This is a genomic window from Pirellulales bacterium (assembly GCA_019636345.1).
Taxonomy (GTDB): domain Bacteria; phylum Planctomycetota; class Planctomycetia; order Pirellulales; family Lacipirellulaceae.
In genome coordinates this window covers 230,687-288,357 of sequence record JAHBXQ010000002.1, presented here as the reverse complement: position 1 = coordinate 288,357, position 57,671 = coordinate 230,687, and the positions used below count along the sequence as shown (strand labels likewise).

Annotated in this window: 41 protein-coding genes (2 of these 41 running past the window's edge); 9 read left to right on the top strand and 32 right to left on the bottom strand. The window is 66.5% G+C overall.

The genetic code is table 11. The annotated features are described in order from the left end of the window. Positions 1-350, bottom strand: the 5' portion of a protein-coding gene (locus KF688_04985) for a hypothetical protein (protein MBX3425016.1). It extends 856 nt beyond the left edge of the window; the window shows 350 of its 1,206 coding nt (coding positions 1-350); its start codon is at positions 348-350; the stop codon falls past the left edge of the window. Between the two features lies 1 nt (position 351). After that, positions 352-837, bottom strand: coding sequence for a hypothetical protein (locus tag KF688_04980; protein MBX3425015.1), 486 nt, complete (start codon positions 835-837; stop codon positions 352-354). A 305-nt stretch (positions 838-1,142) separates the two neighbouring features. Here KF688_04980 and KF688_04975 point away from each other — a divergent pair, with 305 nt between their 5' ends. Then, positions 1,143-2,501 carry a TolC family protein gene (locus tag KF688_04975; GenBank protein ID MBX3425014.1) on the top strand — a complete coding sequence of 453 codons (1,359 nt, stop codon included), beginning with the start codon at positions 1,143-1,145 and terminating at the stop codon, positions 2,499-2,501. A gap of 32 nt (positions 2,502-2,533) precedes the next feature. On the opposite strand, the gene KF688_04970 is transcribed toward KF688_04975, so the two are convergent. Both KF688_04970 and KF688_04965 read right to left on the bottom strand, forming a co-directional pair. Beyond that, positions 2,534-3,244 (bottom strand): DUF1080 domain-containing protein, encoded by a 711-nt coding sequence (locus tag KF688_04970; GenBank protein ID MBX3425013.1) that lies wholly within the window; start codon positions 3,242-3,244, stop codon positions 2,534-2,536. Between the two features lie 203 nt (positions 3,245-3,447). Next, complete coding sequence (locus KF688_04965) at positions 3,448-4,551, bottom strand: DUF1573 domain-containing protein (protein ID MBX3425012.1); 1,104 nt, start codon at positions 4,549-4,551, stop codon at positions 3,448-3,450. A 496-nt stretch (positions 4,552-5,047) separates the two neighbouring features. Here KF688_04965 and KF688_04960 point away from each other — a divergent pair, with 496 nt between their 5' ends. From KF688_04960 to purQ, 3 genes are all read left to right on the top strand, one after another. Beyond that, entirely contained in the window at positions 5,048-5,914 is an 867-nt protein-coding gene (locus KF688_04960) for a prephenate dehydrogenase/arogenate dehydrogenase family protein (protein MBX3425011.1), read from the top strand. Next, positions 5,898-8,834, top strand: a complete 2,937-nt coding sequence (purL, locus tag KF688_04955) for a phosphoribosylformylglycinamidine synthase subunit PurL (GenBank protein ID MBX3425010.1) — start codon at positions 5,898-5,900, stop codon at positions 8,832-8,834. The genes KF688_04960 and purL overlap by 17 nt, the downstream gene beginning before the upstream one ends. A gap of 112 nt (positions 8,835-8,946) precedes the next feature. Then, positions 8,947-9,729 carry a phosphoribosylformylglycinamidine synthase I gene (gene purQ / locus KF688_04950; GenBank protein MBX3425009.1) on the top strand — a complete coding sequence of 261 codons (783 nt, stop codon included), beginning with the start codon at positions 8,947-8,949 and terminating at the stop codon, positions 9,727-9,729. Positions 9,730-9,815: 86 nt separating this feature from the next. Here the strand turns inward: purQ and KF688_04945 are convergent, their stop codons facing one another. From KF688_04945 to KF688_04855, 19 genes are all read right to left on the bottom strand, one after another. Then, positions 9,816-10,649, bottom strand: coding sequence for a hypothetical protein (locus KF688_04945; protein MBX3425008.1), 834 nt, complete (start codon positions 10,647-10,649; stop codon positions 9,816-9,818). A 674-nt stretch (positions 10,650-11,323) separates the two neighbouring features. Further along, positions 11,324-12,202 carry an ABC transporter substrate-binding protein gene (locus KF688_04940; GenBank protein MBX3425007.1) on the bottom strand — a complete coding sequence of 293 codons (879 nt, stop codon included), beginning with the start codon at positions 12,200-12,202 and terminating at the stop codon, positions 11,324-11,326. Between the two features lie 267 nt (positions 12,203-12,469). Next, positions 12,470-12,988 (bottom strand): flagellar protein FliS, encoded by a 519-nt coding sequence (locus KF688_04935; protein MBX3425006.1) that lies wholly within the window; start codon positions 12,986-12,988, stop codon positions 12,470-12,472. Between the two features lie 54 nt (positions 12,989-13,042). Further along, positions 13,043-16,171, bottom strand: coding sequence for a flagellar filament capping protein FliD (gene fliD, locus KF688_04930; protein MBX3425005.1), 3,129 nt, complete (start codon positions 16,169-16,171; stop codon positions 13,043-13,045). Between the two features lie 270 nt (positions 16,172-16,441). Continuing rightward, positions 16,442-19,270, bottom strand: a complete 2,829-nt coding sequence (locus KF688_04925) for a hypothetical protein (GenBank protein MBX3425004.1) — start codon at positions 19,268-19,270, stop codon at positions 16,442-16,444. Between the two features lie 666 nt (positions 19,271-19,936). Beyond that, entirely contained in the window at positions 19,937-20,170 is a 234-nt protein-coding gene (gene csrA, locus KF688_04920) for a carbon storage regulator CsrA (protein MBX3425003.1), read from the bottom strand. Between the two features lie 130 nt (positions 20,171-20,300). Continuing rightward, positions 20,301-20,729, bottom strand: a complete 429-nt coding sequence (locus tag KF688_04915) for a flagellar assembly protein FliW (GenBank protein ID MBX3425002.1) — start codon at positions 20,727-20,729, stop codon at positions 20,301-20,303. Positions 20,730-20,972: 243 nt separating this feature from the next. Next, positions 20,973-23,663 carry a hypothetical protein gene (locus KF688_04910; protein MBX3425001.1) on the bottom strand — a complete coding sequence of 897 codons (2,691 nt, stop codon included), beginning with the start codon at positions 23,661-23,663 and terminating at the stop codon, positions 20,973-20,975. Positions 23,664-23,725: 62 nt separating this feature from the next. Beyond that, positions 23,726-25,423 carry a flagellar hook-associated protein FlgK gene (flgK, locus tag KF688_04905; protein MBX3425000.1) on the bottom strand — a complete coding sequence of 566 codons (1,698 nt, stop codon included), beginning with the start codon at positions 25,421-25,423 and terminating at the stop codon, positions 23,726-23,728. Positions 25,424-25,573: 150 nt separating this feature from the next. Beyond that, entirely contained in the window at positions 25,574-26,071 is a 498-nt protein-coding gene (gene flgN, locus KF688_04900; protein ID MBX3424999.1) for a flagellar export chaperone FlgN, read from the bottom strand. Positions 26,072-26,165: 94 nt separating this feature from the next. Further along, positions 26,166-26,543 carry a rod-binding protein gene (locus tag KF688_04895; GenBank protein MBX3424998.1) on the bottom strand — a complete coding sequence of 126 codons (378 nt, stop codon included), beginning with the start codon at positions 26,541-26,543 and terminating at the stop codon, positions 26,166-26,168. A gap of 81 nt (positions 26,544-26,624) precedes the next feature. Beyond that, complete coding sequence (locus KF688_04890) at positions 26,625-27,674, bottom strand: flagellar basal body P-ring protein FlgI (GenBank protein MBX3424997.1); 1,050 nt, start codon at positions 27,672-27,674, stop codon at positions 26,625-26,627. A 77-nt stretch (positions 27,675-27,751) separates the two neighbouring features. Further along, positions 27,752-28,441, bottom strand: a complete 690-nt coding sequence (locus KF688_04885) for a flagellar basal body L-ring protein FlgH (protein ID MBX3424996.1) — start codon at positions 28,439-28,441, stop codon at positions 27,752-27,754. A 79-nt stretch (positions 28,442-28,520) separates the two neighbouring features. After that, positions 28,521-29,537, bottom strand: a complete 1,017-nt coding sequence (flgA, locus tag KF688_04880) for a flagellar basal body P-ring formation protein FlgA (protein ID MBX3424995.1) — start codon at positions 29,535-29,537, stop codon at positions 28,521-28,523. Between the two features lie 110 nt (positions 29,538-29,647). Continuing rightward, complete coding sequence (gene flgG, locus KF688_04875; GenBank protein MBX3424994.1) at positions 29,648-30,451, bottom strand: flagellar basal-body rod protein FlgG; 804 nt, start codon at positions 30,449-30,451, stop codon at positions 29,648-29,650. An 81-nt stretch (positions 30,452-30,532) separates the two neighbouring features. Then, on the bottom strand, positions 30,533-31,288 hold the full coding sequence (locus KF688_04870) for a flagellar hook-basal body protein (GenBank protein ID MBX3424993.1): 756 nt from the start codon (positions 31,286-31,288) through the stop codon (positions 30,533-30,535). Positions 31,289-31,539: 251 nt separating this feature from the next. Next, the gene (hemC, locus tag KF688_04865) at positions 31,540-32,496 is read right to left on the bottom strand and encodes a hydroxymethylbilane synthase (GenBank protein MBX3424992.1); all 957 of its coding nucleotides are present in this window, start codon (positions 32,494-32,496) and stop codon (positions 31,540-31,542) included. Positions 32,497-32,514: 18 nt separating this feature from the next. Next, complete coding sequence (locus KF688_04860) at positions 32,515-33,429, bottom strand: DUF502 domain-containing protein (protein MBX3424991.1); 915 nt, start codon at positions 33,427-33,429, stop codon at positions 32,515-32,517. Between the two features lie 89 nt (positions 33,430-33,518). Continuing rightward, entirely contained in the window at positions 33,519-34,307 is a 789-nt protein-coding gene (locus tag KF688_04855) for a ComF family protein (protein ID MBX3424990.1), read from the bottom strand. A 190-nt stretch (positions 34,308-34,497) separates the two neighbouring features. Between KF688_04855 and KF688_04850 the strand changes: the two genes are divergently transcribed. Next, positions 34,498-35,634 (top strand): LptF/LptG family permease, encoded by a 1,137-nt coding sequence (locus KF688_04850; GenBank protein ID MBX3424989.1) that lies wholly within the window; start codon positions 34,498-34,500, stop codon positions 35,632-35,634. Positions 35,635-35,799: 165 nt separating this feature from the next. Continuing rightward, on the top strand, positions 35,800-36,234 hold the full coding sequence (locus KF688_04845) for a peptidylprolyl isomerase (protein ID MBX3424988.1): 435 nt from the start codon (positions 35,800-35,802) through the stop codon (positions 36,232-36,234). 31 nt (positions 36,235-36,265) lie between these two features. On the opposite strand, the gene KF688_04840 is transcribed toward KF688_04845, so the two are convergent. From KF688_04840 to KF688_04820, 5 genes are all read right to left on the bottom strand, one after another. Then, positions 36,266-37,291, bottom strand: a complete 1,026-nt coding sequence (locus KF688_04840; GenBank protein MBX3424987.1) for a DUF1559 domain-containing protein — start codon at positions 37,289-37,291, stop codon at positions 36,266-36,268. Between the two features lie 39 nt (positions 37,292-37,330). Further along, positions 37,331-38,503: an NHL repeat-containing protein gene (locus tag KF688_04835; protein ID MBX3424986.1), complete on the bottom strand. Its 1,173-nt coding sequence runs from the start codon at positions 38,501-38,503 to the stop codon at positions 37,331-37,333. A gap of 362 nt (positions 38,504-38,865) precedes the next feature. Then, entirely contained in the window at positions 38,866-42,438 is a 3,573-nt protein-coding gene (locus tag KF688_04830; protein ID MBX3424985.1) for an efflux RND transporter permease subunit, read from the bottom strand. Positions 42,439-42,536: 98 nt separating this feature from the next. Next, positions 42,537-43,901 carry an efflux RND transporter periplasmic adaptor subunit gene (locus KF688_04825; GenBank protein MBX3424984.1) on the bottom strand — a complete coding sequence of 455 codons (1,365 nt, stop codon included), beginning with the start codon at positions 43,899-43,901 and terminating at the stop codon, positions 42,537-42,539. Continuing rightward, positions 43,898-44,374: a MarR family transcriptional regulator gene (locus KF688_04820; protein ID MBX3424983.1), complete on the bottom strand. Its 477-nt coding sequence runs from the start codon at positions 44,372-44,374 to the stop codon at positions 43,898-43,900. The genes KF688_04825 and KF688_04820 overlap by 4 nt, the downstream gene beginning before the upstream one ends. Before the next feature lie 270 nt (positions 44,375-44,644). Here KF688_04820 and KF688_04815 point away from each other — a divergent pair, with 270 nt between their 5' ends. From KF688_04815 to KF688_04805, 3 genes are all read left to right on the top strand, one after another. Then, entirely contained in the window at positions 44,645-45,484 is an 840-nt protein-coding gene (locus KF688_04815; protein MBX3424982.1) for a dienelactone hydrolase family protein, read from the top strand. Positions 45,485-45,632: 148 nt separating this feature from the next. Continuing rightward, on the top strand, positions 45,633-45,986 hold the full coding sequence (locus KF688_04810) for a DMT family protein (protein ID MBX3424981.1): 354 nt from the start codon (positions 45,633-45,635) through the stop codon (positions 45,984-45,986). Positions 45,987-46,097: 111 nt separating this feature from the next. Beyond that, positions 46,098-47,279, top strand: a complete 1,182-nt coding sequence (locus tag KF688_04805; protein ID MBX3424980.1) for a transglutaminase domain-containing protein — start codon at positions 46,098-46,100, stop codon at positions 47,277-47,279. A gap of 48 nt (positions 47,280-47,327) precedes the next feature. Here the strand turns inward: KF688_04805 and KF688_04800 are convergent, their stop codons facing one another. The 4 genes from KF688_04800 to KF688_04785 all read right to left on the bottom strand — a co-directional run. After that, positions 47,328-47,897 (bottom strand): TlpA family protein disulfide reductase, encoded by a 570-nt coding sequence (locus KF688_04800; GenBank protein MBX3424979.1) that lies wholly within the window; start codon positions 47,895-47,897, stop codon positions 47,328-47,330. Between the two features lie 80 nt (positions 47,898-47,977). Further along, a complete protein-coding gene (locus tag KF688_04795; GenBank protein ID MBX3424978.1) occupies positions 47,978-49,756 on the bottom strand; it encodes a hypothetical protein in 1,779 nt (592 codons plus the stop codon). A gap of 322 nt (positions 49,757-50,078) precedes the next feature. Continuing rightward, a complete protein-coding gene (locus KF688_04790; protein MBX3424977.1) occupies positions 50,079-56,366 on the bottom strand; it encodes a hypothetical protein in 6,288 nt (2,095 codons plus the stop codon). A gap of 104 nt (positions 56,367-56,470) precedes the next feature. Further along, positions 56,471-57,671 carry the 3' portion of a hypothetical protein gene (locus tag KF688_04785; GenBank protein MBX3424976.1) on the bottom strand. It continues 185 nt past the right edge of the window, so 1,201 of the gene's 1,386 nt are visible here — the last part of the coding sequence; the start codon falls outside the window, past its right edge — the gene reads right to left on this strand; the stop codon is at positions 56,471-56,473.

Genomic DNA, 57,671 nt, shown 5'->3' with positions numbered 1-57,671 from the left:
GTGATGCTCGTCGCCCCCTGCAGCCGCAGCCGTCCGGGGCGTTGGGCGCGGATCTTCCCGGACAGCATCGGCACGCCCAGCATTCCCGGAACGGCGATCGAGGCGTTGTCGGTTTGATACGTCCGCACGCGGGCAGAGTTCTGGTTCACCGCGTCGATGATCTGCTGCAGCGAGGCGCCCGCCATGAGCACCTCGGGAGGCGGCGGCCCCGCGGAACGAAAGGGGTTCCGCAGCGGCTGATTGCAGGACGCCCCGCAGGTGCACGCCGTCATCACGAGCCAAGCCGCCCGGACGGCGAATCGCCGGACAGGCCGCGCTTCATGCACAGTGAGGGGCGTGCGGGTCGTCAACTTACGCCTCGGCGTACAGGGTTTCGACGAGCCGGGCCTCGACCTCGGCCATGCGCTCCGGGGACGGTTCGACGACCGCCAGTTCGAATTGCTCCTTGCGGCTGGGGCAGTCGAGTCGCATCCACGCGACCCCGGCGCCGTCGCGGCGCGTCTCTTCCAACCGGAGCAGTCGGCGGCGGATCAAGAGCAACCCCAACACGTAGCGGAACTCGGTTTCGGCGGGCTGGTCGGCCAACTCGGCGAACAGATTGAGCAGCACCTCGTGCGGGGCGAGCTTGGGTTTGGCGGCGGCTTCCAGGGCCTGACATTTCCACCATGCCAGCACGTGCGGGCCGGGACCCGTCCACGCTTCGGCGGCCACGTCGCGCCGGACCAGGATGCCCGCTTCCAGCGTCGCCTCGGAGTAAAACGCCGCTCCCGCATCGATCGGCCGCCCGGTGGCGTGGCAAATGCGAGCCGCGACGGGGACTTCCAGATCGAAGGGCATGAGCGGGGGCGAAGAAAACGGGCCTGAACTGGAGAAGTTGCGTGCGAACGGTAGGAAAACTCGCCGGTACGGACAAGGCGAACCCCGCGCCAGCGGCGCCAGCGGCGGATGCCGACCGAGGCCGCGCCGGCGCGAGTTCGGCCATCGGGCCCGCACGACCGCGACAGCCGGCGCCGTGAGGACAACCGGCAAGAATTGCCCGAGCGGTGCATGCGGAAAATCACGGACGACGCGTGCTTCGGGAACCACCGGCACACGATAACCAGGGGGGAACGGGTCCGATCACGCCTATTTCAGCGATCGTTATGTCTGTACCGCAAAATGCTGTCATTCCGATCCTGCTCGCCGCAGCGATCGTAACGGGCTGCAAGTGCCCCAACGGGGGGTGCGTGCCTGCCACGCCGACGATCCCATGCCGCCAGGAACTGGGATTCGCCGACGGTGAGCCCCCCGAACTTGCCCGGCTGGTCCCCGAGTGCGCGACCGAGACCTGCATCGTTACGCCGCTGCCCACGCCGAGCGAGACCTACATGGTGCTCGCCCCCGACGAGTGCCAATGCACCGCGGCCGCCAACTGCAACACGGCCAACATGATCGAGCTCGAGCGACATTGGGCCAAGGTGATCATCGAGTGCGACTCGAAGTACGTGGCTCGCAATCAATGTCTGTTCCGCGACCTGTTGTCGCTCCACGCGATCGACCTGCGGAACAAGGCGGCTGCCGACGCCCTGACGGCCTACTATCAACTGGCCGGGCTCGAGGCCCAGTCGTTCTTCCTCGATCGTGCGATTGACGAGTCGCGCACGTCGCTCGAACGGGCCGAGGAGATCGAAAAGTCGGGCCTGCCGATCAGCGTCAATCGCGGCGACGTCGCGGCCAGCTATTACGACCTCCTCGACCGCCGCGTTCAACTCCAACTGCAGCGGCTGCAGCTCAACGGGCAGGTGAAGAAACTGGTCGGCTGCCCCGTCGAAGAACAGCCGTTCGTGTGGCCGCGGATCGATTGGCGACCCGACCTGACGCCGCGCGACCCGGCCGACGACGTCGCCGAGGGGCTGGCCACCCGCTACGACCTGCGAGGACTCTACCTGCTGCACTGCAATCTCGAGCGGCGCACCCTGCGTGTCGCTCGCGGAGTGCTGCAGATGGCCGACGGCACGCTCGGGGCGGTCGAGCCGACCGAAGGGCTCGTCCACCGGCTCCGGTGCTTGAATTGCTACGAGTCGGAACTGCCGATCCGCTGCCGACAGGTCGCCATGCTGCTCACCGACACCGAGAATCTTGCGATCGGCGAGATCAAAGGGGCGTCCTACGAAATCGCCTCGCAGCAGCAGCGCGTGCTGTACGCCCGACAGCGGGTCGCCCAACGCCGCGAGCAACTCTACCGGCTCACCGCCAAGCGGGACGTCGACGACTCCAGCGCCTTGGAGATCAGCCAGGCTCGCACCCTGCTCTACGAGGCGGAAGGCGAACTGGTCGCTCGGGTGACGGCCCTGAAGCTGGCCGAGACGCAACTCAAGCGGGCCCAGGGCGTGCTCGCGCTGGAGTGCGGTTTCGCCCCGTCGCTCTGCACCGAAGGCTGCTGCAACGGCCCATGCACCCAGTGCCAACCGCCGACCTGCTGCCCGGATCGCTGTCCCTGCTCGCGGTGCAAGAATTTGTAGCAATTCGCAGACGCAGCCGACGCGGCGGCCGGTTATTCCTCCGCCTTGATTTCCGCGATCCGCAGGTTGCGCCACCGGACTTCTTTGCCGGCGAGCTTCTCGTCGCCGCCGATCGAGTGGACTTGCAGCCCGATGAAGCCCGCAGGAGTCATCTCGTCCGAAAGGTCGGCGACCGGGACGCCGTTGATCCAGGTCTTGATCGAAGAACCGCGGCACTCGATGCGGTACTTGTTCCATTGGCCGACCTTGAAGGCCCCGCGAGCCGCTTTGTGTTCGTCCCCCGGGAGATCGAAGAGCCACCCGCGACGGGCCTCGTCGTAAATGCCCCCCGAGTAAGCCCGCTCCGAGGGATCGATCTCAACCTGATAGCCGTGCACTCGCTTGGCCGGAATCTTGACCTGGATCGGCTTGCCTTTGGCGTCGGTCGCTGCGAACTCCTGCGGTTCGTCCTTGCACAGACTGCGAATCTGAATGCCGGAATTGAGCCCGGCGTCGACCTTCACCTCGACCTCAAGGACGAAGTCGGCGTAGTCGCGGGGGGTGCAGAGGAACGTATTCTCGGTGTTCGTCTGCGAGACGCCGACGATGGCGCCCTCCTCGATGCGATACTCGGCCTTGCCGCCCCGCTTGATCCAGCCGTCGATCGACTTGCCGTCGAACAGGGGGACGAACTCAAGGGCCGAAGCGGTCGCCGCCGCGCACATGACCCCTGCCGCCGCAAAACCGAGAACCGAAGACCGCATGATTGCCCCCAAGACCAGACGCCGGAACAAGAGACGACCGAACCACGGCGCTCACCCGCAGACGAACGCGGGCGACACACGTCGCGTCGCTTGAGACCATGGTAGCGTAGCGCCGGCGCCCCGGCCAGTTTCGCCCGTGGCGAGAGTTGCGCAAGCGTGCGACGTCGCACGCCGCTAGGGAGGAACAAGCGGGCGCGTAAAGCTTATCGGGCGGCGGAGATGCGGGCCGCGGGCTCGACCGCGTCGTCGTCGACGGGAGCCGGCGACACCGGCGCCGGGGCGACGACATTGGCGGTGGCGGTGAACCTCGGGCCGCGATTTTCGCCCCGATCGGTGACGATCGTGATGGGGGTCGAAAACTTCGCCGGGGCGTCCCCGGCGCGGAACGTAACGTCGACCAGATGGACGGTCTTCGATTGGCTGTCGGTCTGGAAGGCGAAGCACTCGTCGCCGCAGGAAACGTCGAGAATCTTAAACGGCTCGCGCCCGCGGACGACGATCTTCTTGGTTACCTCGGTCCCCGGCGGCATGTCGCCCAAGACGAGCATCTCCGGCTTCACGGAGAACTCGGGCCGAACGTGTCCGCTGACGTAGAGCGGAATCCGCTGATTGCTGACAACGGCGTCGTTCGTGACGACGGTGAGCTGATCCTTGACGTAGCCCGCCTCCGCCTCCGGCCGCAGCCGGACCAGCAGGTTGTAGGTCACGCGCCCGCCGGTCCGTTCAACCTGATTGAGCTCGACCTCGAAATTGTCGTTGTCGTTCAGGACGTCGGTGATCGCCCAATCGGAACGACCGGCGTAAGTCACGTTGACGCGGGCCTCGTGGGCGGCCCCTTCGTCGACCTCGCCGAACTCGACGGCGCCGGGCGTGAAGACCACGTCGCTGCGGATGTTCCCGTGAACGCGGACCTGGACCTCGGCGATGTAGGGCGAGCCGAACGTGACGGTCAATGTCGCCCCCTTCATCCCCAGGTGGGTCCGGGTGTTGAACTTGGCGACGACGTAGCCCTTCTCGTAGGTCTTGAGGGTCATTTGCTGGACCGCCTCGCCCTTGGCGTTTTCCAGCGACGGGCTCGTGCAGCCGCAACTCGACCGCACGCCCACGACGTTCATGTCCTGCTTATAGATGTTCGTGATCTCGAACCGGTACTCGGTGTCGGCGCCGCGGGCGACCGAACCGAAGTCGTGCTCGCGGGCTCCGAACATTTTCTCGGCCCATTCTTGGGCGGAAACGACCGCCGGCGGCAATCCCAGCAGCGTCGCCAGACTCAGGACCCATGTCGAAAAACTGAGCGTGCGGACCACGGAACGGACCCTTTCAGAGTGAACGACCCAGCGGACCAAAACGACGCCAACGCGACGGCTTGGGTCCGGCGATTGCGGTTGTCCGCCGTGGATTAATCGGGCGTGCTAGCTCGCGGCTTGAGCGTCGCCCCCAATTCGCTCCCCGGCGTTCGATATTCTACCGCAGAAGCGGTATGGAAGCCGATTTGGCAAGTCGGTTCAGAAAGAAAATCCTTCTTTTCGCGGCAGTTTGCATGCGACGACTCCGTTTGCGACGATTGCGACGCGGGACAATTGAACGCCCGACGCGCCCCCCTGCAAGGGCCTGCCATTTTGCTAGAATGCCGGCCCTGTCGCGTCTGCATGCCTAAGCGGCGGCAAGCGCCATGTGCAACACGACGGCGACCGACTTGGCCGTTTTCGCCCGACTCGAGCGAGAGGCTGCCATCGAGCGGGCGTCGCCAGCCCGAGATCTGCCTGCGTCAAAGCACAAGCCCCCCTCCCCCTGCACGAACCGATGCCTCTGTTCCACCGAGTGGCGATTGTCGGCGTCGGCCTCATCGGAGGGTCGATCGGGTTGGCCGCGCGCGGCCGGGGCGTCGCCGGCGAAGTGATCGGCGTCGGCCGGCGGCAGGGGTCGCTCGACAAGGCCCTCGACCGCGGGGCGCTCGACCGGGCGACGACCCGCTTCGTCGAGGGGGTCGCCGAGGCGGACCTGGTGATCGTCGCCACCCCGGTCGACGGCATCGTCGACGCCTTGCGATCCGCCGCTTTCTTCGCCCCCAAGGCCCTGATGACCGACGCGGGGAGCACCAAGGCGGCGATTTGCCGTGAGTTGCGCGAGCCCGTTTCCGCCGACTTGCCCCAGCTTCGCCCCGGGCCGAACCGGTTCGTGGGGAGCCACCCCCTGGCGGGGGATCACCGGACGGGGCCGGAGTTCGCACGGGCTGATTTGTTCGAGGGCCGAACCGTGGTGGTCACCCCGGAGGACGACACCGCCCCGGCGCTGGTCGAGCGGATCGCCGAGTTCTGGGAAGCTCTCGGAGCGGACGTCGTCCGGCTCTCCCCCCACGACCACGATCAGGCGGTCGCGGCGACGAGCCACTTGCCGCACCTCGTGGCCTCCGCGCTCGCCGCGGCCACGCCGGAGGATTGGCTGCAACTGGCCGCGACCGGCTGGGGCGACACGACCCGCGTCGCTGCCGGGGACGCAAACCTGTGGACGCAAATCTTCACTCAAAACCGGGCGGCGGTGCTCGATGCGCTGCGGCGGTTCGAGCACCGGCTCGAATCGATCGCCCGCGCAATCGACGCCGACGATCGACCGGCCCTCACTGAACAACTGCAAGACGCTAAACGGATCCGCGATGCTTTGGGAGATTGACCTGCACGGCCGGGCCGGCGAGCGCGACGGGGCCGCGGCCGCGGTCGCCGCCGACGCCGCGGCGCTGGGATTGGCAAACGAGCTGCGCGTCGCCGCGTGTCACGGGTATCTCGTGCAAGGCCCGAAATTGGATGAGGCGGCCGCCCGCAAACTGGCGCGGGAACTGTTCGCCGACGCGGTGGCCGAGGTATCGGTCGTCGCGCCGATCGGGCATGCGGATCTGGTCGCTCCCCCGGCGCGGCTGGCCGCCGGCGGGTTGGACGAGCCCGTGCTGCTCGTCCAAGTGCTGCTCAAGCCGGGCGTCATGGACCCTGTCGCCCAGACCGCCGAGACCGCGGCCCGCGACCTGGGAGTCGAGGTCGACGCGGTCCGCACCCTCCGCAAGTACTGGTTCGCCGGAGTCGATCGGCCGAACGTCGAGCGAATCGCGGCCAAGGTGCTGGCCAACGACGCGATCGAGCGATCCGTCGTCGGGCCGCTCCCCTTCGAGCGGCTCGAGTCGGGGAGCGAATACCGCTTCGAGCTGCAGCACGTCCCGCTGGCGGGGCTCGACGACGAGGGGCTCCTGCGGCTCTCCCGCGAAGGACAGCTCTACCTGCAGCTCGCCGAGATGCATACGATCCAGCGCTGCTTCGACGAGTTGGGCCGCGACCCCACCGACGTCGAGTTGGAGACGCTCGCCCAGACCTGGAGCGAACACTGCAGCCACAAGACGCTCGCCGGGCGGATCGCCTATCGGGACGAGCATGGCGAGCGGCGATTCGACAACATGCTCAAGGAGACGATCTTCGCCGCCACCCAGGAGCTGCGCCGCCGCTGGGGAGACGACGACTGGTGCGTCAGCGTGTTCAAGGACAACGCCGGCATCGTGCGATTCGACGACCAGCACAACATTTGCTTCAAAGTCGAGACCCACAACCACCCGTCGGCCCTGGAACCGTACGGCGGCGCCAACACGGGGCTGGGAGGGGTCATCCGCGACACGCTCGGCACAGGGTTGGGCGCCAAGCCGATTGCCAACACCGACGTCTTTTGCTTCGCTCCCCCCGAGACCGCGGCCGACACGCTTCCCCCCGGGGTGCTCCACCCGCAACTCGTCATGCGCGGAGTCGTCGAGGGGGTCCGCGACTACGGCAACCGGATGGGAATCCCCACCGTCAACGGCGCCGTGTACTTCGACGAGCGGTACCTGGGCAACCCGCTGGTCTACTGCGGCAGCGTCGGACTCATCCCGCGCGACAAGTCGTTCAAGCAGCCGCAGCCGCACGACCTGATCGTCGCTCTCGGCGGCCGCACCGGGCGCGACGGCATCCACGGGGCCACGTTCTCCAGCGCCGAGCTGACCCACGAGAGCGAGTCCCTCTCCGGCGGAGCCGTGCAGATCGGCAACGCGATCGAGGAAAAGAAGGTGCTCGACGTCGTGCTCGCGGCCCGCGATCGGGGGCTGTTCACCGCGATCACCGACTGCGGCGCCGGCGGGTTTTCCAGCGCCGTCGGCGAGATGGGCGAGGAGATCGGCGCCGAGGTGTGGCTCGACAAGGCCCCGCTCAAGTACGCCGGGCTCTCCTACACCGAAATTTGGATCAGCGAGGCCCAGGAGCGAATGGTCCTGAGCGTCCCCGAGGAGCGCTGGCAGGCGCTGCACGACTTGTGCGCCGCCGAGGGGGTCGAGGCGACGGTCATCGGACGGTTCGAGCCGACGGGGCGCCTCGTGCTCAAATATCACGACGCGGTCGTCGGCGATCTGGCCATGGACCTGCTTCACAACGGCCGGCCGCCGGTCGTCCGCCAAGCGGCGTACGAACCGCAAGCGACGCAGCCGTTCCGTGCGCCGAGCGACGTCGATTTCACTTTGTCGCTGCGCTTGATCCTCGGCTCGCTTAACGTCGCCAGCAAAGAAGGGATCATTCGCCAATACGACCACGAAGTGCAGGGGGGCAGCGCAATCAAACCGCTGGTGGGCGTTTGCGAGGACGGCCCCGGCGACGCGGCGGTCGTTCGTCCCGTGCTCGGGTCGCCCCGCGGCGTCGTGATCTCCTGCGGCATGAATCCCCGCTACGGCGAGTTCGACACGTACCACATGGCCGCCAGCGCCATCGACGAAGCAATCCGCAACTGCGTCGCGGTCGGCGCCGATCCCCGGCGAATCGCGGTGCTCGACAACTTCTGCTGGGGCGATTGCGAAAAGAACGACACGCTAGGATCGCTTGTCCGGGCGGCACTCGCCTGTCACGACCTGTCGCTCGTGCTGGAAACCCCGTTCATCAGCGGCAAGGACAGCCTCAACAACGAATTCAGCTATGTCGGCGACGATGGCCGGAAGCGCACGATCGCGATCCCGCCGTCGCTGCTGATCAGCGCCATGGGCCAGGTCGCCGACGTCGCGAAGTGCGTCACGATGGATCTCAAGGCGCCGGGCAATCTGCTCTTCGTCGTCGGCGTGACGAGCGAAGAGCTGGGCGGGTCGCATTACGCTCTGGTCAATCAGTCGACCGGCGGCGACGTGCCGAAAGTGAACCCCGAGCGGGCCAAAGCGACGTTCGCGGCGATCCATGCCGCGATCGACGTGGGGCTGGTCGCCGCGTGCCACGACTTGAGCGAAGGGGGGCTCGCCGCAGCGCTCGCGGAGATGGCCTTCGCCGGCGGCCTCGGGGCCTCGGTCGACGCGGCCGCGCTCGTGGTCGAGGGAACCGTTACGCCGACCGGGCGATTGTTCAGCGAATCGAACACCCGTTTCCTCTGCGAGGTCGCGGCCGCCGACGCGCCTCGGTTCGCCGAATTGTCGGCCGGCGTGCCGCATGCCCGGATCGGCGTCGTGAGCGGCGACGACCGGCTGCGAATCGCGCTGGGCGAGGACCTGCTCGTCGATGCGGAACTCGGCGAGTTGAAGCGTGCCTGGCAGTCGGCGGCGTTGGCATGAGCGACGGATAACAAGCGGCGTGCAGCCGAGTTGCGACGGCCGGCGCGGCCGAAGTCGCCGGCGTGACGAGTATCGAGCGAATCAACTGGCGTCATTCATTTTGCGGTTTGTCATGGCCTCACCTCGCGTGCTTGTCCTTCGCGCCCCCGGCACCAATTGCGATGCCGAAACCGCCTACGCCTTCGAGCGCGCCGGCGGCGCACCGACGGTCGTCCACCTGGGGCGCTGGCTCCAGTCGCCGCGGCTGGCCGAGGAGTTCCAGATCCTGTGCTTGCCGGGGGGGTTCAGCTACGGCGACGACGTCGCCGCAGGCCGCATCTACGGCAACCAGCTACGCCATCACCTCGCCGAGTCGCTCGCCGCGTTTCGCGAGGCGGGGAAATTGATCCTCGGCATTTGCAACGGATTTCAGATCCTGATCAAGAGCGGCCTGTTGGACGTCGACGACGCCGCAGGCCCGACCGCGACGCTCGCCTGGAATGAATCGCATCGCTACCAGGACCGCTGGGTGCGGCTCAAGAACACGAGCCCGAAATGCTTGTTCCTCGCCGGCATCGACACGGCGGAACTGCCGATCGCTCACGCCGAAGGGCGGTTCCTCGTCCGCGACGACGCGACGCTCGCACGACTCGAAGCGGCGGGGCAGCTCGCGCTTCGGTACGTTGCGGGAGACCAGACCGCGAGCGGTGACTGCAGCGCGCGACCGTACAATCCCAACGGCGCGACCGCCGACGTCGCAGGCGTGTGCGACGCCTCCGGCCGCGTCTTCGGTCTGATGCCCCACCCGGAACGCTTCATCGACCGCACGCAGCACCCGCAGTGGACGCGCAAGCCGGAATTGAGCGAAGGCGCCGGCCTGAGAATCTTCAAGAACGCAGTGGCTTGCTTCGCCTAACCGGGCCGCCCAGGTTCTCGAACCTGAACGGAGCAGCCTCAAGAAACGTCGCAACGCGATCCTGCCGCTGCCTGCACCGCAGTGGATCAACCGATCCGCCGTCGCATCCGCCAAGCGCCAACCGCCGCCATCGTGACCAGCGCCCCCGCCGCGGTCGGCGGTTCGGGAATTCGCCCCAGGTCCTGATAGATGCGCGTCGCGTTATACGGCGCAGTGGGCTGCTGCGGGTTGACGCCCGACTTCACGTACAGCTTGCCCTCGTCCGGGAGATACTCCAGGCCGTGGCCGTTGCCGGGGATTTCGCCGCTGCTCCAAAGCCGGCCGAGATTGGCGCCGGTGGCGGAATACTCCCACAACTCGTCGTCGAGCGAGCCGCCAATGCCGCCGGGACCGTCGGCCCGCAAGACGAGCAGCGAATCGCTGCGCGGATCGAAGGTCAGGCCCGAAAGCAGCATGCCGGCGTTGAAGCCGCTCAGGAGCGAGCCCGACTCCGAGTAGTGGCGCACGAAACCGCTGAAGTTGCTCACCCAAAGGCTGCCGTCGCGGGGATCGCGGGCCAAGCCGTTGGCGCTGACCAGCCCCGTGTCGAACGAGCTCTGAAAGCTGCCGTCCATTCCGTGGAACCGCACTTCGCCTGTACTGAACTCCAGCAAAACCATCCGATTGTGGGCGCCGTCGTAGGCGAGTTCGAGCACGTTGAACGAGCCGCTGGCGACCGTCATCGCGTACGGCGCGGAAAACGAGTCGTCGACCGTCCACCAACCCGTGATGCCCGCCGCGTGCCACTGGCCGTCGCCGCGGGCCAGCGAATTGAACGGCGGAATGCTGAGCGACTCGACAAGTTGAAAGTCGGCCCGACAAACGGACGCCGTGCACAAGAGGCCCGCGAGGATGCTGATTCGGGCGCAGGGCGTAAGCATGAGCACTCTCACCGAATGAGATTCGTCGTCGCGACGCTGCATCGTCCTGGTCGACGACGAAGGAGGAAGAACACGCCGAGGTTGCCGCGACAATACTGACAGCTTACTCGGCAGCGGAGCGGGCAACAACAATGCAGCCGCTGATCGCCGGGAAGTCGCCGTCGCGACGCCCCCTGAATGCGAGGATTTGCCGACCTCGATCGCATTCAGTCTCCAAGCGGGCCGTCCAGGTTCTCCGCCCTGGACGGCCAACGGCGCCGCGTCGAGGTCGCATCACTCGCAAAGTTGCATCGATCTCGTCCCCTCGTGTCGCCCAGGTTCGAAGAACCTGGGCGACCCTGTCAGGCTGATCTCAAGCCGCCCGAACGGTCACGAAACGACTCCGTGAATCTGCTTCGCTCTGGCGGAATTCTTATCGAAAATGAGCCACGACATCGTTTAAGCTACGGACGCCGGTGAGAGGCTTGTCACGAGTTTTGCTCGAGGGACGCGAGTTTTGCTGGCAAAAAAGGGCCTCTCCAATCAGACAGCGTCTCGCGCAAGTCGATGGCGCTCAAGCAGTTGCAAGCGTTTCCGTCGCGCTGCCGGCAGGAGTTTTGCTCCAAAAAATAACGTAGTTTTGCTCGCGGGCGGCAACAACGGCTCACCAGGGTTCTGCGACCTTGGCAAGCGAACTAACCCAGCGGCACGAATTCCGGCACGATGAGCGTCGGCAGCACGCCCGCTTCGTGCCCCTGCTCAAGAAATCGTCGCACCGCCTCGCGCCCCCGCTCGCCGAAGTCGAGCGTCCAGTCGTTGACGTACATGCCGACGAACGTGTCGGTCTTCGCATCGTCGAGATCGCGACCGTACTTCATGGCGTGGGCCAGGGCGTCGGCCCGGTGGTCGAGACCGTACTTGATGCTCTCGTACAGCAGCCGCTGGACTTCGGAGATCGCCTCGGGCCCCAGATCCTTGCGGATCGCATTGGCGCCCAGCGGCAACGGCAAGCCGTCGTTCCGCTCGCCCCACCACTTTCCAAGGTCGACGACAAGGTGAAGGTTCTGATCGCCGTAGGTGAGCTGCCCCTCGTGAATGATGAGCCCCGCGTCGATCTTGTTCCCCTGGTGCTCGCCGGCGACGACCGCGGGAATGATCTCGTCGAACGGCACGACGACGTACCGAAAGTCGGCTCCCAGGCAGAGCCGCAAGGCCAGAAACGCGCTGGTGAGCGTCCCCGGAACGGCGATCACGCGGGTCCGTACGTCGTCCAGCGTTGCGGCGTCGCGGGCGACGACCATCGGGCCGTATCCGTCCCCCATGCTCGCCCCGCAACTGCAGAGGGCGTACTTGTCCTGCAGAAAGGCGTAAGCGTGGATGCTGACCGCGGTCAGTTCCAACTCGCCGGCGAAGGCCCGGCGATTGAGCGTTTCGATATCGACCAGCTCGTGCACGAACTCGTATGCCCCCGTGTCAAGGCAATCGTTCGCCAAAGCGTGAAACATGAACGCGTCGTCGGGATCGGGACTGTGCCCCACGCGGATGAGCTTCTTCGCGGCAACGGCGGCTGACATGAGGACTCCGGATCGACGGGCCGAACGACAAGGAGCGACACCCGACGACGCCGAGCGGCTCCCCTGCTCAGCCCCCGCGGGGCGAGCGCAAACCCCGATGATACGACCGCAGCCCGCGAGGTCAACACGCGGTCCCGAGGGTTGCAATGCCATGGGAACGACCAGGGGGGCGGCTGGGGACGCGCGGCATCGCCGCCGGCCCGAGCGCATGCTCCCGCTCAGTGAAAACCGCGAGTCCCGTCGCCCGTTCACCGGCCGCCAGGGGCGTCAAACCTGCATCGAGAAGCCGCCGCTGGGAAGCGTTGCGTCGATCGGCGGAGCCAAGGGTCGGCGACGCGGGGGCGCCTCGACGACCGCCGGAGCGGCGGGCTCCGCCCCGGCAGACTCGGCCGACGTTCCTTTGGCCTTTTCGCACGCCAGGCGCCAGGTCTCGCGTTCGAACGCCAACAGCTCGACGGCCCGATCGAATTGGGCTCGGTCGTATCCCATGCTCACCGCGGCGAATTCGCGGAACAGGAACGCGTACTGCTCTTCCAACCGCTGAGCGATTGGGTCGGTCGACTCGGCGACTCCCATCGTGGCCGCTTCCATCACGTCGACGACGCGCAGCAGCAACTGGTGCACCTCGCCCGCGTGCGCCGGATCGTCCCACAACGATTGCGCCTTGCGGGCGAACCGCAGGGCGCCGTCCAACAGCATCAACTGCAAATCGGCGGACGAAGCGGTCGTGACCCGCGACTCCAGGTACTGGCCTGCGTTCGGGACGGTCTGACGGTGGAGAGTCATGGCGGCTGGGGAGCGAGGATGGGGACGGACGCGTCGCGTGCGGCGACGGAACGGTTAGCTCGACCTGCGCGAGCTGGTCAAGGGCGGGATGATCTGCAGATTCTCAAGCGCCTGCTGATTCGACTGCATGCGGGCGATGATCGACTCGAGCTGAGCGAACTGCAGCAACAGCCGCTCGCGCTGCCGATCGAGCTGCGAAGCCAACTGGTCGATCCGCAAGAGATTGGCGTCGACCTTGGACTGCAGCGCATCGAACCGGGCGCCGAACGCCCCGTTCTTGGAGTCGATCAGCCGATCGATTTGCGCGTTGAGCTTCGTGATGAATCCGCGATCGGCGTTCGTAAAGAACTGCTCGACTCCGGCGGGGTCCTCGGCGAACGCGTTCTGCAATCGCGTTCGATTGAGTTCCATTTTGCCGTCTTGTCCGACGCTCAGGCCGAGTTGCTCCAGGGCCTGGAAATTGCCGACGCCGAAGAACCGGTCCGTGAGCACGCGCGACACCAACTGGTCGACGGCGATCGCCTCGCGCGTCCCGAACAACAGCCCCGTGGTCAGCGAGCTCGCGTCGAACGAGGTCAACTCGCCCAGATCGGAACGCAGACTGTTGTAGGCGTCGACTACCTCTTGAACGGTGCTCACGAGCGACGAGTCGGAGCTCGCCACGGTGAGCGTCACCGGTTTGTCGCTGCCGGCGGCGATGGTCAGGTCAAGTCCGCCGATCGAATTCTTAAACGAGTTCGTCGACGAACTGAGCAGCACGCCGCTGCCGAGAACGTTGCCTTCGCCGAACGCGAGCAGGGCGTCTTGAGCCCGGGAGTTCTCCGTGAATTTGAAGCCGGTCCCAAGGGCGTCGACCAGCAGTTCGTTCGCGCTGCCGGAGGCGTCGACCGTCAGGCTGAGCCGGTAGCCGACGCCGTCGAAGAGGGTCCCGGCGGTCACGCCCAAGCCGAGCTCATTGATCCGTTTGGCTAGGGCGGACAGACCGTCCCCGGCGCTGGCGACGGCAGGAAACAGGCCGTTGCCGGCGAGCTGTTGCTTGCCCCCCGAGCGAACGACCGACCCGGTCAGCTTGAGATCGGCGGCCGTCGTCGAGTTGAGATCGACCGCCTTGATGGTCTGGCTCCCTCCGCCGTCGTCTTCAAGCAGAATGCCCGTCCCGGCGGCGTTCAGCTTGGCGCGCACCGAGAACCCCGTCGTGGCTTCGGCCCGCTGATTGATCAGGTTGATCAGATCGCCGACGGTCGAGATCCCCGCATCGCCGCCGTTGAGGTCGAGGTAGATCGACTTGCCGTTGGAGTCGTCGATCCGCACGTCCCCCAACGCGATCCCCGCGCCGCTGTTGAGCGAGCTGAGCAAGACGGAGTCGGCCGTCGAGCCCAGGTTGGTCAGATCGATGGAGCGCGTCGCCGAGCCGTCGACGACCTGCGTATCGACGCCGTCGATCGAGACGACCTTGCTGGGCCGAGTCAGTCCGAGCGTCTTGCCGATGTCGCCCCCGACGTCGACCGCCGCCAGCTTGCCCGAGCCGCGGGCCGTGTCGACGAGCACGATCCCGTCGCCCGTGTCGTTGATACGAGCCTCGACGCCGTTGTCGAGCGCGTTGATGACGTCGATCACGTCTCCCAGCGTCTTCGGCTCGCTGCCGACCGTGTTGAAGTCCGCGACTCGCGAGACTCCGGCGGTGTCGGTGATGCGCACGTCGCCGAATTTGACCCCCTTGCCGCTGTTGAGCGAGGAGAGCAAGGTTGCGCGACTGACGATTTGCCGGTTGAGCGATCCGCCGTCGGTCGAGCCGGCCGCCGCGTCGAAGGCAATCCCCAACTTCTCGGCGGCGTTGGTCGCGTCGCCGCTGGCGATCGTCAGCGATCCGCTGCCGCCGCTCTCGTCGACGACGACGATGCCGTTCCGGGCTTCGTTCACCGCGGCCGTCACGCTCGCCGACGAGGCGTTGATCAGTTCGAGAACGTCGGAGAGCGTCTCGGCCGAGGCGAGATTGACCGTGGCGACGGCGCCGCCGCGGTCGGTGATCTGCAGCGTGCCGAGCGATCCCAGCCCCGCGCCTCCGCCGAGCCGAGAGAGCAGCGAGTCGGCCAAGCCGGAAACGATCCGCTTGCCGGCGATCGTTCCCCCGCTCGCCGCCGCGTCGAGCCCCAGATCGGTCGCCGCTCTGCCGGCCGTGCCGTTAGCGACGGCAAACGTCCCGCCCCCCGTGGTCAGGTCGACCAGTTGCAACCGGTTGCCGTCGCTGGCGATGGTCGCGGCGACCTTGCCGCCGCCGGCCGCGTTAAGTTTGTCGAGCACGTCCTTGATTGTCGCTGCGCCGCTCAGATCGACGGCTGTCGTCGTGCCGTTGCGGTGGGCGATCTCGACGTCGGCGATGCCGGCGGCATTGAAGTCGACGCCGTTGCCGTCGTTGAGCTGTGCCAAACGAAAGGAATCGTAGAGCCGGAAGACGTCTCCCCCGGTCGCAACCGAGGCGGCCGTATTGATGCCGGCCAGTCCCAACCCGGCGGCGGTCGAACCGCCGGCCACTTCGGCGACGATCAAGTTCCCCGACCCGCCGCTGACGTCGGTCAAACGGAACGAGTCGCCGACGACCGAGGCTTGGATTCCGATCTCAGCGTTCTGATTGATCGCGACAAGCACATCGTCGACCGATTGTGCGTAGGTCAGGTCGATCGTGGCCGAAGCGCCGCTGCGATCGGTGATCTTGATTTTGCCTGCCGGCACGCCGGCCCCGCCGTTGAGGACCTCCAGCGCCGCCCCCTTGTTGACGAAGCCCCCCATCCGCAGGCTGAGCGACCCCGTCGAGAGGCTGGCGTCGAGACTCTCGAACCGCTGGCTCAGCAGTTGCTGCGACGAGGCGGTTCGCACCGGTCGCACGACGACCGTCCCCGCGGGGGGCGTTGTGCCCGAAGGAACGGCGGCTGAGAGCGCGTCCTTGTTGCTGCTCGTGACCGTGCGCGAGGAGTAGACTGTCGTCGATTTCAGCTTGTTGATCGCGAACTGGAACCCCAACAACCGCGTGCTGAGCGTGTTGACCGCCGTCTGCTCGTCCTGGATCGACTTGTTGCGCGACACCAGCAAATCGCGCGGCCGGGCCGCGAGCTGCATGAGCTGATTCACGGTATCCTCGATCGGGATCCCGGTGATCAGACCAATGCTGGAGGTGATGCGTGACATGGCGCAGAGCTCGGAAGTACGCCGAAGCAGGCCTGACCGAAGGGAAGGCCGTGTGCGACAAGTTTAGGTCGTCAGCGGGGTCCGACGGGGGCGCGTACTCATTAGGAATTATCGGCGCCGTTTGCCTCGCCGGATCAGTCAAACGGCGCCTGCTGGCGCCTGTGCCGAGGGAGGCCGCGGCGAACGACGGCGGCCCAAAAAACAGCCGGCTCGGTCTGCGAAGACCGAGCCGGCTGGCGTGGCGACGAATTATCCGTCCGCGAGCGTCGCTTAACCCCGGAGCAGGGCCAGCACGTTCTGCGGGTTCTGGTTGGCGATCTGGAGCACCGTCGTGCCGGACTGCACCAGAATCTGAGCCCGGGTCAACTGGGCCGATTCTTCAGCGAAGTCGGCGTCGCGGATCGAGCTCTCGGCCTCGGTCAGGTTGGTCAACGTGTCGTTGAGGGCCTGCTTGTTGGTTTCGAGCGTCGTCCGCTGGAAGGCGCCCAATCGACCGCGAAGCGAGGTGACCTGATCGATCGCCTCTTCGACGATGCGGGCGGCCACGTTCGTGTCGGTCGACAGCGAAGCGTCGTTGCCGGTGCCGAGCTGGAACAGCTTGCCGCTGACGCCGCCGAGGCGGGCGGTGTTCACGCTGCCGATGCCCAGCCGAGCTTGCTGGTTGCTGACGACGTCCGGACCGAGTTGGAACAGGGCCCCGCCGCCGGTGATCGTGAAGTCGATCGAGCCGGTGAAGCCCGCCGTAATGGTCGAGGTCAGGTCGAGCGTCGCGGTGTTGATCTGCAGGGTGTTGCCCTTGCCGTTGGCCGCAATGCCGTTGACCGTGGCCACGATGTCGGTGCCCGTGTCGCGCGACTGGGTCGCCGTGGCGGTCGAGAAGATGCCCGACGGGGTCGATCCCGAGCCTTCGGAAATGACCTTCAGGTCGACCAGGGCCGAAGACCCGTACTCGGTCGACCGCAGTTCGAGGGTCGTGCCGTTGGCGACGGCCTCGACGCCGGTGGCGTCCCTCACCAGATTGATGCCAGTCACGAGCTGCGAAATGCTGGTCCCGGCGCCGAAGCTGAGCACTTCCGACCCGGTCAGCCCGGCCAGTTCGAACACGACCGCTCCGGCCAACCCGCCCGCGGCTTCGCCGCCGGCGGTGTTCGCCACGGTGGGAGGCGCCTGGGTGGTCGAGTTGTAGACCCCCGAGCCGCCGCTGGTGGTCAGCGAAGCGGTGTACTCGGTGGTGGCTTCGAGCGCGGCGACGATGTCGCTGACGTTGATCGCGGTCGCAGCCGAATTCAGGCTGATCACGACGTTGCCGTTGGTGTCGACCGCCACGCCGACGCCCGTGCCGGCGTCGAACAGCGAGCTGTTGCTCGTCTCGTTGATCGTGACCGTCCGCCCGCTGCCGGCCGTGCCGACGTTGGCCGCGGTCAGCGTGATCACGTCATTGCCGGTCGTCGGAGCGTCGTAACCGGAGATCGCCTGGGCGCCCGAAGGGCCGGCGGTGATCACGTTCGTGCCGACGGCGCCGGTCGCGAGACCGGTCGCAGTCGCGTCGAGTTCCGTGATCGTGCCGTTCTCAAGCAGCGTGAGGATGTCGTTGAGCGACGAGCCGGCGGTGTAGGTCACCGTGTACTCGCCCGCGCCCGACCCGGCCGCGACGCCGGCGGTGCCGCCGACTGCGAAGGTCAGGCTCAGGTTTCCGCCGGCCGAGGTGGCCAGCGACGCAATGTCGATCGACTGGGTGGCGGTCTGCGCGTCGTCGCCGCCGGTCAGCACCGTCGGCGAACCGGGGGCAGCGTCGTCGGCGCCCTCGTACGTCGCCGATCCGCTGTAGACCGCGGTCGCGACCTCGGAAATCGACTGGATGGCTGTGGCGATGTCGGCGATCGTGGTCGATCCCGCATCGTCGACCGTGATCACGTAACCGTTGGTCGCGTCGCCCGAGACGCTCGGCGTGGCGCCGATGCCGTTCCCTTCGGCGATCGTGATCGAGATGTTGTTGTCGCCCGCGACCGAGGTGACGGCAATCGTTTCGGTCGAGGCGTCGCGCCCGCCGGCCAAGGTGCCGGCGCCCGTGTTCGAGGCCGTCACCGTGTCCGCACCGTCGGTGATGCCGCTGACGGTAAAGTCGCTGCCGGCGCTGATGAGGCCGGCCAGATAGGTCACCGTGTTGTTGCCGCCGGTGATGTCCATCGTCACGGTCAGCGTGTTCGTATTGGCGTCGTAGACGGCGCCTTCCGTTGTGTCGTTGACGATCACCAAGCTCTTGGCGCCGTTGCCCTCGTCGCCTGCGGCGTCGCCCAATGCGACGGCGGTCAGGGTGAACGAGGCACTGTTGGTCGAATCGATCGTGACCGTACCGGACGCCTGCAACTCGACCAAGTCAATGGCGACGTTGCCCGAGGCGGCCTGGGCCGCAGCCGTCTGGACGGTAAAGTCAACGGTGCCCGCGGCGGCGGTGCCGGCGCCGGTTTGGCTGCTCAGCGTGATCGTCGTCGACGCAGCCACGCCCGTGCCGGAACCGCCCGGGACGTTGGCCACGTTGACCTGGGCCCGCGTGGCGGCCGTCGAGATGCTCAAGCTCACCGGAACCGTGCCGGTGGCGCCGAGGTTGGCCTGGTCGATCTTCAGCGACTGCACGTTCGAGAAGTCGCTGTCCGAGGTGTTCGTCACGAAATCGAGACTGCCGTCCAACAGCCGGCGACCCTGGAAGGTCGTCGTCTGGGCGATCCGGTTGAGGGCTTCGAGCGACGAGTCGACCTGCAACTGATTCGCGGCGATCTGCGCGTCGGACAAGGCGCCGGCGTTAGCGGACTCGGTCACCAACCCGCGGATGTCGTTCAGCAGGTTGCTCACCTGCCCCAGGGCGCTGTCGGCGGTGGCGATCACCTGGTTGGCGCGATCGGTGTTGCTGATCGCGCGGCGAATCGACGTGATGTCCGATCGCAGGTTCTCGCTGGCGATCAAACCGGCCGGGTCGTCTTTGCCGGTGTTGATCCGCAAACCGGTGCTGAGGCGAGTGAGCGCTTGCTCCAACGCTGCGTTGGACCGACCCAGCGTATTGCGGGCGACCAGCGAGCTGACGTTTGTGTTAATCCGAGTCATTTCAAACACCCCTGATCTAAGGAAAGCCAGTTTCCAACTGAGACCGGGACTTCTGGGGAGTCGACGACTCCGGCCTGTCTGTTGGGTAAGGTTACGGCGCCGAGGTCACCCGCCTCGCGAGTTGTCACACCGTGGTTCAAATCCGCCGACGGCCCTCGGCATCCTCGCCTACCACAAGGATTCGCCACGACTCGTCCTGCCAAGCGTAGGTTGCAAAATGCACCCGGGAGCGGCGGCGACGAATCACGGCGGAATCTTGCGGCGGTCGCTTTTCGGCGGCGCGGCCGGAGCCTCGCCGCTGATCTGCGGACCGTCTACGGGCTGATATCGTCGCCGTCAGGAGAGGCCATGAGCCAGTAAGACAGCATTTTTTGCGGAACTCGCCGGGGCGCGACCGACCAGATCGCCCAGCCGGAACAATCGATCCGCGTCGCGACGGAACGGTCGGCAAAGTCCTGCTAAGCGGCACAGCTTGAACAACCAACTGTGCCGTTCCGACATACGAACCGCTCACACGGCGCAGTCAAAACGGCGACCGGCAGAAGACGATTCGCAGCCCTCAAAGGGGCCGACGCCGACGAACGCCGTCCGCCGGCCGGCAAAGAAAACCACGGCGACGCCCGTGCGGAAAACCGCCGAATCGGGCCGTGTCGTCCCGCAGCAGTCCTACTGTTTCCCGTTCGAGGAGTTCCCCAGTTCGCGGGCGTCCTCGGGTCGCAGTTTCGCGGCCTGCTGATTCTCGCGACGGATCGCCTCGTACACCTCGCGGCGATGGACCGAGACTTCCAGCGGAGCTTCGATCCCCAGCTTCACCTTGTCCCCGCGAACGTCCACCACGGTGACGACCACGTTGTCGCCGATGATGATGCTTTCATCGCGTTGCCGTGAGAGAACCAACATGGCGGGACGACTCCAAGACAGGCGGACCGAGGCCGCGGGGGGATCGAGGGGCGGGGATTTCGGAAACTCGACGAAGTCAACGAACGACTAAAACGAACAACCAAAACGACGACCGGCGGCGCACCGAGCGTCATGCTGAGCGACGCAACGGCTCCAGGTGCGGCAAGAGGTGCTGCACAGGCAGCGCGTCTTTGGCGATCACTTGGCGGCCGCGGCGGGTCTCGACGTTGATCACCAGCGGCGCCCGCAGGTTCAGCGACAAGCCCTCCGACTGGCGGCTGACGATGACCGCCACTTGGGCGTCGCGGAGGTTCTCGAGCCGCAACGGCTGCAACTCGCCCCGCGAGACGCGGAGCTGGTAGTCGGGCACGAACCGTCGCGGGGCCACCAACCCGACGGCGACTTCCGGATCGTCGACGGACTGCAGCCAACCTAAGAGCGAGTTCTTGGCGTCGGCCAGCAGCAGCCAACGACGGCACTCGCGCAGCCCGATCAGGCCGTGGTCGAACGTGATCAGATCCCCGGGCGTCGCCCGCAGGGCGCCAAAGCGCGTCGTCATGACGTCCATTTCGCGTGCCTCCTGCTTCCATGTCGGCGCAAGTCCCCCGGGGCGGCGCACCGCTCGCCATCTCCGGCAAGTTCAGTCCGCGACCAGAGCTCGGGGCCCCGAATCCAGGGACTATGCTCCGCAGACAGGATCGGCATGCACAGGCGCCGCCGGGCGAGAAAATTCCCAAACCAGCGATCGTGCGGGTTAGGCAAACTCTGCCGAAGCGCGACGCCGGAGACGACGCCGACCGCCCTACAGAAAGTTCAACAGCGACATCTGCAGAATGCTGGCAGTCGTCTGCAGCGACGCCTGGAGCGAAGCTTGGCGCGCCACCAGATTGCTGATCGCCTCGACCAGATCGACGTCGATCGCGTCGGACAACGCCGAGCGGAGCCGCACGTCCTCGTCCTCCAGATTGCGCTGGCTCAGTTCCAGCGCCTGTTGACGGGCGCCGACGTCGGAGCGGGCGAACGAAGCCCGATTCAGGTCCGCATCGATCTTGGCGATGGCTCGTCCCATCGCCTCGACGTCGTTGGCCGCAATCGCGTCGCGAAGCTGCACGAGCGTCGTGAACACGCTGTCGGTGCGAAGAACGTGCGTATCGCGACCGACGATCACCCCGTTCGAGGCGGTCGCCGACGTTTGGCCGGCGGGAATCAAGCCCAGGTGTTCCGCCGCGTGGCTGCCGAACTCCTGCTGAATCTCCAGCGGCCGCCCGTTCAAGTCGACGATCTCGACTCCGTTTCCGACCGAGGTCAACTGGGCTCGGATCGCCACGCCCGCCGCGTTGTTCAGGGGGTGATTGTTGACCTGATCGAGCACGTCTTGAATCGTCTTGGCGGTCGACAAATCGAGGGCCAGCTCGACGGTCCCCCCCGCCCCGTCGTCGACCACGATGGTCACGTCGGTCAACGTCGTCGAGGGCGCCGGGGGCTCGATCAGCGAGTCGCGCTTGGTGAGGACGCCGATCCCATCGTTGAGTTCGGCGAGCTTGGTCTCTCCGGTCAACGTGCGAACCCCGAGCTGAGAGGCCGTTTGGCCGCCGTTCTCGCCGATCTGAAAGGTCCCGCCGCTCAGCCGCGAACGGATGTTGATTCCGTTGCCCGCCTCGTTGATCTCGGCCAGCAAGCCCGCGTCGGAGCCGTTGAGGATGTTCAGCAACTCGTCGACGGTCTCGGCAAGACTGAAGTCAAGGTCGAACGTCTGGCCCGAGTTGACGACCCGAATCCCCGACGCCTTGTCGAACGTCGTGCCGCTGCCCGCCGCCGTCGTCGCGGTCGCCGCGAGCGACACGACGCCGACGCCTGCCGAAGCGAGATTCTGAGAATCGCGCGCGTCGATTGACGCGGTGAACGTCCCTTCCGCGTTGATCGCGGCCGCCACGTGGTTGGCGGTCGAGCGGCCGTTCTCGACGTAGACGTACAGGGTTTTTGCAGCCCCGCCCGAATTGCCCGTGTCGCCGACGAAGCTGCCGATATCCGTCGCGGGGATCGTCGCCGCAGGATCGTAGGCGGATTCGCCTGTGGCGGTGAACGTCCCCTCGGCGTTGACGGCGTTGACGACTTCGTCGATGGTCGTCGTCCCCGCCGAGTCGACGGTGATCGTCAGCCGTTTGGTGATCGGATCGTACGCGGCCGCCGCCCCGGGGCCGATGCCGGGAGCCCCCGCGACGAAGATTTGCACGTTGTTGAAGTCGACCCCGGGGGCGGTCGCTTGCAGCACGAGATCGTTGCCGGCTCCCCCGAATCGCACTCCGGCAGTCGCCGCCCGCGCCGTCTCCGAGTACTGCACGTACTCGTCGCCCGCCGAGATTCCCGGTGCGAGCGAGTGCCGCGCACTGTCGACGAGCTGGATCGTCACGTCGTTGAACGCGGCGCCGTTGGCGGCCGCGGAGACGATCAGATCGTTGTTCGACCCCGGCGATTCGAGGCGAGTCGTCGCCTTGGAGCCGAGCAGGTCGTCGAGGCGCGTCGTCTTGAGGACGACCGGATTGAGGTCGCTCCCCACGAGCGGGCCGGTCAGCACTCCGGTTCGGTTGAGGATCCCCAGTTCGCGGGCCGCTCGCCCGCTGGCGACTTCGGTGATCGTAAGATTGCCCCCGCCGGCGTCGTCAATATCGACGACCAGCCCGCTGCCTGTGATCGTCGCCGACAACGCGCGCCCCGGCAGACCGCTTGATTCGATGAACCGCGCCACGTCGCCGACCGTCGTCGCCTTGCTGACGTCGACGATCACGGTGTTGAAGCCGTCGGAGATCTGCAGCGCCCCGTTGGGACTGACGCCGCTGCCGCCGTTGAGCGAGCTGAGCCGGGTGCTGGCCGTGACCTGCGGGTTGAGATCCGTCCCGCCGAGGACCTGGGCCGAAATCCCGCCGAACACGTCCTGGCCAGTGGCGTTCGACTCGAACAGCACGCCGATGTCCGAGAAGTTGCGGATCGACTTGCTGTCGCCTGCGTAGAGGACCTTGTCCCCCGCGATCGTGTAAGGCCGGACGTTCGTCTGCGACCCCGCGAACAGATACCGTCCTCGAAACCGCGTGTTGCCGATATTGACCAGTTGCTCGATGGCCCGATTGATGTCGTTGACGACTGTTTGTCGCTGCTCTTCGGTCGTGGCGGTGCCTGACACGCCGACGGCGGCGCCGCGAATGTCCCCCAGCAGCGTCGAGACGTCGGAGAGCGACTGCCATGTGGCGTCCAGATAAGACAACCCCGTGGAGACGTTCGAGCTGATCTGCGTCTTCCGCTCGATCAGGCGCTGCAGCGTAATCGCCCGCAACGCGGCCGGGGCGTCCTCGCTGGGGAGCGTGATCCGGCGGCCCGTGCTGATCTGCTCCTGCAGTCGGAACACGTCAAGCTGGTCCGCCTGCAACTGTTTGGTCAGTCGCTCGCGCGCCAGCAGGCCGCTGATGCGGGAATTCGGGATGGGAACGATTCCGGCCATACGACGCAGGAGTCAGGGGCAAGGGGTCAGGATCTCGAGTTCAGGAGCGCTTCGGCGGTCGCTTACAACGCCACCAAGACGTCCAACAACTCCGAAATGGTCGCGATATACTTGGCCGACGCTTGGTAGGTGCGTTGCAGCATGATCATGTCGATGGCTTCTTCGTCCAGATTGACGCCGCTGGTCTCCTGAACGGCCGCCTGCAACGTCCCCTCGAACACGCGGAACCCCTCGGCGACGGCCTTGGCCACTGTGGCGCCCTGGGTCGTGTCGTTGATCAACTGGTCGTAGACGCCGGTGACCGTGTTGCCGTTGAGGCTGTCGAGACTCTGGTCGTGCAAGGCGACGAGCTTGACCGCGTTCTCCGTCCCGGCGCCGATGCCGGCGTCGGATGCGGCGAACTTCGACCCGTCGGCCACGAGAATCTCGTTGACTGCGAGATCCGAAGCCTTCGATCCGGTGAAAAACGTATTGATTCCCAACGCCGCCAGCACGCCGCTGGTGTCGCCTGAAAAGGCGATCTGATTGTCCGCCGAGGCGGCTTGGATGCTCAGCCGATTGTCGCTGGTGACGAAGGCCGTCACGCCATTGATCGCACTAAGCTTCTCCGCAATCGAGGCCAGGGTGTCGTCGCCGTCGATGCCGTTGAGATCAACATGCACGGCATGAGTCTCAGTCAGTCCTGACACGCTGTTGCGCACCAGGAGATCGAAATCGCCGGTCGTGGGCGTGACGGCGAGCCCCGCCTCGTCGAGGGTCGCCCCCGGATCGCTGACGCGGTTGACGCTGGTAATCGATTTGAACCCGCTGAGGCCCTGACCCTGCGAGTAAATCTTGTTGAACTCCGCGGCCAGCGAGCCGGCGAATTCGTCGAGCCGATCGAGAAACTTGCCGACGATCGAATCGCGGGCCTCGTAGTAGCCGTGCAACTCGCCGCCGCCGACTCGGAGGGAGCTGTTGTTGTCGCTGAAGCGGATTTTGGCGGTCTGGAGCCCGTTCTCGGCGCCGAACTGGGTTTCCACCTGCCGGCGCGTCCCCTCGAAAACCAGGAATTCGCCGGCCAGCGACACGTTGGCGGCGCCGGTGTGACCTTCGCTGATCTTGACGTCGGCGATCTCGGCAAGCCGCTGCAGCGCCGCGTCCCGCTGGCTCCGCAGTCCCCCCGCCTCGCTGCCGGTGGCGTTCCCGCCTTCGAGGGTGACGATCTGCAGATTCAGCTTCGCGACCTGGTTGGATAGCGTGTTGATTTCGCGGGTGAGGTTGTCGACCTGCTTGCTGAGATCCGTGTACACCGTCGCCACCCGGCGATGCATCGCGTTGACGGACGTGGCGAGCGTCTTGCCGCTCTGCACGGCCAGATTCCGCATTGCGATGTCGTCGGGATAATCCAGAATCTGATTGATGCTGTTGAAGAAATTGGCGGTTTGCGTACTGATGTCGGTGTCGGAGAGCTCGCCCAAGATCGACTGCAGATCGCGGTAAACGCCGTCCTGCACGTCGGCGCTCGCCCGATCGCTCCCTGCATTCCGCAACCGGTCGACCATAAAGCGGTCGACGCTTTGCACGATCCCGGCGATTTGCACGCCGAGACCGATGCTGAGGTTGCCCTTGCGCTGGACCGGCGCGGTCGTGTAGATCGTCCGCTCGCGGATGTAGCCCGGCGTGTTGGAGTTGGCAATGTTATTGCCCACCACGTGCAAGCCCAATTGCATGGCCTGCAGGGTGTTCCCCGCCATCTGAATGGAGCCGAAGAGCGACATGTCGCGCGTTCCCTGCGCTGTCTCAAATTCCGGGTGCGGGTTCGTAAGCCGCCGAATTCGCGCGCACCGCGCAAGGCCCCGTCCGGAATCGACGCTGCACGCGTCGCCGGTGCACGTCGACGCCCTCGGCGGCGAAGCGGCTGCCTCGCGTCACACTGCCTGATCGATAAGCGAACCGCTCGCTTGAGAGCCAATCCCACTTCCATATGTCGGTCGCGCCTGACCGCCGGTCGCGAAGATTTCCAGAAGTTGGGCCAAGTGGAGCACGCTCCGCTGCACTGCGACCCACTGGGCGAGGCACTCGTGCCGCACCAACTCCGACCGCTTGCGGGCCTCTGCGAGCGGCTCCGCCAGTCTCCCGCGAGCCGCCGCCGACAAGGCGCCATTGAGGTCCGTCAGCGATTCGTGCGGCAATCCCGCGTCCGTGGCGCGGTCAAGCAGTCCGCGCCGCTGCTCCTGGCAAGCCTGCAGCTCCGCGGCCAACTGGCGTTCCATCGGCGCCAGCGACGCCAGCGCTTGGTGATCGCGGGCGATGATCAAGCGCCGCTTCTCCGCCAGCAGCGCCAGCAAGCCGCCTTGGGCGTCGGCCAACCGCGCCAGCAGTCCGGCAATGTCACTTTCCCACTCGGTCGTCACGGCTGCGCTCACGGCGATGATCATCCTTGCTAGAGAGCCCGCGTTGTCGCGGGAAGTGTCGAACGGCGAGGGGTCCGGTCCCAGTCGGCGGAGTCGCGGTGCAGCGTTAGCGGCGTCGCAAAGATCCCAGGTCGGCCAACGAGGCCTGTTTGCCCGCGGCCTCGTCCAACAGTTTCGCCTGCGCGGGAAACTGCTGCCGGAACATCGGGTCGGCGAATTTGTCGGCGCTGGCGACGGTCATGTGTTCGGCGAGTTGCTCGTCGAGCTGACTCTGCCACACCTTCTCGGCCTGCCCGCCGTGGAAGTAGGCGGCCTCGCCCACGGTGGTCCGCATGCTCTTGAGCATCTGGCCGAAGAACGTCTTCCCGACGAACTCGCGATACACGTCGCGAAGCTGTTCGGCCGACTCGATCTGTTCGGCATGCGACGCGACTGCCCCGCGAAGGGGTTTCACTTGGCTGAGTTGGGCGGGATTGATTTGCATGGCGGGGTCGGACAGCGGTCGGGGGCGGGGAGTCGGGGGCGGTCGTCAGAATGCGTTCTGACAACGGACAATCGTCGACGCCTACTCCATAATCAGGACGCCGTGCAGCTTGCCGTTGCGTTCGATTCCCTTGATGATGTCGATGACCTCCTCGGCCGGGACCTCAAGGGCTCGCAGGGCGTTCACCAGCGAGTCGAGCTTGGCGTCGTCCGTGATCTCGGTGCCGACGCGGGCGAATTTGACCGGCGTCACAGCCTCGACGACCACGTCCCGGTGCGAGACGACGACGTCGCCGATCGTCACGCTGCCGCTGATCACGATGCTGCCGGTCTTCTGATTCACGACCACGCGAGCCTCGGGCTCGGCCGAGTAGATCGGGATGTCGAGCACGTCCCCCACGAACTGCACGGGGTCGGAGCCGTACTCGGCAGGGACGGTCACGACGATATTGGCCGCGTTCTTGGCCTGCACCATCGATTCGTCTTCCTTCGAGAACCGGCTGCGGATCGCCTCGGCCACGTCGTTGGCGGTCGTAAAGTTGGCGTGGTTCTTGTCGAGGATCAGCGTGATCCGGTTGTCCTGCACGAAGGGGGTGAGAACGTCCTCCTCCATCTGGCACCCGGCGTGGACGCGACCAACCAACGGTTGGGTGGGGTTGTCGAGTTCGATCGGACCTTCGCACAGGGCGTAAACCCGCTGGTCGAGCGTGTTGGGACCCTGCAAGGCGGCGAACGCCAACCGGCCCCCGGCCAAGCTCTTGCCGTTGATGCCGCTCACGTGGCAGACGAGCTTATCGCCGCGGCGGGCGCCGGTCGCAGGGACGCGAGCGGTCACCATCACCAGGGCGACGTTCTTGATCTTGTCGAGCTCGTTGCGGCTCCCCGGGGCTCCGAACGCGGCCTCGGGGACGGGACTCCCCATCAGTTCCATCGCCCGCGCCAACGCCCGCATCGTCGCGGCGTCGGCCGCCTCGCCGGTGCCGGCCAAACCGACGACCAGCCCCAGCCCGCGCAGGACGTTCTCTTCCTGCCCCTTGATCCGGCAGATGTTTCGCAGCGGCGTCCGGGCGGAGGCTGACGAAGCGACAGCGACGGCAAGCAAGGCGGCGAGGATTAGGATGCGGCGGAGCATGGCGACTGGTCGGTGGTGACTGGTGATTGGCGATTCGTGACTGGCGGGCGGCGGATGCTTTCGGCCGCCTGACTTCCCTAGAACGGCTTGTACTTGTCGATCAACATGGCCAGCCAGCCTCGGGCGTAGCCGTCCCGGACCATGCCGGCGTCGCGTTTGATGACGCGCAAGTCGGTCATCGCGTCGCTCCCCACGGTGCGATCGGGCTGGATCGACTCGCGGCGGACGGTGCCGCTCAGCTCGATCCGCCACCGTTCTTCGTTGCTCGTCACCTCGGAACTCCCCTCGACCCGGAGGCTGCCGTTGGGAAGGATCTCGACGATCTCGACCCCCATGCGGAACGACATCGTGTCGCGAAGCTGCATGTTCGACTGCGAGCGATACTGTTGGTTGTTCGTCCCGCCCACGGCCGGGTCGCCGTCGGCCATCTCCGCCGGCTTGAGATTCTTGCCGTCGAACTTGATCCAGTCGGTCAGCACCGATTGGATCGACGAGGTCTTTCGCGCCTGGGTGTTCCCTTCGCTCTGGGTGATGACCCGGTAGTCGACCAGCACGGTGATACTGTCGTGGATTTCCAAATCTCTCGGCCGTGCGCCGGGGGGAAGCTGCCGGTAGATGAACGACCCGTTCTGCAGCGTCAGGCCGTTCGCCTGAGCGGGATCGGGACCGCGGAGCATCAGGCTCCCGTCTTGGGCGGCGGCGACCCCGGCGACGAGCGTCGCGAACGCGGAGGCGATCAGGCAGCGGGTATTGGCCATTCGATTCATGATTCTGTCGAGCGGGATGCTGGTGTCTTGACGAACGGCTTGGCGAACTGCGAACGAATCGAGCTCGGTTGCTCGGCCGTCACCGTTGGGCGAACTCTGCGGCTGCCGCGGGGGCGACGAACACTTCCAACTCGCGATAGCCGGTGACGCGAGCGGTGAAGCGCCGCTTTCTCTGCTTGGCGCCCGACTCGACGAGCACCAACTCGCCCGCTGCGCCGTCCTGCTGCGCGACGGCGACCGTCCGCGCGGTGATGCCCCCCGTGCGGGCCGTCACCGTCACCAGTTCGCCGCGGCGGACGACGATCGGCGCCCGCACGGCGCCGGACATGACCATCGTCCCGACGGCGATGTTCGTGGCCGATTCCTTGCCCACCACTTCGGCGAGGTTCCGGACGGCCGCAGCGGGGACGGCATTGTCGACCGGCTGAATCTCGACGTCGGCGGCGCGAATCAGTTCGCCCCGTGCGATCGGCCGTTGGGCGACGACGACCAACTCCTGACGAGTCACGCGGGTCAGAACTGCCGTCGGAGCGTCGCCGGCGCGGGCCGCGAGCAGAAACTTCTGTCGACCGGTCCAAGGGGCGTCCCCGCCGGCGACCCGAGCCTCGGCGGCGGCGAACGAGAGCACCGACCAGAATTGTGCGTCGCCGGTCGCCTCGACGCGCCATAAATCGTGGCCCGTCTTCGCGACCAAGTACTCGACAATCCGCTGTTCGACTTCGGCCTTGACCGCCTCGACGTCGTTCGTGCGGACAAGCGGAACCGAGCTTGTCGCCGACTCGGGCGCCGAACCGATTTCTACGCCCGGGGCCCCGCCGAACCGCAAACGCGAAACGTCGACTCCGCGGAGGACAAGCAAATCGCGAACCTCGCTGGCCCGCAGATAGCGGACCACCCCCGGCGCCGGGGCAGGCGCCAACGGGGTGGTGATCAGTTCGTCGAGTTCGGCCGGACCCGCTGCCGCCACGTCGGCCAGATCGCCCAGCCGCACCACTGGCCCGGCGGGCAGGCAGCGCTCCCGCAGCGCGATCTCGGCGGCGGCAGCCGATCCCGCGATCAGGCCCACGGTCGACAAGACGGCGATTCGCAGCAACATGGCAAGCATCCGGAACAGGCGACGTCGGAAGAGTTCGGAAGGAGTCGGGCGAGACCGGTCAGCGGGTCGTCGCCATGGCGTTTGTCGCGCGTGCACTAGCGCTCAGAGTCCTAGAACCGCCGCAACTGGGTGGCGGTCTGCATGATCTGGTCGCCCGCTTGGACGACTTGCGAGTTGAGTTCGAACGCCCGTTGCGTCGTGATCAGATCGATCAGTTCCTGCACCGGTTCGACGTTCGAGGCCTCGAGCGCCCCCTGGCGAAGCCAACCGGCGCCTTGCTGCCCCGGGTTCAGCAGCGTCGCGGGACCGGAGGCGTCGGTAAGCTGGTAGAGGTTGTCTCCCATCTTCAGCAAACCGTCCGGATCAATGAACGTCGCCACCTGCAACTGGCCGGCGGTCTGCAACGTGGGGTCGGTGCTCGTGTTGAACTGCACCTGACCGTCGCTTGTTACGACCACGTTGGTCGCGTCCTGCGGAATCGAAATCTGCGGATCGATGATCCACCCGGTCTGGGCCGAGCCGAGGACCAATTGGTTGTTCGCGTTCAGGCCAAAGTTGCCGGCTCGAGTGTAGAAGAACCCGCCGTTGGGGTTCTGCACTTGGAAGAACCCGTTCCCTTCGATCGCAAAGTCAAGCGGATTGTTGGTGATCTGCATCGCCCCTTGGGTGTGGTTGGTCTGCGTGCTCGACACGCGCACGCCCAGTCCCACGTCGATGCCGGTCGTGGTGATGCTGCCGTCGGCGTCGCGGGCGCCCGGCATGCGAATCTGTCGGTAGAACAGATCCTCGAAGTTCGCCCGATCCTTCTTGAAGCCGGTCGTGTTGATGTTCGCCATGTTATTGGCGATCACGTCAAGCTTCGTCTCGAGGGCTTCCATCCCCGTGGCGGCGGTGTAAAGCGTTTGGACTGACATGGCGGAAGAGGAGTCGGGGGTGAGAGGTCGGAAATCTGAGCGTTCCAAGTCGAGAAGCGTCAGCTCGCTCGAAGCGGCACGTTACGCCGTCAGCAGTCGGCCGATCAGTCCGCTGATCATGCCGTCCTGGTGTTGGATGAGTTTCGTGTTCGCCTCGAAGGCGCGGGTCGTTTCGATCATCGCCATCATTTCGCGCGTCGAGTTGACGCCCGAGTCTTCCAGAAAACCTTGGCGAACGTCGCGAGCCTCGGCGGCGACTTGGGTCGTCGGCCCGAGCGAACGGAACATGTTGCTGCCGACCTTGACCAGATCGCCCAGCGACTGCGGGGCGACGAGCCCGATCGCCTGGGCGGATCCGTCCTGGACGATCCGCCCTCCCGCCTCGACCTCGAACGGGAGCGTGCCGTCGATCTGAATCGGCGCCCCGCCGTCGTCGAGCACCGCAAAGTCGCCCGTTTGCGTCAGCAACCGCCCCTGGGCGTCGATGACGAAATTGCCGGCTTTGGTGAGGAACGTCTCGCCTTGCGGCGAACGAACCGTGAAGAACCCCTCGCCGTTGATCGCGAAGTCGGTCGGCATGCTCGTGTGCCGCAACGCCCCGGGCGAATAGTCGGTAAGCGTCTCGATCATCTTGACGCCGCCGCCGACGTTGTTGACCGAGTAGCTGCCCGGGTAGTCCTGACCCTGCTGGATCGCCTCGGCGAAACGGGCCTGGAACGTCGCTACGTCCCGCTTGAAGCCGGCCGTGTTGACGTTCGCCATGTTGTTGGCGATCACCTCGAGCCGCTGTTGCTGCACGAGGGCGCCTTCGGCGGCAAGATAGAGTCCCAGCGGCATGGCAAGCTAGCGTGTCGCAGGTCGCCCCCCTGCGGTCACGGCCCCTTGCTCATGCACGAAGCGTGCCAAGGACCGCCGGGGGAATCGCTGGCATCGCTGAATGCCGTCGATTCAGCCCCGGCCCCGACCAAGACGCTCAAGACGTGCGGTGCTAGCGGCAATCGACTGCGCGAGGTCATCGGCAGAGATTGCCGATCGACTGCCGCTGATCGGCAGGAACTGCGCGACACGCAGCGACGCCCTTCAGCGCGTCAGCCCGGGGAAACTTGTCTGGCGGCCGCGATGATCTCTGCGGCGCCCTGGGCGATGAGTTCCTCGGCAAGCTCCGCGCCGAGTTGTTCCGCTGCGGCAAGGGCCTCTGCAGGAGCGACGCCGGGAGTCAGTTCCCTGTCATGCGAACCCCGGAGCACGACGACGCCGTTCAAATCGGCCGCGAGCCCGTCGAGCCGCAGCAGGTCCCCTTCGACCCGCCCCCACGCGGCGACCGGCGCCGAGCACCCGCCGTGGAGCGCCGCCAGGAACGCCCGTTCGGCGGTCACGCCCAACCGCGTCGGCAGATCGTCGAGCGGGGCGAGCGCCGCACGACCGGCGGCGTCATCCTCGCGGCACTCGATCCCCAAGGCCCCCTGCCCCGGCGCGGGGAGCATGCGAGGGGGTGCGAGCAACTCGGCGATCCGCTCGCCCCACCCGAGTCGCCGCAAACCGGCCGCGGCCAGGACGATGGCGTCGTACTCGCCCGCATCGAGTTTGGCCAGTCGCGTATCGACGTTGCCGCGGATGCCGGCAAGTTGCAGCTCAGGCCGCAGCGTCCTGAGCTGGGCTTGCCGCCGTTGGCTGCCGGTCCCGACGCGCGCCCCAGGCGGCAGCTCGACGAGCGGACTCCCGACAAGGGCGTCGACGGGTTCCTCCCGCGGAGGCGTCGCCGCGAGCGCCAGCCCTCCGGCCTGCGCGGTTGGCAGATCTTTCAGGCTGTGAACCGCCACGTCGACGACCCCGGCCAGGACCGCCGACTGGATCTCCTTGGTGAACACCCCCGTCCCGCCGAGCGCGACGACCGGGCCGCGCTGCTCGCGGTCTCCTTGCGTGCTGATCTCGACGATCTCGACGCGCAAGCCCCGCGCGGTCAGTTCCGCGGCGACCCAATCCGCCTGCCAGCGCGCAAGTCGACTGGCGCGGGTCCCAATACGAAGCGTACGATCAAGCGCCATGACAGCTTGCCCCGCGGATTACGACTGGTTCGGCGGCGGCAACGTGATGGGGCCGCGGTCGCCCCCATGTTGCGGCGGCGGACAGACGACGCCGCAGCTGACAATGAATTGAAACGCTTGGTCGACCGTGATGTTGAGATCGACGATCTCGCTCTTCTTGACCGTGATCGTGAACCCCGTAAACGGCATGGGCGACGTAGGGACCAGCAGCGACACGACCGGCTCGTTCGCCGCGCAGGAAATATCGTGAAGACTCTCGCCGGTGACCATCGCCAACGACCAGATCCCTTTGCGCGGGTATTCGATCGCCACGACGCGGGTATATTCGAGTTCCCGCTCGTTGAACGCGAAGTCGGTCACCTGCTTGACCGAGGAATAGACGTTTCGCACGAGCGGCACCCGGTTGATCAACCGTTCCAACTGATTCCAGAAAAACCGCCCCGCCCCCGCCGCGAGAAATTTTCCCAACAGGTACAACAGCAGAACGAACAGCAGCGTAAACGTCGGCAGAACGATCCACCGCGACAACCACTTGCGGTCGACATAGGCCCGGTAGAACTCGGCCGGCGTCTCGGGCATCCGACTGGCGCCGAGGTACTGGAGGGCGTCTTCGTAGTGGTCCGCCGGGACGTAGCCCCGGTTGCCGATCCGATGGTACGGCACGCCCTCGAACAGAAAGACGCCGTCGACCGGCTCGCCATCGGGCTTGCGGGACGCCGGGACGACGTTCGACTGGTACCGGTCGACGAGGATCCCGCGGATCAGTCGCTCGGCCGGGTCCAACAGGTAATTGGCGACGGTGTTGCCGATCCACAGGAAAATGACCACCGTCAGCAGCGGCGGCAGCAACACCCCCAGGCCGCGGAGGACCGCCCGCCGAAAGGGGTCCAGGGCGCTCGGTTTGCGATGCGGGCTCGGAGGTGCGATTTCCATGCCGGATTATTCTGCGTATCCCCCGCGGAGACACAAGTGCGACTCCCCCGCGCGCCGGCTCGCTGCGCGATCCGCAGGGAGGCCGCTGGTCACCCCGGCGGCGTCCGAGCCACGACGAGCACGGCGACTTCGCTCGCCCCGGCGGCCAGCAGCACACGAGCGGCCTCGCTGCAGGTGGCCCCGGAGGTTAGGATGTCGTCGACCACAAGCACCCGGGCCCCCGCCAGGCTCCGGCCCCGGCCCAGTTCCATCTCTCCGTGGAGATTCCGCAACCGCCCCGCGTGCGACAGGCCGACCTGTCGCGGGACGTCGCGCCGCAACCGCAGCAAGTCCGGGTCGGCCGGCGCCCGCAGCCGGGCCGCCGTTTGCCGAGCCAGCGCGGCCTGGGGATTGAACCCCTGCTGCCAACGGCGGCGCCAGTGCATCGGCGGGGCGGCGACGACGTCGAACTGAAGCGCCCGCAGTTCCTCCCCCAGTCGCTCCCAGGCCAACCCGGCAAGCGCTCGGGACAACACCCCCGTCGCGTCGATCTTGTTCCGCAGCACCAAGTCGCGAAGCAGCCCTTCGTAGGGCCCCAGGGCCAACGCCCGCGTGAATCGCGGCTTCCAGCGGAAGCAGTACCGGCATGCCAGAAGCTGCTCTCCGGCTCGCGGCAGCGGGGCGAGACATCGCGGGCAAGGCTCGAACTCGAACCGCGGAACCCGCGTGCGGCAGGACTCGCAAATCTGAACCCCGTCGTCCCGATCGCCGGGGGAGGACGACGAATCGCGAGGGTCGAAATCGCCGTCGCAGGCCGCGCACCGCGGCGGGAGCACCAGATCGCGCACCGCGCCGGCGGCGCGAGCGATTCCCAAACTCAGGCGCGGGACGAGCGGCATGGGCGCGACGGAAGCGAGACGCGGCGGCAATGCTAGCAGCGAGCCTCGTCGATTGTCGCTCGCCGACCCGGTCCGCGTCAAACTTTCTCCCGAGATTGGTCCAAGCTTGCCGGCTGCCGCGACCGCCTTGACCGGCTCACGAGGGGTTCGGTACCCTGCCGCCCCTTCCCAACCTTCCCGGCCGCCGCTCATGTTCATCCTTTATCGCTACATGCTCCGGCAGTTCGTGCAGATCTTCATCATCTGCTTTCTGAGCCTGACCGGGCTGTACGTGGTGATCGACGCGTTCGGGCATCTCGACCACTTTTCGTCGTTCGCCGAGGGCGAGGGGCGAAGCGTATGGGCGATCGTCGCGCGATACTACGCCTACCAAAGCCTCGGATTCTTCGATCGCACCAGCAGCGTCCTGGCGATGATCTCGGCCATGTTCACCGTGGCGTGGCTCGCCCGGCACCAGGAACTGACGGCGATCATGGCCGCGGGGATCTCGAAGGTGCGCGTCGCTCGCCCGCTGATCGGAGCCGCCTTGGCCATCAGTTTTCTCGGGGTTGCCAATCGCGAGCTGGTCGTCCCGCAGGTCCGCGACGAACTGAACCGCGACACGCGGGACCTCGCCGGCGAGAACGCCCGCGAGCTTGAGGCCCGATTCGACACCAAGAGCGACGTACTCATCGGCGGCGACCGGGTCGTCGTCGGAACGCGACGCATCCTTCGGCCGGCGTTCGTGCTCCCTCCGGCCCTCTCGCGGTACGGCCAACAACTGACGGCGGTCGAGGCCCAGTACGCCGACGCTCGGCCTGATCGTCCCGCGGGGTTTCATCTGATGGGCGTCACGGCCCCCGAGACGCTGCTCGGCCAACCCTCGCTCCGCTTGGACGACGAGGCGGTGGTCGTCACGCCCTCCGACGCCCATTGGCTCGCCCCCGACGAAGTGTTCGTAGTCAGCGAAATCCCGTTCGAGGTGCTCGCCACGGGATCGACTTGGCGCAATTTCGCCTCGACCAAGGAGCTCGTCGCCGAGCTCAATCGCCCCAGCACTGACCTGGGGGCCGACGTCCGGGTCGCCGTCCACGCCCGCTTGGTCCAGCCGCTGTTCGACGGCATGCTGCTCATGCTGGGATTGCCGCTGATGTTTTCGCGCTCGAGCCGCAACGTGTTTCTGTCGATCGGGATCTGCCTCGTCGTGGCGACAAGCTTCTCGCTGCTGGGGCTCGCCTGCCAAGCCCTGGGAGGAACAGGACTGCTCGAGCCCGCCTTGGCCGCTTGGTTGCCCCTGTTGGCGTTCGTCCCCCTGGCCGCGGCGATGTACGACACGCTCAAAACCTAAGCCGATGCGGACGAGGCCGCACAGCGACGACGCTCGCCCCGGGCGATCGTCGCAAGCCGTCCCCCAACCCCGGTTCCTCCGGGGGTTGCCTCCGGGCTTGGCAGAGGCGATGCTGGGCGGTTTGAATCAGCTCTCCCCCGTTCGCTCCCGAGGACCCGGCCTGTCATGAAGGTTGCCACGCTCAAGACCAACAAGGGCGACATCCGCCTGGAACTGTACGCCGAAAAGTGCCCCCAGACGGTCGCCAACTTTGAAAAGCTCGTCGGCGAGGGGTACTACGACGGGCTGAAGTTCCATCGGGTCATCGAGGACTTCATGGTTCAGGGGGGCTGCCCCCGCGGCGACGGCACCGGCGGCCCGGGCTATACGTTCGAGGACGAGTTCCACCCGACCCTCAAGCACGACAGCCCGGGAATCCTCTCGATGGCCAATGCGGGCCCGAACACGAACGGGTCGCAGTTCTTCATTACTCACGTCCCCTGCCCCTGGCTTGACGGCAAGCACTCGGTCTTCGGCAAGGTGCTCGACGACGGCCAGAAGGTCGTCGACGCGATTCGCCAAGGGGACAAGATCGAAAAGGCGAGCGTCGCCGACGAGTAGGGGGGATCGTCGTCGGCCCGCGCTCGCGTTGCTACGGCACGCTTGCCGCTTTGCCGCCGTTGCGGGCGCCGAACGCCCGCCAAGCCTCGACGTCGACCGCGTCGCCGACAAATCGCACCGAGCCGTCGGCCGCCGCGGCGTTGACCCCGCGCGGGTGATTGCTCCGCGCCGTGCGCCATCCGTAGGCGACGTACCGCACTTCCAGCGAGCCGATGAGTTGCGTCGAGATGCAGTCGAACTCGCGCGCATTGGGCGTTCGGTAGTTGTTCAGAAGCGTCGTGCGATACTCGCCGTTGGCCCAGGAAAAGCCCGGGGGATCGGTCAGATTCCAGACCCCCAGCTCGCTGCATGCACCATCGGTCAGCGGCACGGCGGCCGCCAGGCCGTACACGAGCCGTGGATCGACCTGCTCGCGCGGGGTGCTCGCCGGGGGAGTCTCTCCCAGCAGGGTCTCGGAGGCGTAAAGCGTGTAGCTCGTCCCATCGACGACCTGCGCCAACGTCACTCGAGAATTGATGAACGACAACCCGTCGGCCTCGAACGGCGCCCCGCCGTCGAGCCCCGACCCGGTGCAGGTCGCATAGTTCGTCGGCCCGAACGACTCGTTGACCGGCGCGCCGCGATCGCTGGGACACAAGAACGCCGAAACGAGCTGCGCCACGCCAGGTCGGTTCACTTCGCTGACGGTCAAGGTGCGCGAGTAGAGCGGCGTCTCCAGATCAAGCTGGCTGACGACCGGCGCCCCCTCCATGTACGGCAACAAATGGGCCAGGGCCGACCACCGGTAAAACGTATGAGGAGTGCGGACGTCGGCGGGATACTCCTTCGCCACCGAGCCGGGCGGCAAGACCCCGCGCGCCGATTCGTAGTTGAGCGCCGCGAGACTGATTTGCCGCAACTTGACCGCGCATTCCGCCCGGCGTGCCGCCTCCCGCGCGTTTTGCACCGCCGGCAGCAGCAGGCTCGACAATGCGCCGATGATCGCGATGACGGTCAGCAACTCGACGAGCGTAAAGCCCGCGGGCGAACTCGACAAGGACCACCGGCGACGCGGCATCGTGCATTCCTGAAGCGGCGACGGCCGCGGTCGCGGACTTTAGGCGAATCGACGCAGCGCCATGAAGCCGCCCAGCGCCAGCCCCGCGGCCAAGACGATCGAGGCCGGCTCGGGCACAGGAGCGGTCGCCGCGACGGGGTTGTAATACACGATCGCCGTGGGTTGGAAATCGCCCGCCAATCCCGACATGCCGAACCCGACCTTCCAGTCGGCGATCCCCGCAACCGAGCCGGAGCGCTGCAGCGCGAGGAAGTCGCCGCCGTCGACGACCGTATCGGCGTTGGAGTCCCCCTTGAGAAACGGCAACGATTCGCCGGTCTCAACGTCGATCCGCCGAATGCTTCCCGGGAACAGGAATGCGCCGTAGATGGGATCAGCCGGGTTGTTGTTCCCAAGGCTCGTGGCCAACAACCGCCCGTCATCGCCGACAAGTACGCCCGAGGGGTAAGCAATCGGGGCGCTCAAGATGCCCGCCCCGACGACGGCGCCGGCGTCGACTTCGAACTTCAGGATGCTTTGCCCTGCAAGGGCGGCGACGTACAGATTGCCCGCAGCGTCGAACGTCAGGCCGTTGAACCCTTGCCCACCTTGCGCGACAGCGGCGCCCGAGGCGAAGAAGCTGCTGAAACCGTAGTTGTTCTGAGGATCGATCTTCATGACCAGCCCGTTGCCGGACATGTCGGCAAAGAAGGCGCTGACGTAGAGATCTCCCGCGCTGTCGAAGGCCATGCCGGTCCGCCCGCTCGGGCCTGCCTCGAACGCGAACGCTCCGACAAGCGTCCCGCCGGAGTCGTACCGAAACACGGCCTGACCGTCGGGCGGAAACGGCCCCGTGGTGAACTGCGAAACCAGCAGATCGCCCGTCGCCGTGTTGTAAGCGAGCCCGCCGGGGACGACGCTGCCGGTCGACAAATAGGTCGACGACGCGCCGGTGGCGGGATTCACGCGCAGGATCAGGTTCGATTGCAGGCTGGCGACCAGCAGGTCGCCGTCGGGGCCGAACGCCATGGCCGTCGGCTCGTCGAGCCCGGCGTCTTCGGCCAGGACCACGCGATTGAAGGCCCCCGTGGCGGCGTCAAACGCCAAGACGCGGTTGGTCGCCCGATCGGCGACCAAGTATTCGGCAGCAGCGGCCCGGCCCGCCGTCAGCGCTCCGAGCACGACGAGCGTACAACAGCGAAGCCAAGGTCTCACGCAGCGGGGCGAAATCATCGGAGCAACTCGAAGGAGCGGATTCTAGGAAGTCACCAGCCGAGAGCGCTAGCAGTTGGGGCAAATGGAACTTGCGCGCAAAGAACGCCAAAATCCCATAATTCCGTATCTCGAGCGACGGCTGTTCCCGTTCACAAGCCTGAACCGGACATGGGGCGAGCGCCTGCGGTGCATGCCTTGGGGCCAAGCCAAGCGCGGCTGAAAAAGGGGGGACAGGCACGCTCACGGCGCGCCGTTTCCAAGGGGCTCGTGGTCTTGGCCCCCGTGTCAGTCCCAGTTTCCAGCGTTTGCTAGGCTAACAGAACGTGCGTCACCCCGCAAACCAGCGGCCCGGCCGGCTCCGATCCCCCAGCGTGCGTCAGCTAACGCGCCGCGGCAACAAGTTCAGGCTCCTCTGTCGCGGGCTCCTCCCCCGACGGGGGCGCCTGCGGCCGAGCGCCGCGGTGACGCCACAGCCCCAGCACGAGCCGCTTGGCGTCGAGCGCCAGCGTAAACAACGTGGGCGCCAACACGAGCGTGAACACCGTCGACGCCAACAGCCCCCCCAGCACCACGCTTCCCAACCCGCGATACAGCTCGCTGCCGGCGCCGGGGAACAGCACCAGGGGCAACAACCCCAGCACGGTCGTGGTGGTCGTCATGAAAATCGGCCGGATGCGGGTCCGCACGCTCTCGGTCACCGCTTCGCCTGGAGTCATGCCGTCTTCGCGAATGTGATTGAGCGCCTGGTGGACGATGAGAATCGGATTGTTGACCACCGTCCCGATCAGAACCACGAAGCCGAGCATCGTCAGCACGTCGAGCGGTTGCAGCACGAATTCGTTCAGCACCCGCAGCCCGAGGATTCCCCCGACGGCGCCGAGCGGCACGGTGAGAATGACCACCAGCGGATAGAGCCATGACTCGAACAGCGCCGCCATCAACAAGTACGTGATCGTCAGCGCCAAGATGACGTTTCCGCGCAGGGCCCGCCATGTTTCGCCCAGTTTGTCGGCGGTCCCTTCAAGCGTGATGCGGTATGCATCTCCCAATTGCCCCGTTGCGCGAATCGGGGCGACGATCTCCTCGTCGATGATCCGCATCGCGTCTTCGAGCGCGACTTCAGGGGGCGGGGAGGCCTCGATTGTGATCGCCCGCATTCGCTCGCGATGGTTGATCTGCTCGGGGCCGCTCGCCAGCGAGATGTCGGCCAGCGCGTTGAGCGGAACGAGGTTCCCCAGCGGCGTCGCCAACGGCGCCGCGCCGATGAGATGCGTCGCGTCGGCGTACTTCGACTCGCCCACGATCGTCAGGTCGATTTTCTTGCCGTCGAGGAAGTAATCGCTGACGTACGCCCCGTCGACCAGCGCGTTGACCGCAAAGCCGATGTCGGACGTGGTCATCTGCATCTGGGCCGCCTGGACCAACCGCGGGACGACGTGCACTTCGGGGTTCGACAGATCAAGGCTCGGCTTGGGGAGCGCCTGAACGCCGGGAATCTTCTGCGACACCTGGCCGATGATTTGGCCTCCAAGCGCCACCAGCTTCTCGACGTCGGGCCCGGTGATCTCGACGTCGATCGTTCGACCGGCGGTGAGGCCGTCTTCGAACAAGCTCGTCTGTTTGGCGACGGCGAACGTGCCCGGCAACTTCCTGCCGACTTGCTGCACCAGCGGGACCAGTTCTCCGGCCCGCAGCGGGTCGAGCGCCCGCAGCCCGACGAACACGCTTCGGCCCCGGGCGACGAAGAAGAAGTCGTCAATCACGGGACCGTCGAGATCGTCGGGCGCCGCCGTCGGGTCGACGTCCCAGTAGGGCCGGAGCCCCTCCTCGACGATCGTACCCATGCTGATCAGTTGGTCGGTGTTGTAACCCGGCGGCGGCAACAGGATGCCGAACACGAGATTTCGATTGCCGCTGGGCAGATACTCGACCTGCGGCCAAAGCGCCCAGGAGATTCCCAGCGAAGCCCCCACCAACACGAGCACGACCGCCGCCCGGCGCAGAACGCCGCGCTGGATCCAGGCGTTGGCGCCGGCGATTGATTGGCTGATCCGTTGTCCGAGCAGCTCGGCCAGTCGCACGACCGCTCCGGCGCGAGACGCGGATTTCGCCGCCAGAGGTCGATCTGGAGAGACGGCAGGCGAACCGTTGCGGAGCGCGGCGAGTTCGTCGTGCGACAGCCCCCGGCTCTCGCCCCGAAACAAGCGGGCCGCCGCGGTGGGAATGACCGTCACCGAGACGATCATCGACAACGCCACGGCCGCGGCGATCGCCAGGGCGATGTCGCGAAACAGCTGCCCCGCTTCCTCCTGAATGAACACGACCGGCAGGAATACTGCGACGGTGGTCAGCGTCGAGGCGACCACGGCGCCCCACACTTCCTGCGTGCCGCGCACCGCGGCCTCCAGCGGCGTCTCGCCGAGGTCGTCGTGCCGACGGAAGATGTTCTCCAAGACGACGATTGCGTTGTCGACGAGCATGCCGACCGCGAAGGCCAGCCCCGCAAGACTGATCACGTTGAGCGAGCGGCCAAGCATTCCCAGCACAAGGAACGTGCCGATGATGCTCGTCGGAATGGCCAGTCCCACGACCAACGAACCGCGGGCGAACCAGAACCCCGATCCGACGATCACCGCCAAACATCCCGCGAACCACCACGGGGAGAAATAGGCCGCCGCGATCCCCAAGGCCACGATCGCCGGAATCGTCAACACGGTGCGGGCGCCCATGTGCAGAAACGCCATGAGGACCGCCATCGTCAGGGCGCCGCCGAAGTAGATGTTCTCCTTCACCAGATTGACCGACGAATCGATATACTCGGTCTCGTCGTAAACCTGCACGAGCGACAATCCGCGGGGGGCGAGGATCTCGCGATTGATCGTGGCGGTCGTTTCGCGCAAACCGGCCATGACGTCGAGCACGTTGGCCCCCACGCTGCGAATGCAGTTGATCGCGATGCACCCCTCGCCGAAGCGACGCACCAGTCCGTCGGGCTTCTTGTACCCGAGCCGCACCTCGGCCACGTCATGCACGAACACGGGCCCCCCGTCGCGGATCGCCAGAAGTTGATTTTCGACCTGCTCGGGCGAACGGAACTGCCCCAGCGTGCGGGTCACGTAGCGGCGTTTGTCTTCCCAGAAGTCGCCGGCCGAAGTGTCGCGGTTCTGGCTCTGCAGCACGGCCCGGACCGTGCTCATCGTGATCTGCCGCGCGGCCAGCTTCTCGGGGTCGATGACCACCTGCAGTTCGTCGACCAACCCGCCGATGACGTTCGACTGCGACACGCCGTCGACCCGCTCGAACCGAGCTTCGATCTCGTCCTCGGCGAACCGTCGCAGCTTGGTGACGTCGAGATCCGGCGGAGGCAAGAGCTCGTTGAACCGCTCGTCATCCTTCGCCAGGTTCCGCAGCCTCAGTTTCTTCAGGCCGATGTTCTTCGCCTTCCGCACCGGGACGAGCTTTTCGGCCAACTCAGGATACTTGTGCGCGAAGTCGGCCAGCTTCGCCTCGTCGGGCGGAGCCGTGCTGAGAATGAACCACCCGATCGGCCGGCTCGCCGAGTTGGCGGTCGTGATCACCGGCTGGTCGGCGTCCTCGGGATACTCGGGGACCTGCTGCAACCGGCTGTTCACCTTGAGCAGCGCCTCCTCCATGTTCGTGCCGACTTGAAACTCGATCGTGATCGTCCCCTGCGAGTCGGTGCTTTCCGAGGACAGCTTCGTCGCCCCCTCCACGCCGACAAGCTGTTCCTCCTGCTCGATCACTATCTCCCGCTCGACCTCCTGGGGACTCGCCCCGGGCCAGCGAGTGGTCACGGTGATCGTCGGCGTCTGCACCTCGGGCGTGAGCTGCATCGGCATCCGCACCAGCGCCTGATACCCGAACAGCGCGACCAGCAGCACGCCGACCGAGATCTTCACCGGGTTGCGGACAAATGCGTCAATGAGCGACATGGCAGATTTGTGCAGAGAGTACGACGGCTCGGGATCTCAAGCGAATGCCGCCAAGGACCGCGGTTGCCGGGAGTTGTCTTGTCACGACCGGCCCGCGTCTACTCGGCGTAACCCTTGGCAATCTGTGCGACGCTCACCGCTTGCCCGGGACGCAGGCGTTCGTTCCCCTGGATGACGACCAGTTGCCCCGGTCGAAGCTCGCCGATCACCTGGATAAGCGGCCCGCGGCTCACCCCCAGTTGAACGGGAACGGGAACCACGGTCGTCGCCGAAGGACCCGCTTCGGCCGCGGGCGCCGCTCCGGGCCCCGCTGGGGCCCCTTGTTGAATCACGTATAGCATCGGCGCTCCGCCCCCCAGGACGATTGCGTCCTTGGGGACCAGGATCGCCTGCTGACGCACTCCCGCGGGCAGCGCAGCGCGGGCGTACATTCCCGCCTTCAGCAGCGGACCGTCCCGAGTAATTTCGTTCTTCACGCGAATCTTCACCGGGAACGTGCGCGAGCGAATGTCGGCCTGCGGCACGACCTGAGCCACGGTCCCCTCGAAGATCCGCTCGGGCAACGACGGAATGTCCACCCGCACGACCTCGCCAATTCGCACGAACGGGACTGCCTGCTCGACGACCTGCACCTCGACGTCGACCTCGTCGAGCGCCGCGACCTCGGCCACCGGGTCGCCCGCGTTCACCCAGGCGCCCTCCTCGGTGAATTCGGCGACGACATATCCGTCGAACCGCGAGATCATCGTGTGCTTGGTGATCTGGTCGTGGAGCCGCTCGACGACCGCCTTCTGCATCGCCACCTGCGCAGCGGCTTGGGCGATCAGCTCTTTCCGCGGGCCTGCCTTGGCCAACTCGTACGCCGCCGAGGCCGACAGGAAGACCTCGTGAGCCTCGATCTCGGCCGAACGAGCCTCTTCGTACTGATCGTCGGTGATCGCCCCAGGGCCGGAGTTGCGGGCTCGGTCAAGCCGGGCTCGCCGGGCGCTGAGAAACGCCTCGCGGGCCGCTGCGCCGTCGCGCTCCGCACGCCGCTGTTCGAGCTCTTCGGGGCGCGTGCCGTTGTTCAGCTCGTCAAGCTGCGCCTCGCGAAATTTCAATTCCTGCTCCGCCGCGGCCGTTTCCAACTCGATCGTTTGCGTCAGCAGTCGGGCCAACTTCTCGCCGCTGGCGACCCGTTCGCCCGCCTTGCGGGGAAACTCGATCACCCGCCCGGCCACGGCGCTGCCGATCGTCGCCCGCTTGAGCGGCATGATCGTGCCGACGAAGGTCTGCCCGGCGACGACCTCTTCCTGGATCAGCTCGAACGCCACCACCGGCGACGGGGGCATCGCGCCCGGCGGTCCCTGTGCTGCGATCGGAACCGCCGCCAAGTGAACCGCCGCCAGCGCCCCCGCGACCGCGGCGCTTGCCCGTCGTGTGCGTAACTGCATGATGTCGATCTCTCTGTTCGTGGCGGTCATGACGCCGCTCCGCGGGCGGCCGTTGCATCAGCCGCCGGCAGCGAGGGCTGGACGTTGCGCTGGACCCGGCCAAGCAACTCGCGGAGCGTCGCCAGCTCCGCGGGCGACAATCCTGCCGACGCCCGGCGCCGCATCTCACGACCCACTTCGGCAATCGTCTCCCAAACGCGGCACGCCGCCGGCAACAGCGTGACCAGCTTCTTGCGACCGTCGTGGCAGCACTCGCGCCGTTCGATCCAGCCGTCCCGCTCCATGCGGTTCAGGACCCCGACTAGGCTGGCAGGTTCGATCATCATCCGGGCGGCGAGTTCGGCCTGGGGGAGCGGGCCCTCCAGAGCGAGCCACCCCAAGACCTGCGCCTGCCGGAAGGTGATCCCATGGGGCCCCAACCGCTCGTGGAACGCCCGGATGTACGCATGATGGGCCCCGACCAGCCAAAACCCGAGGCTGTTCTCAAAGTCGTAGTCGAGCACCGTAGAGCCTCCAGAGGGGAAGCGCCGGTCAGGCATCCCAAGGGGGGACCGCACAATTCGTTAATATGTTAACTATTCTCCCCACCCGGCCCAGGAAAGGCAACGCGGGTTCCCCGGCGATTGTGTGAAATAGCCCCCGCTGGCAACGGCAAGGCGGGCGGCCGCCGCCCGACTCTGCCAGCCAGACCGGTATACTGGGGCCTTTCACCCGCTGCGACAATCTCGCCTTCGCCCTCCTGACATGTCCCTCTGTACGAGAAAGAACTCGCGATGACCGCTGTGAGCCGCAACGCCGCTTGGACGATCTGCTGGGCTGCTTTGCTTGCAGCCGCTTCGCCGACAGCGGCCCAGCCGTGGGCGGCGGAGCGGCTTGAACAGTCCCCTCGGCACCTGGAATGGGCGGACGTGACCCACGGCGACCGCAAGGTGGCCTGCTTTGTCGCCTACCCCGAACGGGCCGAGAAAGCCCCGGCCGTGGTCGTCATCCACGAGATCTTCGGCCTGACCGACTGGGTCCGCGGCGTGGCCGACCAACTGGCCGAGGCGGGGTTCATCTCCATTGCCCCCGACCTGCTGAGCGGGGCCGGGCCGAACGGCGGGGGGACCGACTCGTTAGGGGGAGGGGACGGGGTCCGCCGCGTCATCGGTCGCCTGCCGACGGATCAGATCGACGCCGATCTCGACGCCGCGGCCAAGTACGTCGCCAAGTTGCCTGCATGCACCGGCGCCGTCTCGGTGGCCGGGTTCTGCTGGGGCGGAACCCAGTCGTTTCGTTACGCGACGCATAACGACAAGTTGGCCGCGGCGTGCGTCTTTTACGGCAGCGGCCCCGCCGACGCCGAGGCGATCGCCCGCATCGCCTGCCCCGTGTACGGCTTCTACGGCGAAAACGACAACCGCGTCAACTCGACGATCGAAGCCTCGAAAAAGCTCATGGCCGCCGCCGGCAAGACCTACGAGCCGGTGATCTACAACGGGGCCGGGCACGGCTTCATGCGAGCCGGCGAAGACCCCGCCGGGGACGCCGCCAACAAGCAGGCCCGGCTCGACGGGTGGAAGCGGTGGCGGGAATTGCTCGCCGCCAAGCCAGCGGCGCCGGCGGACCACTAGCCGACAAAACCGCCGCTGCACGGCCGGACGCACTGGCCTAGAATTTCGCGGTCTGTCCCGCGTCGCTCTGCAGCCCCGTCGCTTGCGTGTCTTCCCTGGTTGCTCCGGGCTCCTGTGCGCCTGGCAATCGAATGAGCCGGCTTGCCCTATGCGCACCCTCGCCATTACCTCCGCGATGCTCGTCGCCTCGAACGTCTTCATGACGTTCGCTTGGTACGCTCACCTCAAGGATCTCCGCGCGAAGCCGTGGTTCATCGCGGCGGCGATCAGTTGGCTGATCGCGCTGTTCGAGTACGCCATTCAGGTTCCCGCGAACCGCATCGGGTACACGGAACTCTCGCTCGGGCAGCTCAAGATCATGCAGGAGGCGATCACCCTGGCCGTCTTCGTGCCGTTTGCGATTCTGTACATGAAGCAGCCGCTGCGGCTCGACTTCCTGTGGGCGGCGCTCTGCCTGTGCGGGGCGGTCTACTTCGTCTTCCGCGGACCGGCAGCCGCCTGAGCGGGCGCCCCCCTCGTGCGCCGGCCGGAATCGGCCGCTTGGGCAAGCTATAATGGCAGTACGGTCGCCCTCGTCGCGGCGGCCTTCTCGCCCTCCGCTCTGTCGTCGCCCATGCTTCGCTACGCACTCGCCGTCGCGTCGGTCTGCGCCCTGCCGTTGGCCGCGCGCGCCGCTGACGAACCGGCCGCCGACCTGGCCGCCCCCTCGCTCGCGGCGCCGCGGTTCGGCCCGGCGACGATCATCCGCTATCGCACGGGCGCCATCGTCACCGCCGGCGGGGGCGCGGTTCGCAACGTCAAGGCGATGGTCGCCACGCCGCTCGAGTGCCCCGAGCAATCGGTCCAGATCGTCGAGGAAGACGTCACCCCGGACGTCGAGACGCTGCAGTACCGCCTGCTCCGGGGCGAGGGATGCCGGCAGATGCTCGTCACGATCCCCTATCTCAACGCCGGCGCCGAAGCGCGGGCCGTCGTCACCTACGAGGTCGAGACCCGCACGGTCCTTCCGCCGGAGGACCCGTCGCTGTTGGCGATTCCCAAACGCCCCGACATCCGCCTCAAGGCGTACCTGGGCAACAGCCCCTACATCGATCCCCGCCACCCCAAGATCCGCAAAGCGGTCGCCGAGGCGTTCAAGGCGCTCGAAGCGGAACTCGCCGACGAACCGGAGGACGACTCGTCCGACAATCCGGCCGAGCAGCAAGCTCAAGCCGCGCCCGACGAAGCCAAGCCAACCGATTCCGCCGATGCCGGCACTGTAGAGAGCCCGACCGCGGACGACGCCGAAGCGATCGTCGCAGGCAGCGCAGACGCCGACGCCAGCGCCGCCGACCCCGCCTACGAACCGGCCGAACCCACCGACTGGCGCCGGGTCGAGGCGATCTACGACTTCGTGATCGACAAAATCAAGTACAAGGAGGGCGAGGACAAGTCCTCCGTCCAGGCCCTGCAAGACGAGGAGGGGGACTGCCAGGCGATCGGCGCCCTGTTCGTCGCCATGTGTCGGCACGTCAAGGTCCCGGCCCGGCTGGTGTGGGTCCACGAGCACCAGTACGCCGAGTTCTACCTCGTCGACGACCAGGGCGACGGCTACTGGTTCCCCGTCGAAACGGCCGGCACGCCCGCGTTCGGCGAGATGCGGATCGCCCGGGTGATCCTGCAAAAGGGAGACAACTTCCAGGTCCCCGAACGGCCTCGCGACCGGCTCCGCTACGCGACCGACTTCCTCACCGGATTGCCCGCGGCGCCCGGCGGGGCGAAGCCCAAGGTCCGCTACGTCCGCGAGCCGCTCTAGCGCTTCGTCAGTTCGACGTTTTCGGGCCGACGGCGCAACCGCATCTGCTCACCGCGCCAGCGCCGCGTCGAGCGCCGCCTCCAGCGCCGCCTCGCCGCCCGTCCCCGCGTGCGAGTACGTCGCCTTGCCGTCGCGATCGAACACGATCAACGTCGGCAGGAACTCGACGTTCAACTCGCGGTAGAATCGTTCGACGCCGTACCCCACCGGCCAGTCGAACCCGGCGGTCTCGCCGATCACTCGGCGGATCACGTCGACGTCGCGCTCCGTCTCGCGGGTCAGGCCGACGAACTCGACCCCCAGCGGCCGGTACTTGCGGGCGATCCGCGCCAACTCCGGCAGCGCCGCCCGGCACGGGGCGCACCACGTCGCCCAGCAGTCGACGACCGCCACCCGGCCGGTCGGGTCGAACGACTTCCCCGCGGGCAAATTGAGCCACCCGGCCGCGTCGATCGGCGGCAGCGGGGTCCCCTTGGCAATCGGCGGCCGGTCGGCGGCGCGGCCCCCCAGCACGATCATCGCCAGCACCAGCGCGATCGCCCCGAACGGGGCGAAGTCGACCCACACGCTCCGCCGCCGGTTGCGGGGAGACGATTCGACGTGCGGTGCGGACTGCATGACGGGCGGTTCCTGCCGGGGCCGATGGCCGCTCGATCCCGCCGCCAGCGCCGCGGACCTCGGGCGATCCGCCCTGCAATCTACTTCGCCCGGCGACGAGCCGCGAGTCCCAACCCGGCCAGCACGGCCAGGGTCAGCGTCGCCGGCTCGGGCACGGCCGCCACCAGCGGCGCCGCCGGCGCACCCGACCCGAACTGCCGCTGCCACGTGAGAAAGTCGGTCCCGTTGACCGCGCCGTCGGTGTTGGCGTCGCCGTCGCCGTGCGCCGCTCCCGACCCCGTGCCGTACCCGGCCTGCCACAGGCTCAGGTCGGTCCCGTCGACGAACCCGTCCTCGTTGAAGTCGGCCGCCGCGAAGATCGGCGGCAGCGCCGCGTTTTGCAACACGACGCTCGTCGGCAGGTAGTACACGTTCCAGCCGGTCGGCAGGTTCTCGCTGGCGAACGTGCCGCTCACCGGGCCGCCCGAAATCAGCGTGAAGGTTTCGGTCGCGCTCGGGTTGAACCCGCTGCCGAAGTTGACGGTCAAATCGCCCGACAGGGACGTGCTGGCGGCGAAGATCGCGGCCGGGTCGCTGGACAGGGTGAAGTCGACCGCCGCCCCCGCGGTGAACACCCCGCCAACGCGGACGATGCCGTTGTTGATGCGAATTTCCGTGGGACTGGTCAGCGCGCCTTGGATCTCGATCTCGCCGCCGAAGGCCTCGATCACCCCGCCGGTCACGTCGCCGGTCACGAGCAGCTTCTCGCGGACGTACCCGGGCAAGCTCGCGGCCCGCAATTCGCCGCCGATGCCGTTGGCGATGCTCCCTTCGATCCGCCCGTCGCCGCGGATGACGCCGGCGTTGGCGATCGTGCCGAGGCCCGAATCAACCCGCACCGTCCCGCCGGCCATGTTGACGAAGCTGACCGCATTGACGGTCATGACGCCGTCGACGCGCGCGAGCCCCCGATCGGCGACTCGCAACACGCCGGCGCCGGCGACCCCGACGGTCAGGTTGTTCAGCACCCAGAACTGCGAACCCTGGCCGCTGACGTACGCTTCGCCATAGGAATTCGTGAGCACTCCGAGGGTCGCGTTGTTCTCGACCCGAATCACTCCCTGTTCGAGCATCTCGACCCCGCCGCGCCCGGCGTAACCGATGTCAAGATTCGCCAGCGCCGGATCGCCGGGGAAATTGGGGCCGTCGCCGACGTTCCACCGGCTGCCGAGACCTTGGACCAGCACGTAGCCCTCGCCGATGTCTTCGACCCCGAGCCGCGCCGTCTCCGAGGTGCCCATGCGGGCCCGGTTAGCGAGCCCGATGTACCCGCTCCCCTCGTTGCCGATCCACATGTTGTCGGAGACGAGCGACGACGCGAAACCGTCGATGAGGATGAACCCTTGGGCGCCTTCGAGCTCGCCCATGATCAAGTCCGGGGAAGTAATTTGCCCCGGGTTGGAACTGAAGTTCGAGATCACCCGGGCCCCGGTGCTGATCTCCAAGAACCCTTGTCCCCCTTCGCCGACGCGCAGAACGCCGTCGACGCTCAATTGCGAATTGAGCCCGCCGATAATCACCTGTCCTAAGCTAAACTCCTCGCCGCCGATCGTGGCGTCGCCGGTCACTTCCAGCGGATCGGTGAACGTGGGGGCGTCGATCGTCAGCACGCCGGCGTCGGTCCCGTCGATAAACTGACCGGTCCCGCCGACGATCAATTCGGCAAGTGAACCGCCGTCGACGACGTCGAGCAAATCGCCCAGCGGATCGGGCAGCACGTCTCCTTGGCCCAACACGGCGGCGCGGGAGACCAGCGGAGTCAATCCGAGGAGCGCAACGACCAACGCGACGGCCGGCAGGGGAGCGAACAACTTACGCATCATGACGCCTCATAGCCTCTAGGGAACGGGCGCACAGGGAGCCCCCGCGCCGATTCCTGGTGTTCCGGTAACTTCTATCTTTCTCAGCGTTCTGCGAACCTGTCAAACGTTTTCGCCCCCCGGGACCCGCGGTTTCCGCAGCCCGAGGCTCTCCAACCGGCATTTCCGACGGCCCGGCTTTGTCCCCCAACCCTGAACGGACGGCGCTGGCCGCCGGTGACCTGCCGCCGAGACCTCGATCGAGCTTCATCGGGGGCGAGCGCCCGCCGCTCATTTTGTAGGGGACAAAGCCTAGCGAACGTGCCTGTCCCCTGTTTCACGCTCATTCGATCCGCCGTTTGAGCCGCACGACGTTCTCGACGTTATGATCGACCCCCGGCTCGAACGCCGCGGGCCGGCTCCGATCGATGACGTAAAACCCGCGCAGCCGCCGCACCTCGCCCGTATCCAGGCCGATTTCGCGACCGAACTGCACGCCGTCGGGGTAGACGCGGAGGTAATGCGCCGTCCGCTCCTCGATCGGCAGGTTGCCCAGACCGTTGCTGGAAACAAACTGCGCCAACGTCGGCGCCTCGTCGACCTCGAAGAACCCGATCGTCACCCACACCGCATAGCAATTGCTGCGGTTGGTCGTCATGCTCGCCACGCGGCTCGCCGGTTTGGCGAAAAAGTAGGAGCTTCGCGTCCCGTCGAGGGCAGGAATCGGGTTGGCCGACGTCGTGCTCGCGAACAGCGGATTGCCGACCGGCTTGAGCGGACTGTTGGTCCCGTCGAGCAAGTTCGTCAACAAACCTCCGCCCGCGTTGGAGACGATCGGCACGTTCCGGCTGCGCGCCAGACCTGCGTCGACCCCTGCCGGCCGAACCATCTGCACCAAGGGGACGAGATCTCCCGCGTTGGCGCTGCGGAACGGATTGGCAAAGAACGTCGGCACGTTCGGGTCGAACGCAAATGGCTGTCGAGACGCCGTTGCAGTCTGGTAACCGCGACGAGACGACGTAAACGGCGTATCGACGTTCGGACTTGCCCGGTTGGCCGCCTGATCGTCGCGCCACCGGGGTCGAGCGTGACCCCGCGCCGCCGGCGTCACGGCGTTCACGTTATCTGGCGAATCGTGAAACAGCCCCGCGTAAACCTCCGGACTGTTGATCGTATTGAGATTGATCTTCCCCGGCTCCCGCTGATTGGAGACGGAGTTGTTCGGCGCCATGAACCGCACGATCACGTCGTCGTAAGACGGGGTCGCCTGAGGGTTGGCAACGCTGAACTTCTGCGGGTTGAGCCACGTGTCGGTCCCCGCGAATTCCGATTTCACCTCGACCAAGTCCAGCACCGCCGACATGCCCGTCGGCGCAAACGTCGTGTTCGCCGGCGGCGTGGGCGCCGTCGCCGGGTCGATCCCGCCCCCCTGGCCTTCATAGAAGAAGTTGAGCGTGTAGCCGAAGCCGTACTTGTTCGGCTGGTCGGCCCGCGTGTACCGGCTGATCGGAATCGGCATCGCGGCGGCGTACGGCCAAGCCTGATCGGTGCGGGCCGTGCTCGCCGTGTCGACCACCCCGGTCGACCGCAGCAATTGCGACGAGCGCTGCGCGGGGACGAGCATCAACTCGGCCTCGCTTTGGTACGGCCGGTTGTTCCAAGCCATCATCGGGAACGGCTGATCAGGGACCACGCCGTTGCCGTTGTCGTCGCGATCGAAACTTTCATTGAGGTAGCCCATCGACCACCGCGGCTTGCCGCGGAAGGGGGGCGGCGAGGCGGCGGCGGCCCCCACGCGGGCGGTCCCCCCGGGACGCACCCGCGGTCGGCCGTTCACCCAGGGATTCTCGCTCAGCCAGGGATTCACGTTTTGCAGCACGTTGTTGAGCCGATTCTGCTGCGGGTCTTGGCTCCAACCGCGTTCCATGCTGGCAAAATCAACGGCCGCCTCGTTTTGGCTGGAGTGCTTCGGCGGCTGGAAAGTCGGGTTGAACTGCTCGCCGGCCCCAGTGTCGTTGCTGTTCTGGTTCTTCACGCCGTTGAAGACGAACAGATTCGCCGAGTTGTCGTCGATCGTCAGATACGGGTTGACGACCATATCGTTGCGGTATTGGTCGGCCCCGGCCGCATTGAACACGGTCCCCGGCGCCGGGTTCCACGGCAACAGCGGGTTCGCAAGCCGCTGCAGGTAGATCCACTGGTAATTCGTGATCAGCCCGCGCGTCGCCAGCCGGGTCTCGCCGTCGTACCGCATCGTCGGATCGTCGAGCGGCGTGTCGATCGGCTTGCTCTGGCCGTTGCCGTCCTGATACTCCCCTTCGGGGTGATAGGGAAAGCGGCCCCGAGCCGTCACCCGATTGTCCGTATTGATCTGCGGATCGGCGTCGACCCACTGCGTGTCGTGATTGCCGCCGATGTCGCGGAACCGGCCGCCGCGCTGGTAGCCCAGCGCCGGCTCGGACAGAGTGAGCCGGCGACGAATCGCGTTGCCCGAGGGGGTGATCGGGATGCGCTGATTGCGGTTCGGGTCGTACACCGAATTGGCGTCGACACTGTCGATGATCGCCACGTCGGCCATCGGCCAGCCCGTCTCGAAGCCTTGCAGATCCAACGCAGCCGACACGGTCGGGGAACGAAGGGAACCGACCAGATCGTTACGCAACCACTCGATCGGTCGATTGTCCGGTCGTCCGAACAGCCCGCCCGTGCCGACGCGGAACCGCAGCCCGGGCCCTTGCTCCTTCGACGTCCCGTCGAAATTCCCCAAGTGGTTGACGAACTCCGTATCTCCCCCGCCCTGGAGTCGAAAACCTGACGTCACCACCGTATAGCGCCCGGGACGCACCGGCCGCACCCACAGGTTGTGATTCTCGTTGGTCGCCGAGCTGAAAAACGCCACGCCGTCGTCGCCGTAGCCAGGGTCGCCGATCGCGGTCCCCGTGAAGTAGACGCTTCGATCCGGCTGGGTCAGCCGCAGCAGTTGGTCTCGACCGCGCGGCGGCTGTGCATCGGGATCTTTCGGCAGCGTCGGCCCCGCGGGATCGGTCCGCAGCGCGTCGCGGTAACTCACGATCCGCCACACGGGCGACGGTCGCGGAGTCGCCCTGCGCGGGTCGTTCGCCACAGACGTTGCCGCAAGATTCACCCCGAGATCCCTGCCCGGTTGCGCCACGCTCATCGCGCCGGGGCGCATCGTGCTCGTCAGGCGAGTGTCTCCTTGCGCCCCCGCGCTCGGCTCCCACGGATTGTAGAGCTCGATCGCCCAGAACCCTTGCGGCCGGGTCAACTGGTCGTAATCGAGATCGTACCGCTTCGGATCGAGGAGCGCCTGCTGGGCGTCGTAATAGGCCGCGTCTTCGCCCTGGTTCGGGTCTTCCAGCCGCGTGTCCTCGGTCCGACGATCGTGCCAAGCCATCTGCTCGGTGACGATCAGTTCCGGCCTCTCGGCGCCCCACACCAGCCCGCCAATATCGTCGCTACCAGGGCTTGGATCGTCTGGAATACCGTTCGGACCATAAACGTCGAGCGTCCCTGGATCTCCATCTACGTCCCAGCCGTCGAATGGATTCGCGTCATACTCGAACGCCGTCATGATGTTGTCGGCGTCGCGGAAATCGACGACGTTGATCGCCCATTGGGCGATCTGCCGAGCCAGCGCCGCGTCCTTGGCCTTGGTGCGCGGGTCGTAATCGTCCGGCGCGGCCGTGTTGAGCGCGAGCACGAACAAGTGCCGGGCCAGCAGCGTCCGCGGATCGGCCGGCGTCAGCGATACGCCGTCGTTGGGACTGACGTCGTAAGCGCCCGCGAATTGGGCTCCCTGGTATCCGATCATCATGCCGTCGGCCGCACCGTCGTACGCCGGCACGGAGTTGGCCGCTCGGGCAGGCCACACCGTACTGCGAAACGCCTGGTCGATACTGTCGGCGCCGTCGATCCGCCCGTCGCCGTTGTTGTCGAAGTAGGGCAAGCCGACGTCTTCGCCCGGTTCGTCGACCACGCCGTTGCCGTTGTCGTCCAGCCCGTTGCCGAGCGGACGGTTGAGATTGATCTTGCCCCCCGCCATCAACTCGGGAGCGACGATCCGCCGCAACACCTTTCGTACCTCAAGCTGTTGTTGCATGTCCAACGGGGCAGGCCATGGCGGAAAGGGACTTCCGACTACAGGCGGCGTTCGTTCATTAAGCTCATACCTCACGCGAATCTCAAACAATTCTGCGGGTGTTCGCGGTGTACGTAGTTGCAACTCAGAACTAATGCTCTGTAGCTGTTGTTGTGTGGCTATGAGGCGTCGCAGCGGCTTCGGCACCGTGACGCTCGGCGCCGGCACGTCGTAGCTGATCGTCGTCAATCGTTGACGGTCGTACGGATCGCCGCTGCCGTCGGGGTTTTGAATCCCGGCGAGCACCGTGAATCGCGCCGGCAGCCCCGCGGCGTCGACGTCGTACAGCCGCAGCGCTCGCTCCAGTTCGAACAGCGTGAACGGGGCGTCGGCCGCCGCGGTGCTTGTGCCGACCGGGGCGTCTTCCGACAGATTGAGTTCGTACGGCGAGTCGACCGTCGTGTACTGCGACCCCCACTCGTAGGTCGATCCCCAGACCGGTTGCCCCAGGTCGTTCAGCCCCATCGCGTACCGGGCCGAAAGATCGGGAAGCGTGCCGAACTTGCCGGCCGGGGCCAAGCCTTGCGTGCGCGGGTTGCCGGGCCAGCCGTACCGCGCCACCTGGGCCAACGGGTCCATGTGCGTCGGCCACCCGGGCCGGGCGTTGTTGTTCGGCATGGTCGCGACGTTGTCATACCCGTACCGACCGGGGAAGTCGGTCGGCTGACCGCTGACGTTCACCCGATCGCCGACGAGCAGTCGTTCGAAGTCGCCGCCGACGATTTGCTGCAGGCTAAAATCAGCCGGTCCGAAACCCGTGCCGCGAGGCATGTCGTCCAAAGTTCCCCCGCCTGCCACAGGACGCCCGCGCGGCGGCGTCGAACCGACCCCCGCCAAATCGAGCGACCCCGCGGCGTTGACGTTCGCCCGGCCGTCGAGGTCGAGGCACAGGATCGCGGCCAGGGCCTTGTACCGCTTGCCGTCGATCCCCTGCATGACCGGGACGCCGAAGTCGACCCAGACGCTGTCCCGCACCCCGTCCAAATCGTTGTCGACGTCCCACGGGCCGTAGATCATGCGGTTGAGCGCGTTTGCGTGGCCGGTCGCTGGCGGAGTCGCGGATTTCGCCGCATCGTACTCGGGATTGCTTCCCGTAAAGTTAGGGTGATCCAGCCAATTGGGTCGCAACAGCACTTTGCGCAAGTGCAGCGGATTGCTCGCAAACGGGTTGTTCGTGGCCGCTTGATTCTTCCAGTAATTGAGCAGCGCCGGTCGATGGAACGACGGCAGGACCATGTCGTTGAGAGCGGCGCTATTGAAACCGACCGACTCGCGCAATCTCCCGTTGCCCGGCAGATCCATCGCCGCCAGGAACATGTTCTGGAAATCGGGCGCATCGTACGACTCGTTCGCCCCCCCGCGACCGGCGTAGTCGATCATGCCGGGCGCCATGTACGGTGTGGGAACCGGCCCGCTGGCCGAGGGAGCCCTGACGACCACAGACCCCACGTCGAAGGTCGTAGTATTCGGCAACAATGCAAGCGGCGGATCGCCTTCCCAAAACCCGCCACGCGCCCCAGGGCGTTGGTGAAATACTCTCACCCCCTGGATCGGAACGCCAGCTACCAAACGCGGTCCGTTGTAATCCGCAGGCATGGTCGGAGCGTACCCGACCCCCGTGCCGCTGAACGGCTTGCCGTTCACCAAGACCCGCAGCGGCAGATCGGCCGAAGGCGCCAGGGCGACCCCCAGCGGGATCGCCCCGTTGTTCGTCGCGGTCGCTAGGTTGCGGCCGTCGGCCAGCTTGAACTCCAGCACCGTCAGCCGCGGCGGGGTCAGCACGACGCCGTTGTTGTCGTCGTACGTGGCCGGGGCGTACCGCACGATTCGCGTGCTGATGCCCGCGGCCTTGCCGTTGAGGAACGTCAGGACCTGCCCCGCGTAGGCGTCGTCGAGGTGCGACAGCGTCGTCGGATTGGTCTTGTCGTACTGCGTAAACGCCAACGGCAGATTCGGCGGAATCGCCGGGGTTACAGGCGGGGTTACAGGCGGGGTTATCGTCTGGCTAATGGCAATCGCTAGATCGATCAACTGCCCGCCGGTGCGGGCGTAGTCCCCCCCGGCCCAATCGACCGGCAGCGCCGGCGGATTGCCGGGCCATTGACCGAGCGTCGCCGTGAACCCGTCGTTGCCGTACATGTCGGCCAGCAACGAGTGGCTGCGCAGGCTGCTGTGGACGTTTTTGGTGTCGCGCACCAGTTGAGCGAGGACCTCGTCCAGCAGGTTGCCTTCCGAGGCGGCGGCGGTCGCCACGCGGGCGGCCGCGGCCTGGGCCTTCATCGTCCGCTCGTCCTGCTTGGTCGAGACGACGAACGCGGTCCCCAACAGCAGAAACAGCACCAGCATGCTGAGCACGACCAGCAGCAGCACGCCCCGCCGGCGCGCCGCCGCGGCCCGCAGCGCGCCCCGCCGGCGCAACGACCGTCGCGGTCGGGACTTGCCGCCAGAGAGACGCCCAGTGCGTGTCGTCATTGCCGTGCCTCGTGTTCCGTTCATCGCGTCACCTGCCGCAAACAGTGCGAACCGTCGCCCCCGAGCGGTCGCGTCCCGGATCGGGACTGCGCCTGGTCGTCGTGTCACTCGACCGTCCAGGCCGAATCGGTCTCCATCTTCAGCGCCTGCGTCGTCACGCCGAACACCCCCGGCAGGAGGATGGCGCGGAGGTTGGTCATCGAGTTTACCGGCCACTCCGGCCCGTCGAGCATCAGCCGTCGGCCGAGAACGCGGGAACCGTTTGACAACGTGATCTGGTCGTCGGTCGTATCGCTGATCTCGTCCTGGAGCGACAGGATGCGGTACCACTTCAGCAGGAAATTGCCCGTCGTCGCATGCACCCCGGCGACCGCGATCCATTGGCCGGCGCGAATGTCCTTCAAGGCGTTGTTCACGGCGTCGAGGTCGTCGTTCGAGTACCCCGGCGAATACGCGACCAGTTCTCCGCCGATCGTCATCTCGGCGGCGATCGCCCGTTCGCTCTGCGGCGACGGGACCTCGTCCCGGCGCGAGAACAGGGCGACCGACACCTCGTACGCCAGCAGCCCGTAGTCGGAATGCCCCGGCTGCAACGCAACCACCGACGCGGTGTTGGCCGGAGCGATCGTCGCCAGCCACGAGTAATTGCCCGAGTACTGCCGAGCGAGCGGCAGGTCGTCGGAAAAGTCCTTCTCGGTTCCGTTCGGATCGGCCAGCTTCCACAACTGCTGCCCGGGGAGGTCGCCGTTCTTGGGGACCGCAACGCTCAACTCGTCGCGGATCGTAACGGTCGTCTCGGCAATCGTGCGAGGCATTGGGCGACTCAATGCGGAAGGTACGAATTGACCGATCGTGATGCGACGGATCGGCCACTCCTGACCAGCCAAACCGCCAGAATTCCAAGGATTCGCTACGTTGGGATAGCCTTCATGTGTAACGCTGCCCGAAGTGTCAAACATGCTGCCCGGAAAGTAAGCGGCGTTTGCGTCGGCCGGGTTTGGATTAACGACTGCTGCAACACCTAAAGGATCGAGGACGTAAGCGAACCCAGGGTGGGGTTGATTAATCGCGGCAGGGTAAGGGAGGTTGAACTCCCCGGTGTAGTTCGGACCGTGATGCCCGGTAAGCATGACGGGATAGATTTGATTCTGTGGATCCGAAATGCGAACTTGACCGGCCAACGTCGGCGGCAGGGGTGCATACAACCACTTCTCCGGCCGCAGATAGCCGCGGGTCTTCAGCTCGGCGAACGCCGCGGGGGCGGCCGCCGCGGCGCGGTCGAACCGCTGGCCCTGGGCCGCGTAG

Excerpts from the sequence above, each read along its gene's own strand:
- KF688_04980 (MBX3425015.1), bottom strand. The coding sequence starts at position 837 with ATGCCCTTCGATCTGGAAGTCCCCGTCGCGGCTCGCATTTGCCACGCC.
- KF688_04975 (MBX3425014.1), top strand. The coding sequence starts at position 1,143 with ATGTCTGTACCGCAAAATGCTGTCATTCCGATCCTGCTCGCCGCAGCG.
- KF688_04970 (MBX3425013.1), bottom strand. The coding sequence starts at position 3,244 with ATGCGGTCTTCGGTTCTCGGTTTTGCGGCGGCAGGGGTCATGTGCGCG.
- KF688_04960 (MBX3425011.1), top strand. The coding sequence starts at position 5,048 with ATGCCTCTGTTCCACCGAGTGGCGATTGTCGGCGTCGGCCTCATCGGA.
- purL (MBX3425010.1), top strand. The coding sequence starts at position 5,898 with ATGCTTTGGGAGATTGACCTGCACGGCCGGGCCGGCGAGCGCGACGGG.
- purQ (MBX3425009.1), top strand. The coding sequence starts at position 8,947 with ATGGCCTCACCTCGCGTGCTTGTCCTTCGCGCCCCCGGCACCAATTGC.
- KF688_04945 (MBX3425008.1), bottom strand. The coding sequence starts at position 10,649 with ATGCTTACGCCCTGCGCCCGAATCAGCATCCTCGCGGGCCTCTTGTGC.
- KF688_04940 (MBX3425007.1), bottom strand. The coding sequence starts at position 12,202 with ATGTCAGCCGCCGTTGCCGCGAAGAAGCTCATCCGCGTGGGGCACAGT.
- KF688_04935 (MBX3425006.1), bottom strand. The coding sequence starts at position 12,988 with ATGACTCTCCACCGTCAGACCGTCCCGAACGCAGGCCAGTACCTGGAG.
- fliD (MBX3425005.1), bottom strand. The coding sequence starts at position 16,171 with ATGTCACGCATCACCTCCAGCATTGGTCTGATCACCGGGATCCCGATC.
- KF688_04925 (MBX3425004.1), bottom strand. The coding sequence starts at position 19,270 with ATGACTCGGATTAACACAAACGTCAGCTCGCTGGTCGCCCGCAATACG.
- csrA (MBX3425003.1), bottom strand. The coding sequence starts at position 20,170 with ATGTTGGTTCTCTCACGGCAACGCGATGAAAGCATCATCATCGGCGAC.
- KF688_04915 (MBX3425002.1), bottom strand. The coding sequence starts at position 20,729 with ATGACGACGCGCTTTGGCGCCCTGCGGGCGACGCCCGGGGATCTGATC.
- KF688_04910 (MBX3425001.1), bottom strand. The coding sequence starts at position 23,663 with ATGGCCGGAATCGTTCCCATCCCGAATTCCCGCATCAGCGGCCTGCTG.
- flgK (MBX3425000.1), bottom strand. The coding sequence starts at position 25,423 with ATGTCGCTCTTCGGCTCCATTCAGATGGCGGGGAACACCCTGCAGGCC.
- KF688_04895 (MBX3424998.1), bottom strand. The coding sequence starts at position 26,543 with ATGCAAATCAATCCCGCCCAACTCAGCCAAGTGAAACCCCTTCGCGGG.
- KF688_04890 (MBX3424997.1), bottom strand. The coding sequence starts at position 27,674 with ATGCTCCGCCGCATCCTAATCCTCGCCGCCTTGCTTGCCGTCGCTGTC.
- KF688_04885 (MBX3424996.1), bottom strand. The coding sequence starts at position 28,441 with ATGAATCGAATGGCCAATACCCGCTGCCTGATCGCCTCCGCGTTCGCG.
- flgA (MBX3424995.1), bottom strand. The coding sequence starts at position 29,537 with ATGTTGCTGCGAATCGCCGTCTTGTCGACCGTGGGCCTGATCGCGGGA.
- flgG (MBX3424994.1), bottom strand. The coding sequence starts at position 30,451 with ATGTCAGTCCAAACGCTTTACACCGCCGCCACGGGGATGGAAGCCCTC.
- KF688_04870 (MBX3424993.1), bottom strand. The coding sequence starts at position 31,288 with ATGCCGCTGGGACTCTATCTTGCCGCCGAAGGCGCCCTCGTGCAGCAA.
- hemC (MBX3424992.1), bottom strand. The coding sequence starts at position 32,496 with ATGGCGCTTGATCGTACGCTTCGTATTGGGACCCGCGCCAGTCGACTT.
- KF688_04860 (MBX3424991.1), bottom strand. The coding sequence starts at position 33,429 with ATGGAAATCGCACCTCCGAGCCCGCATCGCAAACCGAGCGCCCTGGAC.
- KF688_04855 (MBX3424990.1), bottom strand. The coding sequence starts at position 34,307 with ATGCCGCTCGTCCCGCGCCTGAGTTTGGGAATCGCTCGCGCCGCCGGC.
- KF688_04850 (MBX3424989.1), top strand. The coding sequence starts at position 34,498 with ATGTTCATCCTTTATCGCTACATGCTCCGGCAGTTCGTGCAGATCTTC.
- KF688_04845 (MBX3424988.1), top strand. The coding sequence starts at position 35,800 with ATGAAGGTTGCCACGCTCAAGACCAACAAGGGCGACATCCGCCTGGAA.
- KF688_04840 (MBX3424987.1), bottom strand. The coding sequence starts at position 37,291 with ATGCCGCGTCGCCGGTGGTCCTTGTCGAGTTCGCCCGCGGGCTTTACG.
- KF688_04835 (MBX3424986.1), bottom strand. The coding sequence starts at position 38,503 with ATGATTTCGCCCCGCTGCGTGAGACCTTGGCTTCGCTGTTGTACGCTC.
- KF688_04830 (MBX3424985.1), bottom strand. The coding sequence starts at position 42,438 with ATGTCGCTCATTGACGCATTTGTCCGCAACCCGGTGAAGATCTCGGTC.
- KF688_04825 (MBX3424984.1), bottom strand. The coding sequence starts at position 43,901 with ATGACCGCCACGAACAGAGAGATCGACATCATGCAGTTACGCACACGA.
- KF688_04815 (MBX3424982.1), top strand. The coding sequence starts at position 44,645 with ATGACCGCTGTGAGCCGCAACGCCGCTTGGACGATCTGCTGGGCTGCT.
- KF688_04810 (MBX3424981.1), top strand. The coding sequence starts at position 45,633 with ATGCGCACCCTCGCCATTACCTCCGCGATGCTCGTCGCCTCGAACGTC.
- KF688_04805 (MBX3424980.1), top strand. The coding sequence starts at position 46,098 with ATGCTTCGCTACGCACTCGCCGTCGCGTCGGTCTGCGCCCTGCCGTTG.
- KF688_04800 (MBX3424979.1), bottom strand. The coding sequence starts at position 47,897 with ATGCAGTCCGCACCGCACGTCGAATCGTCTCCCCGCAACCGGCGGCGG.
- KF688_04795 (MBX3424978.1), bottom strand. The coding sequence starts at position 49,756 with ATGCGTAAGTTGTTCGCTCCCCTGCCGGCCGTCGCGTTGGTCGTTGCG.
- KF688_04790 (MBX3424977.1), bottom strand. The coding sequence starts at position 56,366 with ATGACGACACGCACTGGGCGTCTCTCTGGCGGCAAGTCCCGACCGCGA.